Source organism: Bradyrhizobium sp. CCH5-F6 (genome assembly GCF_001556045.1).
Classification (GTDB): domain Bacteria; phylum Pseudomonadota; class Alphaproteobacteria; order Rhizobiales; family Xanthobacteraceae; genus Bradyrhizobium.
Map to the genome: position 1 here is coordinate 1 of NZ_LSIC01000193.1, position 51,374 is coordinate 51,374.

At 64.1% G+C, this 51,374-nt stretch carries 52 protein-coding genes, 1 tRNA gene and 1 pseudogene; 27 read left to right on the plus strand and 27 right to left on the minus strand.

Features of this window, described 5'->3' with window-relative positions; all coding sequences use genetic code 11:
* Positions 1–413: 413 nt before the first annotated feature.
* Positions 414–1,151 (minus strand): DUF3800 domain-containing protein, encoded by a 738-nt coding sequence (locus tag AX729_RS33275; RefSeq protein ID WP_021077412.1) that lies wholly within the window; start codon positions 1,149–1,151, stop codon positions 414–416.
* Between the two features lie 435 nt (positions 1,152–1,586).
* On the opposite strand from AX729_RS33275, the gene AX729_RS33280 reads away from it, so the two are divergent.
* Positions 1,587–2,684: a beta family protein gene (locus AX729_RS33280; protein WP_021077411.1), complete on the plus strand. Its 1,098-nt coding sequence runs from the start codon at positions 1,587–1,589 to the stop codon at positions 2,682–2,684.
* Here the strand turns inward: AX729_RS33280 and AX729_RS39180 are convergent.
* On the minus strand, positions 2,575–3,207 hold the full coding sequence (locus AX729_RS39180; RefSeq protein WP_021077410.1) for a sce7726 family protein: 633 nt from the start codon (positions 3,205–3,207) through the stop codon (positions 2,575–2,577). The genes AX729_RS33280 and AX729_RS39180 overlap by 110 nt on opposite strands.
* Before the next feature lie 255 nt (positions 3,208–3,462).
* Here AX729_RS39180 and AX729_RS33290 point away from each other — a divergent pair, with 255 nt between their 5' ends.
* Complete coding sequence (locus tag AX729_RS33290) at positions 3,463–3,657, plus strand: ribbon-helix-helix protein, CopG family (protein ID WP_035650346.1); 195 nt, start codon at positions 3,463–3,465, stop codon at positions 3,655–3,657.
* A gap of 239 nt (positions 3,658–3,896) precedes the next feature.
* Here the strand turns inward: AX729_RS33290 and AX729_RS41705 are convergent, their stop codons facing one another.
* The 4 genes from AX729_RS41705 to AX729_RS33300 all read right to left on the minus strand — a co-directional run bounded on the left by AX729_RS41705 (position 3,897) and on the right by AX729_RS33300 (position 5,395).
* Positions 3,897–4,154: a WGR domain-containing protein gene (locus tag AX729_RS41705; RefSeq protein ID WP_349643776.1), complete on the minus strand. Its 258-nt coding sequence runs from the start codon at positions 4,152–4,154 to the stop codon at positions 3,897–3,899.
* A 192-nt stretch (positions 4,155–4,346) separates the two neighbouring features.
* A complete protein-coding gene (locus AX729_RS41905; protein WP_035650343.1) occupies positions 4,347–4,529 on the minus strand; it encodes a helix-turn-helix domain-containing protein in 183 nt (60 codons plus the stop codon).
* 389 nt (positions 4,530–4,918) lie between these two features.
* A tRNA-Glu gene (locus tag AX729_RS33295) sits at positions 4,919–4,993 on the minus strand.
* A gap of 57 nt (positions 4,994–5,050) precedes the next feature.
* Positions 5,051–5,395, minus strand: a complete 345-nt coding sequence (locus AX729_RS33300; protein ID WP_061028373.1) for a hypothetical protein — start codon at positions 5,393–5,395, stop codon at positions 5,051–5,053.
* Here AX729_RS33300 and AX729_RS33305 point away from each other — a divergent pair.
* Positions 5,394–6,416, plus strand: coding sequence for an RluA family pseudouridine synthase (locus AX729_RS33305; RefSeq protein WP_061028375.1), 1,023 nt, complete (start codon positions 5,394–5,396; stop codon positions 6,414–6,416). The genes AX729_RS33300 and AX729_RS33305 overlap by 2 nt on opposite strands.
* A gap of 219 nt (positions 6,417–6,635) precedes the next feature.
* Positions 6,636–7,535, plus strand: a complete 900-nt coding sequence (gene rpoH, locus AX729_RS33310; protein ID WP_061028377.1) for an RNA polymerase sigma factor RpoH — start codon at positions 6,636–6,638, stop codon at positions 7,533–7,535.
* 155 nt (positions 7,536–7,690) lie between these two features.
* Here rpoH and AX729_RS33315 read toward each other — a convergent pair whose 3' ends face one another.
* From AX729_RS33315 to AX729_RS33335, 5 genes are all read right to left on the minus strand, one after another.
* Positions 7,691–8,317: a peptidoglycan recognition protein family protein gene (locus tag AX729_RS33315; protein ID WP_197433737.1), complete on the minus strand. Its 627-nt coding sequence runs from the start codon at positions 8,315–8,317 to the stop codon at positions 7,691–7,693.
* Between the two features lie 134 nt (positions 8,318–8,451).
* Positions 8,452–9,660: a GGDEF domain-containing protein gene (locus AX729_RS33320; protein WP_061028379.1), complete on the minus strand. Its 1,209-nt coding sequence runs from the start codon at positions 9,658–9,660 to the stop codon at positions 8,452–8,454.
* A gap of 404 nt (positions 9,661–10,064) precedes the next feature.
* Positions 10,065–10,289, minus strand: coding sequence for a hypothetical protein (locus tag AX729_RS33325; protein WP_061028381.1), 225 nt, complete (start codon positions 10,287–10,289; stop codon positions 10,065–10,067).
* A gap of 47 nt (positions 10,290–10,336) precedes the next feature.
* Positions 10,337–10,948, minus strand: coding sequence for a LysE family translocator (locus tag AX729_RS33330; protein ID WP_061028383.1), 612 nt, complete (start codon positions 10,946–10,948; stop codon positions 10,337–10,339).
* Positions 10,949–11,002: 54 nt separating this feature from the next.
* The gene (locus AX729_RS33335) at positions 11,003–11,377 is read right to left on the minus strand and encodes a response regulator (RefSeq protein ID WP_061028384.1); all 375 of its coding nucleotides are present in this window, start codon (positions 11,375–11,377) and stop codon (positions 11,003–11,005) included.
* 131 nt (positions 11,378–11,508) lie between these two features.
* Here AX729_RS33335 and AX729_RS33340 point away from each other — a divergent pair, with 131 nt between their 5' ends.
* Positions 11,509–12,345 (plus strand): SDR family NAD(P)-dependent oxidoreductase, encoded by an 837-nt coding sequence (locus tag AX729_RS33340; RefSeq protein WP_061028386.1) that lies wholly within the window; start codon positions 11,509–11,511, stop codon positions 12,343–12,345.
* A gap of 140 nt (positions 12,346–12,485) precedes the next feature.
* Here AX729_RS33340 and AX729_RS33345 read toward each other — a convergent pair whose 3' ends face one another.
* Positions 12,486–13,292, minus strand: coding sequence for a lytic murein transglycosylase (locus tag AX729_RS33345; RefSeq protein WP_061028387.1), 807 nt, complete (start codon positions 13,290–13,292; stop codon positions 12,486–12,488).
* Positions 13,293–13,438: 146 nt separating this feature from the next.
* On the opposite strand from AX729_RS33345, the gene AX729_RS33350 reads away from it, so the two are divergent.
* The 3 genes from AX729_RS33350 to AX729_RS33360 all read left to right on the plus strand — a co-directional run bounded on the left by AX729_RS33350 (position 13,439) and on the right by AX729_RS33360 (position 15,210).
* Positions 13,439–13,966: a hypothetical protein gene (locus tag AX729_RS33350; protein ID WP_061028388.1), complete on the plus strand. Its 528-nt coding sequence runs from the start codon at positions 13,439–13,441 to the stop codon at positions 13,964–13,966.
* Between the two features lie 150 nt (positions 13,967–14,116).
* Positions 14,117–14,461 (plus strand): hypothetical protein, encoded by a 345-nt coding sequence (locus tag AX729_RS33355; RefSeq protein WP_061028390.1) that lies wholly within the window; start codon positions 14,117–14,119, stop codon positions 14,459–14,461.
* A gap of 512 nt (positions 14,462–14,973) precedes the next feature.
* Positions 14,974–15,210, plus strand: coding sequence for a hypothetical protein (locus tag AX729_RS33360; RefSeq protein WP_028134491.1), 237 nt, complete (start codon positions 14,974–14,976; stop codon positions 15,208–15,210).
* Positions 15,211–15,360: 150 nt separating this feature from the next.
* Here AX729_RS33360 and rpoD read toward each other — a convergent pair whose 3' ends face one another.
* Positions 15,361–17,496 (minus strand): RNA polymerase sigma factor RpoD, encoded by a 2,136-nt coding sequence (rpoD, locus tag AX729_RS33365; RefSeq protein WP_061028392.1) that lies wholly within the window; start codon positions 17,494–17,496, stop codon positions 15,361–15,363.
* Between the two features lie 375 nt (positions 17,497–17,871).
* Positions 17,872–19,881: a DNA primase gene (gene dnaG, locus AX729_RS33370; protein WP_082770601.1), complete on the minus strand. Its 2,010-nt coding sequence runs from the start codon at positions 19,879–19,881 to the stop codon at positions 17,872–17,874.
* A 202-nt stretch (positions 19,882–20,083) separates the two neighbouring features.
* On the opposite strand from dnaG, the gene AX729_RS33375 reads away from it, so the two are divergent.
* Positions 20,084–20,647: a chlorite dismutase family protein gene (locus tag AX729_RS33375; protein ID WP_061028396.1), complete on the plus strand. Its 564-nt coding sequence runs from the start codon at positions 20,084–20,086 to the stop codon at positions 20,645–20,647.
* Between the two features lie 77 nt (positions 20,648–20,724).
* On the opposite strand, the gene AX729_RS33380 is transcribed toward AX729_RS33375, so the two are convergent.
* A complete protein-coding gene (locus tag AX729_RS33380; protein WP_061028398.1) occupies positions 20,725–21,123 on the minus strand; it encodes a gamma-glutamylcyclotransferase family protein in 399 nt (132 codons plus the stop codon).
* Between the two features lie 76 nt (positions 21,124–21,199).
* Here AX729_RS33380 and AX729_RS33385 point away from each other — a divergent pair, with 76 nt between their 5' ends.
* Positions 21,200–22,003 (plus strand): N-formylglutamate amidohydrolase, encoded by an 804-nt coding sequence (locus AX729_RS33385; RefSeq protein WP_061028401.1) that lies wholly within the window; start codon positions 21,200–21,202, stop codon positions 22,001–22,003.
* Between the two features lie 4 nt (positions 22,004–22,007).
* Here the strand turns inward: AX729_RS33385 and AX729_RS33390 are convergent, their stop codons facing one another.
* The gene (locus AX729_RS33390; protein WP_082770602.1) at positions 22,008–22,628 is read right to left on the minus strand and encodes a LysE family translocator; all 621 of its coding nucleotides are present in this window, start codon (positions 22,626–22,628) and stop codon (positions 22,008–22,010) included.
* A 125-nt stretch (positions 22,629–22,753) separates the two neighbouring features.
* Between AX729_RS33390 and AX729_RS33395 the strand changes: the two genes are divergently transcribed.
* Positions 22,754–23,068 (plus strand): ArsR/SmtB family transcription factor, encoded by a 315-nt coding sequence (locus AX729_RS33395; protein ID WP_061028403.1) that lies wholly within the window; start codon positions 22,754–22,756, stop codon positions 23,066–23,068.
* Between the two features lie 28 nt (positions 23,069–23,096).
* Complete coding sequence (locus AX729_RS33400) at positions 23,097–23,609, plus strand: SRPBCC family protein (protein ID WP_061028405.1); 513 nt, start codon at positions 23,097–23,099, stop codon at positions 23,607–23,609.
* A gap of 53 nt (positions 23,610–23,662) precedes the next feature.
* On the opposite strand, the gene AX729_RS33405 is transcribed toward AX729_RS33400, so the two are convergent.
* Positions 23,663–24,442 (minus strand): DUF2189 domain-containing protein, encoded by a 780-nt coding sequence (locus tag AX729_RS33405; RefSeq protein WP_061028452.1) that lies wholly within the window; start codon positions 24,440–24,442, stop codon positions 23,663–23,665.
* A 240-nt stretch (positions 24,443–24,682) separates the two neighbouring features.
* Between AX729_RS33405 and AX729_RS33410 the strand changes: the two genes are divergently transcribed.
* On the plus strand, positions 24,683–26,911 hold the full coding sequence (locus AX729_RS33410) for an ATP-binding protein (RefSeq protein ID WP_061028408.1): 2,229 nt from the start codon (positions 24,683–24,685) through the stop codon (positions 26,909–26,911).
* A 188-nt stretch (positions 26,912–27,099) separates the two neighbouring features.
* On the opposite strand, the gene AX729_RS33415 is transcribed toward AX729_RS33410, so the two are convergent.
* From AX729_RS33415 to AX729_RS33430, 4 genes are all read right to left on the minus strand, one after another.
* Complete coding sequence (locus AX729_RS33415) at positions 27,100–28,710, minus strand: acyl-CoA synthetase (RefSeq protein ID WP_061028410.1); 1,611 nt, start codon at positions 28,708–28,710, stop codon at positions 27,100–27,102.
* Positions 28,711–28,895: 185 nt separating this feature from the next.
* The gene (locus AX729_RS33420; RefSeq protein ID WP_061028411.1) at positions 28,896–30,032 is read right to left on the minus strand and encodes an epoxide hydrolase family protein; all 1,137 of its coding nucleotides are present in this window, start codon (positions 30,030–30,032) and stop codon (positions 28,896–28,898) included.
* Positions 30,033–30,161: 129 nt separating this feature from the next.
* Positions 30,162–30,617 carry a GatB/YqeY domain-containing protein gene (locus AX729_RS33425; protein WP_061028413.1) on the minus strand — a complete coding sequence of 152 codons (456 nt, stop codon included), beginning with the start codon at positions 30,615–30,617 and terminating at the stop codon, positions 30,162–30,164.
* A 33-nt stretch (positions 30,618–30,650) separates the two neighbouring features.
* Entirely contained in the window at positions 30,651–31,379 is a 729-nt protein-coding gene (locus AX729_RS33430) for an alpha/beta fold hydrolase (RefSeq protein ID WP_061028416.1), read from the minus strand.
* Between the two features lie 146 nt (positions 31,380–31,525).
* Here AX729_RS33430 and carA point away from each other — a divergent pair, with 146 nt between their 5' ends.
* The gene (carA, locus tag AX729_RS33435; RefSeq protein ID WP_061028417.1) at positions 31,526–32,716 is read left to right on the plus strand and encodes a glutamine-hydrolyzing carbamoyl-phosphate synthase small subunit; all 1,191 of its coding nucleotides are present in this window, start codon (positions 31,526–31,528) and stop codon (positions 32,714–32,716) included.
* Between the two features lie 45 nt (positions 32,717–32,761).
* Here carA and AX729_RS33440 read toward each other — a convergent pair whose 3' ends face one another.
* Positions 32,762–32,977, minus strand: a complete 216-nt coding sequence (locus AX729_RS33440) for a hypothetical protein (RefSeq protein ID WP_061028419.1) — start codon at positions 32,975–32,977, stop codon at positions 32,762–32,764.
* A 151-nt stretch (positions 32,978–33,128) separates the two neighbouring features.
* On the opposite strand from AX729_RS33440, the gene AX729_RS33445 reads away from it, so the two are divergent.
* Positions 33,129–33,650, plus strand: coding sequence for a cupin domain-containing protein (locus tag AX729_RS33445; protein WP_061028421.1), 522 nt, complete (start codon positions 33,129–33,131; stop codon positions 33,648–33,650).
* Positions 33,651–33,736: 86 nt separating this feature from the next.
* Here AX729_RS33445 and AX729_RS33450 read toward each other — a convergent pair whose 3' ends face one another.
* Entirely contained in the window at positions 33,737–34,258 is a 522-nt protein-coding gene (locus tag AX729_RS33450; RefSeq protein WP_061028423.1) for a Dps family protein, read from the minus strand.
* A gap of 112 nt (positions 34,259–34,370) precedes the next feature.
* Here AX729_RS33450 and AX729_RS33455 point away from each other — a divergent pair, with 112 nt between their 5' ends.
* From AX729_RS33455 to greA, 3 genes are all read left to right on the plus strand, one after another.
* Positions 34,371–35,072: a class I SAM-dependent methyltransferase gene (locus AX729_RS33455; protein ID WP_061028425.1), complete on the plus strand. Its 702-nt coding sequence runs from the start codon at positions 34,371–34,373 to the stop codon at positions 35,070–35,072.
* A gap of 498 nt (positions 35,073–35,570) precedes the next feature.
* Entirely contained in the window at positions 35,571–39,035 is a 3,465-nt protein-coding gene (carB, locus tag AX729_RS33460) for a carbamoyl-phosphate synthase large subunit (RefSeq protein WP_061028427.1), read from the plus strand.
* A 207-nt stretch (positions 39,036–39,242) separates the two neighbouring features.
* Positions 39,243–39,716, plus strand: a complete 474-nt coding sequence (gene greA, locus AX729_RS33465; RefSeq protein ID WP_024340382.1) for a transcription elongation factor GreA — start codon at positions 39,243–39,245, stop codon at positions 39,714–39,716.
* Positions 39,717–39,906: 190 nt separating this feature from the next.
* On the opposite strand, the gene AX729_RS33470 is transcribed toward greA, so the two are convergent.
* Entirely contained in the window at positions 39,907–40,386 is a 480-nt protein-coding gene (locus AX729_RS33470; protein ID WP_061028429.1) for an Lrp/AsnC family transcriptional regulator, read from the minus strand.
* 268 nt (positions 40,387–40,654) lie between these two features.
* Between AX729_RS33470 and trxB the strand changes: the two genes are divergently transcribed.
* The 5 genes from trxB to AX729_RS40190 all read left to right on the plus strand — a co-directional run bounded on the left by trxB (position 40,655) and on the right by AX729_RS40190 (position 44,536).
* Positions 40,655–41,620 carry a thioredoxin-disulfide reductase gene (gene trxB / locus AX729_RS33475; RefSeq protein ID WP_061028432.1) on the plus strand — a complete coding sequence of 322 codons (966 nt, stop codon included), beginning with the start codon at positions 40,655–40,657 and terminating at the stop codon, positions 41,618–41,620.
* Between the two features lie 4 nt (positions 41,621–41,624).
* Entirely contained in the window at positions 41,625–42,548 is a 924-nt protein-coding gene (locus tag AX729_RS33480) for a LysR family transcriptional regulator (RefSeq protein ID WP_061028434.1), read from the plus strand.
* Between the two features lie 446 nt (positions 42,549–42,994).
* Positions 42,995–43,903, plus strand: a complete 909-nt coding sequence (locus AX729_RS33485; RefSeq protein WP_061028437.1) for a 4-hydroxy-tetrahydrodipicolinate synthase family protein — start codon at positions 42,995–42,997, stop codon at positions 43,901–43,903.
* A 207-nt stretch (positions 43,904–44,110) separates the two neighbouring features.
* Entirely contained in the window at positions 44,111–44,260 is a 150-nt protein-coding gene (locus AX729_RS40815) for a hypothetical protein (RefSeq protein WP_197433738.1), read from the plus strand.
* 129 nt (positions 44,261–44,389) lie between these two features.
* Positions 44,390–44,536, plus strand: a complete 147-nt coding sequence (locus tag AX729_RS40190; protein ID WP_197433739.1) for a hypothetical protein — start codon at positions 44,390–44,392, stop codon at positions 44,534–44,536.
* Between the two features lie 79 nt (positions 44,537–44,615).
* On the opposite strand, the gene AX729_RS33490 is transcribed toward AX729_RS40190, so the two are convergent.
* Together AX729_RS33490 and AX729_RS33495 are read right to left on the minus strand one after the other, a co-directional pair.
* On the minus strand, positions 44,616–45,293 hold the full coding sequence (locus AX729_RS33490; RefSeq protein ID WP_061028439.1) for an AAA family ATPase: 678 nt from the start codon (positions 45,291–45,293) through the stop codon (positions 44,616–44,618).
* 420 nt (positions 45,294–45,713) lie between these two features.
* Positions 45,714–46,055: a hypothetical protein gene (locus AX729_RS33495; RefSeq protein WP_061028441.1), complete on the minus strand. Its 342-nt coding sequence runs from the start codon at positions 46,053–46,055 to the stop codon at positions 45,714–45,716.
* 483 nt (positions 46,056–46,538) lie between these two features.
* Here AX729_RS33495 and AX729_RS33500 point away from each other — a divergent pair, with 483 nt between their 5' ends.
* Genes AX729_RS33500 through AX729_RS33510 form a run of 3 tightly spaced genes read left to right on the plus strand, consistent with a single transcriptional unit; the run spans position 46,539 to position 49,582 of the window.
* Positions 46,539–47,705 carry a CaiB/BaiF CoA transferase family protein gene (locus AX729_RS33500; RefSeq protein WP_061028443.1) on the plus strand — a complete coding sequence of 389 codons (1,167 nt, stop codon included), beginning with the start codon at positions 46,539–46,541 and terminating at the stop codon, positions 47,703–47,705.
* Positions 47,706–47,707: 2 nt separating this feature from the next.
* Positions 47,708–48,631 carry an HpcH/HpaI aldolase/citrate lyase family protein gene (locus AX729_RS33505; protein ID WP_061028445.1) on the plus strand — a complete coding sequence of 308 codons (924 nt, stop codon included), beginning with the start codon at positions 47,708–47,710 and terminating at the stop codon, positions 48,629–48,631.
* 6 nt (positions 48,632–48,637) lie between these two features.
* Positions 48,638–49,582 (plus strand): AEC family transporter, encoded by a 945-nt coding sequence (locus AX729_RS33510; protein ID WP_061028447.1) that lies wholly within the window; start codon positions 48,638–48,640, stop codon positions 49,580–49,582.
* Positions 49,583–49,713: 131 nt separating this feature from the next.
* Here the strand turns inward: AX729_RS33510 and AX729_RS33515 are convergent, their stop codons facing one another.
* Positions 49,714–50,961, minus strand: coding sequence for a vanadium-dependent haloperoxidase (locus tag AX729_RS33515; RefSeq protein ID WP_245325486.1), 1,248 nt, complete (start codon positions 50,959–50,961; stop codon positions 49,714–49,716).
* 224 nt (positions 50,962–51,185) lie between these two features.
* On the opposite strand from AX729_RS33515, the pseudogene AX729_RS33520 reads away from it, so the two are divergent.
* A pseudogene (locus AX729_RS33520) lies at positions 51,186–51,374 on the plus strand (AEC family transporter); the annotation flags it as partial.

Below are 51,374 nucleotides of genomic sequence, written 5' to 3' on the forward strand. Positions count from 1 at the left end.
CCCCGGGCGACTTCATATCGGTACACCCGGGCGACTTCGTCGGAATCCGCACTGTGTTCGACATAGTGTTTTCCCGAAACAACGTGTTGCCGCCAATATGAGCGTGTTTCGCCGTTGCGCAACTTCGCCGGGGAGACCCTGGAGCCCTCCCCCTATGCGTATTGGAATGCTGCAATGGGCGTATGGGAATGACGTGTGATTATGCGTATCCTTTTTTGGAGGGCGGGCCGGTCTTCCGGGGGGAAGTGTTTAAAGTCGCCCCGCCTAGATTTTGGGGTCTCCCGGGGGAGACGCAAGGGTCTCGGGGACACCTTGACTTTTAGGACAAAACGTCCTATTTAGGGATCAAATGGATTGGGAATGCTCGATCGGCGCTGGGCCTCGGTGAACACCGGGGCCCTTCGCTTTTTGGGCTAGGGGAAAATCTTCAAGCCGTAGCCCTCGATCTTGCCGTTAGGGCTCGCCCGAAATTTGGACTTCAGGGCATCATAGGCCCGGTTGGGCTGATCTGGCTTGATGACGTGGCGCCCAATGGGGTGTGCGACAAGGTCAGCCAACTGTAGGCCGGTCGAGTTGTGCTTCTTGTCCATGAAGCGGATTTCGAGGTTCTGCATCTTGCCGACGGCGTTTTGACCGTCGCAGATCCTGCGAAACTCCAGCTCCAGCTTCGCATCCTCGGTCTTGCCACGGCATTCGACCTGCAAATGGGTCTGGACGTTCGCCTGGCCCTTGTCGATCAGGAAACGCTGCAGGCGCTCCATGCAGAAGCCCAGGGCAATGCTGTAGGGGTCCGCCGGGTCGCTGTATTTCTTGACGTGCTTAGCCTTGTCGATGACCGCGGCAATGAGTGTGAATTCAGCGTCGCCGATCAGCTGGGTTACCCGGTCGATGAACGATGCCCGCGTGTTAGGATTTAGCAGGATGTTGAAATCGCCGGTCGCCTTGCGGATTTCATGACCGTGCAGCACTATGCTGTCATGGCCCCAGAAGTCGAATTTGAACCGCTGGAAAGCCGGCACGATCTTTTCGATGTATTTGGCCTTTTCGACCACGCAAAAGGCGAGCGCGAAAACCGGGTGATCCGGGTTGATGTTGGTGAGGCCGTGATCGCCGCTTTCGTCGATGTAGACAATGTATTCGCTGTAATTCATGGCGAGACGTTACCCCAAGTCGACGCTGGGGCCAGCTTGGCTGGCTCATAATCGACCGCTATTCGAGCACGGAGCCGTTCGCAGCTTGACCCAATCGAGAAACCAGCGGCCGTTACAGGGACAGGATGTCTCGAAAGGCTAGAGGTTAGACGTACGCCCGCTTGGGTCCTCATTTGCATACTCTCGCAAGTTTTTAGAGAGGCCCGATCGAGCATCCGCTCCGGGCCTCTTTTCCCAATTTAGCCCGTTGAAAATGCGAGCTATTCCGCGATGCACCGTCCATCGTGGGCCGGCCCTTCATGGCGAGCTTTTTGGGACCGCAGTCAAAATTTCGCAACAAAATGGGGAGCCGATTGACAGTTCCATCAAAATTGTCTACATAAATGCCAGCCTGATTGTGGTGACGCCATTTTGTAATCAATTCTGGAGGCCTTTGTGTTCAATCATCGCCATTACGTGCCAATTTTGAAATGGAAAATGGGAGAGTACCAGGCGCTCAGCCGCCTGGCGGGGCCGGTCAAGGACCGCATCACCCCCCTCCTCGAAATCCCCCCGGTCGGGTTCGACTTCGAGACGCAGCGGAACAAGGAGAGCGCAGACGACCACCTGGGCGACTTCGGCAAGCGCCTGAAATCCAAGTGGCAGGCCCGGCCCTGCTTTGTTGACTTGAAGCACCTGCCCGCGGCGACCCGATGCGCTGGGGGACGCCACTGCGTCGAGGTTCTGTTCGAGACTGCCCGCGCCGAAGGCTGCGCGGCCATCCCGGTCGTCAGTTTCGCAAACGACGCCGCATTCCTGGCGGCCGTGGCCACCGTTTCCCGGCAGGACCGGCGCGGCGTCTGCCTGCGCCTGTCCCTTCCCGACTTCGACCGGCACAATCTCCAGGCCGACATCGAGAACCTGCTGCGCCCCATGGCGGACGGCTATGGCGAATGCGACCTGGTGATCGATCTCGGCACGCCGACCTATGTGCCGATCGCGATCATGGTGACGATCATGCAGACGCTGATGGCCCGGGTCCCCATGCTCAACCAATGGCGCACCGTCACCATCGCCGGCACGTCCTACCCGAACTCGGTGGCGAACATCGCCGCGCCGTACCAGTTGCTGCCGCGCCATGAATGGCAGGCTTATCGCGCGTTCATCGCAACCATCGGTCACGAGACGCGGATACCGACCTTCGGGGACTACGCCGTCGCCCACCCTGACCTGGTCGAGCTCGACATGCGGATGATTAAGCCGTTCGCGAAGCTGCGCTACACCATCACCGACCACTGGCATGTCGCCCGCGGGACGCCGGTACGGACCCACGGCTTCGGCCAGTACCAGCAGATGTGCGCGACGCTGGTTGCCCTGCCTTATTTCAGTGGCCGCGCGTTCTCGGCCGGCGACGCCTATATCGCGGACTGCGCGGCAGGCACCGTCACGACGGGAAATCTGTCGACGTGGGTGTGGGTGTCGACGAACCGGCATCTGACGAAGGTGGTCGATGACCTCGCCAGCGCGCACGCGCTTTCAGTCGCTGCCGAATAAGCGGCCGAAGCTCCTGCAGGTCGACGGTTTCGGCCAGGTATTTGTAGAGAACGCCGCGCGGTTTTCTGAGCAAAGCCGGCGGTGCGCCGCGCTCCTGGAGGATTTCAACGACTTCCGGTCGCCAGAGCAATTCGGCCAGGGCGAGCGGATCGATGGTGGGGTTCTGCGCAAAGGCCTGCGCAGTCTCGAAGCTGATGCCGCCACGCGGTCCCGCCGTCACGACCTTGATACCCCACCATTGCGGGATCAGCGGCTTCGCCTTCTCCAAATGGCGCTCGCCGACAACGAGCGTCGCCCGGTCCAGGACGAGCCCATAAGTGGCGATCTGGGCGGGAAGCCGTTCCAGCGTGTCTGAATCGCTTTTGATCTCGTAACCGTGCAGGTAGCCATTTACGACGGCGATATCGACCCGGCAGGTGCCATGACGCAGGCCCAACTCGTCGAGCACCAAAGTGTCGGCGTCGCCGTGATGCTCTTTCAGCACCTTTCGGTGCAGAGCCTGTCTGACATCCCGATCTCGCACGACTAAATCCTCAGGAGGGGCGCGGCCCTAATATGCCGCGATACAGCCCAACAAACCGTTGAATCTTCGCTAGCGATCGACCTCATCGAATCACAATAGCGCCGAAGAAGCCGCGATGACCACCCGCTTTGCGGCCAGAGCGGGCAAAAAGCTGTGACCCGAGTCCTCCCGGCAACAGATGGCGGCAAGTCCCGTCCGCGTACGGCGTATTACATACTTAAGCTTTCATTTAGGAATTGCCCGTATGTTTTGGACATGACCAAGCGCGTGATTTCAGTTCGACTTTCGGACGAACGCCTCAAGCAACTGGATGAGGTGTGCAGCCGGCTGGGCATGAACCGCTCGCAGGTAATCGACGCCGCGTTGCGGCTGGTTCCAGAGGTGATGTCCGGAAAGGCAGAGCTACACTATGACCCCGAACGGTTTAAACGATCCGGGCAAACTGAATAAAGACCGACTGGCGGCCCTGGTAGCCCTGCTGGTGATGGTGATGGTGGCTGCCCACAGCGGCTATCGGCTACACATTGGCCTAACTGGGATCACGTTCGAGCAAAATGCTCAGGTCACCGCCCGGTAGCCTGGGCGATTGTTCCGGAGTGTAGGGGATGGAAAATGCCGGCTCTCCAATTCACTTCGGACTGTTTCACCGATAGCCTCGCTTCTGCTTTGCGCCTATTTTGAAATCATAGCTATGTCGGCCCTTGGGACGAATACGTTTCGATCCGAACAGTGCCGGCACGCCCAATGCGCCTCCACCTTCTCACAAGCGAGCACTCGCCAAACAGCGTGGGCTTAATATCCAGCTTGTAGTAGCGCGCCATATGCCTGCACTCATCGACGCGGGTCAGTATGATTGCGGTCATGTTATTTTCTTCTGTTCTTTTTGGGTTTGCAGTGCCCAGGATTCGGTCGAGGCATGACACAAGAAGAGTGCAGATTTCACGCATACCCTCCTTCTCGCGATCGTTACATCCACCCAGCGCACAAATACGTCATGATGCCTTATGAACTCGACTCTTGTGCAATCGCTTATGCGCTGAAACTGCCTCCGCTGGTCTTTGTGCGATCTGGCGAGTTGCGACAGGCGGAATGGACCGAGTTCAGCCTAGCTGAGGTTGTTTCCTTAAGTCGCACGTCCACTAGTTCGACATGTTGGCGTCAAGGAGCGCCAGAAGTGAGCGCACCAGTACTAGTCGCCGACGTCCGATCGTTGTCGTGACGATACGCCCAGCTCCTATCAACTCATAAAGCTTCGTACGTCCCAAGCCGGTCACTTCGCATGCATCGTCAATCGTGCAGGTGAGCCGCTGGGCGAATGGCATCGTGCTCGATTCTGCGGCTTTCGGAGCGAATAGACTGACTTGTGACTGTTGACCGCCAGTTTTCTCTCGTCGATTGTATCTCACGTAGCTCTCCAATTCGCACAAGGCTCGACAGGACAAGAGTTGATTGTGCAACGAGCAACGTCAATGCGAGCACCCGAGCGCGCTCGCGCACGACAGCGCACGACAGCGATGGTTTGAATATTTCCGGACACCAAGGGCGACGAGGAAATTTTCGCGAATGCGCCAGCCACAGTGAGGCATCGCGCCGAGAATGGTCTGCTGATGTCGGCGGCAAATTCCCCAAGCGTTCGCCGCTGTTCACCAGCGTCTTATTCAACCATTATTCAACGAACGAGGCCGATGGCTACCTAAGTACCTGAGTTTGCTGGCGCTCCCTAGGGGAATCGAACCCCTGTTTCAGCCTTGAGAGGGCCGCGTCCTAACCGCTAGACGAAGGGAGCGTGAGGGCTAGCCAATAACCTCGAAATTTGTCCGCCGCAAGGACCCCGACGGGCCTTTTACGGCTCGTTGGCAAATTTCAGCTTTCCGGCCGGCTTGAGGGTGTGGGCGTCGAAAGTGCGGATCTCGGTGACCCCGCCGACGTCCAGCGTGACCACGAGGCGGTCGCCTGCGACGCCGGTCGAGACGATCCTGGCGCCCTTCGGCAGGGTGGCGGTGACGTCGCCCACCGGTTCGGGCGCCCTTCCCTCGGACTTGAAAAGGCGGTAGCCCACCGCGATCAGCACGGCGCAGAACGCCAGCGCCGTGGTCAACCCCGCGATCAGCATCATCCGCCGCACCCGCGCGAACAGCGCGGCCTGCTCGGGGGTCGGTTCGGGAACAGCGGTATCAGACGTCGTCATGGAAAGTCTCGGCCCTAAGAGTCTTGGCTCTGCGCAAAGGTTGGAGGTCGTGGTCGCCGGCGACGAGGGCTCGGCCCGGCTCGACCGCGTGCTGGCGGCGCGCCTCACCGACCTGTCGCGATCGAGGCTGAAAGCCCTGATCCTGGCGGGCGCAGTGCACCTGAAGGCCTCCGCGGTCCGCGACCCCGCTTATCACGTCAATCCCGGCGATACGATCACAATCGACGTGCCGGAGGCGGCCCCCGCCGAGCCCAAGGGGGAGGATATCGCGCTCGACATCGTGTTCGAGGACGAGGACATCGTCGTCCTCAACAAGCCGAAGGGGCTGGTCGTGCATCCCGCGGCCGGCCACGAGACCGGCACCCTGGTGAACGCGCTGATCGCCCATTGCGGCGCTTCGCTGTCGGGCATCGGCGGGGTGCGCCGGCCGGGCATCGTGCACCGGCTCGACAAGGACACGACGGGGCTGATGGTGGTGGCCAAGAACGACCTCGCCCACGCCTCGCTGACCGCCCAATTCGCCGACCACGGCCGCACCGGCGCGATGCGGCGCGGCTACATGGCGTTCGCCTGGGGCTTGCCCGGCCGGCATCGCGGCACCGTCGATGCGCCGATCGACCGCCATCCGCATGCCCGCGAGAAGATGGCGGTGCGCCAGGGCGGCCGCGAGGCGGTGACGCATTGGGAGATCCTGGAGAGTTTTGCGGGGCGTGACGGTCGGCCGGTCGCCGCCTTGCTTGCCTGCGAGCTCGAGACCGGACGCACCCATCAGATCCGCGTGCATCTTGCCCATATCGGCCACCCGCTGATGGGGGATGCCGTCTATGGCCCGCATTTCAAGACCAAGGCCAACCAGCTCGGCCCCGAGGCGCAGGCCGCTTTGGCGGCGCTGGGGCGGCAGGCCCTACATGCTTACCTGCTAGTGTTGGAGCACCCGAGGACGGGAGAACTTCTCCACTGGGAGGCGCCGCTGCCGGAGGATTTGCTTCTCCTCGAGCGCGCCCTCAAAGCGGCGCTATGACGCAGGCCGCTTCAGAAAGCCTTTACATTACAAAAAGTTATAGCTGCCACACGGGGACGTGACGTCAGCAATCCTTCCCTTTTCGACCCCCGATGGGGTATATTGCGCCTGCGTTGAAATGACCAACGCGGAACATCGCAGCTACGGCTGGCTTTAACACAGCGGTCGTCTGCCTGGCCCGCCGCTGTCGGGGGCCTGAACCTTTTTGGAGGGCGCACTATGGCCCGTACCGCTTCTTTGCCGGTCCTTAATGGGGAATCCGGCCTATCTCGCTACCTCGCCGAGATCCGCAAGTTTCCGATGCTGGAACCCCAGCAGGAATACATGCTCGCCAAGCGTTGGCGCGAGCATGACGATCGCGACGCGGCACATCAACTCGTCACCAGCCACCTCCGTCTCGTGGCCAAGATCGCCATGGGCTATCGCGGCTACGGCCTGCCGATATCCGAGGTCGTCTCGGAAGGCAATGTCGGCCTGATGCAGGCGGTGAAGCGTTTCGAACCCGAGAAGGGGTTCCGTCTCGCCACCTACGCCATGTGGTGGATCAAGGCGTCGATTCAAGAGTACATCCTGCGTTCCTGGTCGCTCGTGAAGATGGGCACCACCGCGAACCAGAAGAAGCTGTTCTTCAACCTGCGCAAGGCGAAGAGCAAGATCAACGCGCTGGACGAAGGCGATCTCCGCCCCGACCAGGTCGCGACCATTGCCAAGCGCCTCGGCGTGACGGTTCAGGACGTGATCGACATGAACCGCCGCCTCGGCGGTGACGCCTCGCTCAACGCTCCGATCCGCGACGACGGCGAAGCCGGCGAATGGCAGGACTGGCTGGTCGACAACACGCCCAACCAGGAAGCCATGATGGCGGAGCACGAGGAATACGATCACCGCCGTGATGCGCTGAATGGCGCCATGGGCGTGCTCAACCCGCGCGAACGCCGCATCTTCGAGGCCCGCCGCCTCGCCGATGAGCCGATGACGCTGGAAGACCTTGCCGCCGAGTTCGGCGTGTCGCGCGAGCGCGTCCGCCAGATCGAGGTCCGCGCCTTCGAGAAGGTGCAGTCCGCGGTCAAGGGCACGATCGCAAGGCAGGAACAGGCCGCGCTGGAAGCCGCGCATTAAGCGGGGCCGGTTCGGCGCAAGAGATTGGCGGATCGATCGAGACGAAAAGCCGGCGGCAACGCCGGCTTTTTTCTTGCTTGCTTGACGCCCGCTCGAGGGATGAGCCTCAAAGCGCAACGCCAGGCTTCGGCGTCATGCATCGGAATGACGCCGTCTCACTCCCCCCAAACCCGTGCCAGCGTCGCGAGCCAGCAGCCTTCGCAATAGCGGGCGTCCTTGTAGTCGATCCAGTTGTGCGCGTAGACGCGATCGAGCGGGATGTCGTAGCGGGCGCGCAGCACCTTCACGAGGATCTTCCACGCCGCGACCTGCGCTTCGGTCGGACCCGTCGCGACGTCGGGAAAGTTGCCGGCGAACTCGACGCCGATCGAGTTGTCGCGCACGACCTGGCGGTAGGTCGACCTGTTGTCGATGTACTTGTTGTCGTTGCGGTTGGCGCCGTCGCCATGGGTCGGCACCAGGTTCTCGTCCACCGCCCAATAGACCGTGCCGTCGGTCTCGACCCAGACCGTGACGCCGCGCCGTGTCGGGTTCTTCGCCTGCGCTTGCGCGCCGCCGCGCGCCGAGCCCGCAGGTCCCTCGGTCTGGTGCACGATGATGTTGCGCCAGGGTCTTGCGTTGCGGACGTCGCCCCATGGCGCCAGCCAGACGATCTTCAGGCCGGGAATGTCGGGCGTGCCGGAGGCACGCGCGAGCCTTGCGAGCTCGGCATCCGTGGCGGCGGCGGGGGCGATCAGAAGGAGAGCGGCCAAAACGGCCGCGGGAAGGCGAAACATCATCATGCGAGGTCCAATGCGACCCAAGCCTACAGCATGATCCGGCAAAGTGTGCAGCGGCTTTCCGAAGAGGTCATGCTCAAACAACAACCTGAAGCGCGACCACGATTCATCCTGATCGCGTCGCGATTTGCCAGGCTTTACGCGAATTTCCTCAGCGCCTCGACCTGGTCTGGCGAAAGCGGCGGGGCGGGATCATAGACCGCGAAATCGTTCTTGCCGTTCTTCTTGGCGGCATAGAGGGCGTGGTCGGCATGGGCCATCAGACGGTCCGGGAATTGCCCGATGCCGCGATCCCACTGCGCGACCCCGATCGAGATCGCGATCGGAATGTCGCTGCCGCCACAGCTGGAGGCATCCTGACGGCAGACCTCGAGCACGCGGCGGGCGATCGCGGCGGCCTCGCGCAGGGAGGAGGACGGCAGCACGATGCAGAACTCGTCGCCGCCGGTCCGGGCGAGCATGTCGCCGGGCCGGAGGCGCGTCTGCGCCATCAGGCTGAAGTGTTTCAGGCAGGCGTCGCCCGCGGCATGGCCATGGGTGTCGTTGATGGCCTTGAAGCCGTCGATATCGATCAGCAGCAGCGAGAACGGCGCGCCGCTTCGCTCCGAGCGGGCGCATTCCTCGGTCAGGCGCTGCAGCAGATGCCGCCGGTTGGCAACGCCGGTGAGATCGTCGAGCAGCGCAAGATCCGCAACCTCGTTGCGAAGCCGCTCGATCGCCATCAGCAGACAGGCGAAATTCCAGCCCATGGCCAGGAACACCAGGAGCAGGATCATCACGGCCTGCAAACCGTTGAAGTTGATCTCGGTGATGGCGCCGCCATAGCCCAGCAGCGCCGCACTGGAGCGGATCACATGAACGGACAGGAGCAGAAATCCAACGATCGCGGCGAGGCGAGCGCCGGGGTTTTCCCGGCCATTCTGCTGACGGAGGAGCAGAGGCAGCGTGAGCACGATCGGCGTCGATTGTGCCAGCGAGTAGATCACGACCCGCATCGGCATGTTGTCGACGACCACCAGGAAGAACGCGAGACCGGCGCTACAGAGCAGCGAATGGGCAATCGCCGCCGGCCAGGACACCGGCCGGTGATAGAAGCGGATCACGCCCATGCAGGCGAGCCACGACGAAAAGATCATCAGGCCGCCGCCGCCGATCAGCGGAAAGCGCGGATCCATCACGTCGCGCAGCATTGAGATGCCCGCGCCTGCTGCAGCCAACACCGCCGCGGCCGTCCAGTACCGCGCCGCCTCGAATTTGGGATAGGCGCGCGCCACATAGGCCCAGATCAGGCCCAGCGCCAGGAAGTTGATGACGATGACGATCCAGAGTGTCGGCACGCTCAGCATGGCGACTGCGGGACGCGCATGCTCCCGCCCTCTTCGTTTGGCAACTGCCCGTACATACCCGCCCCCGTTTTCTTGCGGACGATCATGCGCGCGACGCGCTTAATGGAGTCTCACCGCAATCGCACAAACTCGGGCATTGGTTGGGGATTGATGAATCCCGCGAACGGATTCAGGCATCGTTAAGCAAGCCCTGCTGCGGAGGAGCGGGCCACGCTGCGGGAGCGCTGCGAGGCGGATTCGCGGACAAAAATCACCCGAAAATGCATCTGAGCTGTGGATAACGCGATGACGGAGATATGACAGCGCGGGGCAGCCGGCTCCGAATCTGCTGAGTTTGTCGTCGAGGATGTTGCGAGGCTGGCCCTCCGCCGAGCATCCCTCGTGTCGCGTTCCACCATTAACCCCTAAGAGGATACTATGGCTAAGAAAGCGAAGAAGGCGGTGAAGAAGAAGGCGAAGAAGGCCAAGAAGGCAGCGAAGAAGAAGTAGCAGGCTTCTGTTTCTTTGCCCGGGTGGAGTCTCGCTCCGCCCGGGCGTCGGGCAGCATCGATCGGGTCGAAGATGGCGGGCGCAAGGCCCGCTTTTTTATTGGGTAAGTGTTCGAGGTGCCCGCGCTCCGACAGCGTCATGCCGGGCTTGTCCCGGCATGACGACCTTTCGAGCGGTGAAGGAAGGCCTATCTCTCCGAAAACGCGAGCTTGGCGCCGAGCGCGGCAAATCCTGCCGCGAAACTCCGCCGTAGCCAGGCCATGACGCGCGGACGGGAGATGACGCGCTCGCGCACCGAGGCGGCGCAGAGGCCGTAGACGACGAACACCGCGAGGGTCATGGCCATGAAGGCGCCGCTCAACTCCAGCATCCGCGCCAGCACATGGGCCTCGTCCGCCGCGATGAACTGCGGCAGGAAGGCGAGGAAGAAGATCGACAGCTTCGGATTGAGGATGTTGATCAAAAAGCCGGTGACGATGACACGGCCGCTCGACCGCTCCTTGATCTCACCGCCAACCGCGAGCGTCCCCGTCTCGCGCAGCGCTTGCCAGGACATGTAGAGCAGATAGGCGACGCCGCACCATTTCAGCACGGCGAAGGCGAGCGCGCTGGTGTGGAGCACGGCGGCAAGGCCGAGCATCGCCGCCACCATGTGCGGCACGATGCCGAGCGTGCAGCCGAAGGCGGCCGCTACGCTGGCCCGCGAGCCGCGGGTCAGCGCCGCGGCCAGCGTGTACAGCACGCCGGTGCCCGGCGATGCGACGACGATGAGCGAGGTGAGCAGGAAGGACAGGGTCATGGGCGGACCCTATCATCGCGGCTCGCGGCGAGAAAGCCTGCCCGTGGGTAGCCGTCAGGACAGCTGGGCGATCTCGGCCTCGCGCAGCACGTCGAGCGGCGCCCAGGGCTTGGCCCAGAACTTGGCGCCGTCGGGCAAGGGCTGCTTCAAGGGACGGCCGGAGGTGACGACGACGTCGAGCTCCGGATTGCGGTGCTTGGCAATGTGCGCAAGCTCGACGCCGTTCATGCGGCCGGCAAGCTGGACGTCGGTCATCATCAGGCACAGCGCGCCTGCGTTTTTCTCGAGCACACGTTCGGCCGCTTCGGCGCTCTCGCACTGGATGACCTGATAACCGCTTTCTTCGAGCAGGAGGCTCAGCATCTCTCTCTGCATAGGGTCGTCTTCCACGATGAGTGCCGTTGCGGTGAATGGCGTCGATTGTCCCATTGGCGGCTCCCAATGCCTGCATGTGTCCATTCAAGTAACGTACGTTAAGGAGCCAGGCCGGATACGGTTCGGTTCCATTCTGCAAAAATGTCAGCCATAGTTCCGGTATCGGGAGCTTGACCGGGGAATTCATGACTGCGATTCGCGGCGCCGCCGCCATCACGGGAGCTGCGAGCGGCATCGGCCGGGCGCTGGCCATCGAGCTGGCGCAGCGCGGCTGCGATCTCGCTCTGGCCGATCGCGACGAGGCGGGACTGAAGGCGCTCGCGGCCGAGATCGGAGGAGCGCGCAAGGTCAGCGTGCATCGCGTCGATGTCGGCGAGCCCGCCGACGTCGCGCAATTCGCGAGCGAGGCGATCGCTGCGCATCCTGCCCTCGGCATCGTCGTCAACAATGCCGGCGTGGCGCTCATGGGCTCGTTCGATGAGATCGACCAGGCGCAGATGGATTGGCTGTTCGACATCAATTTCTGGGGCGTGGTGCACGGCACGCGCGCCTTCCTGCCGCATCTGAAGACGCTGGCAGAGGCGCACATCGTCAACCTCTCCTCGATCTTCGGCATCATCGCGCCGCCGGGACAATCGGCCTATGCGGCGGCGAAGTTCGCGGTGCGCGGCTTTTCCGAGAGCGTGCGGCACGAGCTGGCGATGGCAGCAAGCCCGGTGAAACTGTCGGTGGTCCATCCCGGCGGCGTCGCCACCGCGATCGCGCGCAACGCGCGCACCGGGGTCGGCGTCACCGACAATGCCCGCCGCGCGCAATCGATCGATCGGTTCGAGAACGCGGCGAAAACCACGCCGAAGGACGCGGCGCTGCGCATCATCAGGGGCATCGAGAAGAACGAGCCGCGCATCCTGATCGGCAACGACGCCCGCTTCATGGACCTGTTGCAGCGGTTCCGCCCGGGAACGTATTGGGCGCCATTGCAAAGGAAGCTGGAGAAGATGGCGAAGGTGACGGGGAAGTAGTCAGCGTCGCAATGGCAACCCCGCTGTCATTCCCCGCGAAAGCGGGGAATCCAGCACGCCGCAGCTTATCGAGTCAACAACAACCGTCTCGGCGTACTGGATCGCCCGGTCAAAGCCGGCGACACCGAGTATCTGGATCCTCACTGCCCCGCCAGCCGGTCCGCGAAATACCCGATCGTCTTGCGGTAGATCACCGCCCTGTTCCACTCCCGCATGGCCTCGAAATTCGGCGTGCCTTCGCCATAGGGCTGGCCCATCTTGAAGCCGCTGGTGTGCAAGAGGTTCGCGGTCGAGGCGAGCACGTCGGGGATGCTGCGGCGGAGGTCGACATGGCCGTCGCCGTCGAAATCGACGCCGTATTTGATGTAGGACGACGGCAGGAACTGGGTCTGGCCGATCTCGCCGGCATAGGCGCCGATGAGGTCGCGCAGCTGCAGGTCGCCGCGCTGCACGATCTTGAGCGCCGCGAGCAGCTCGCCCTGGAACAGATCGGTGCGGCGGCAATCATGCGCGAGCGTCGCCAGCGTGCGGATCACCGGCATCTTGCCGGTGTCGCCCTTGCCGAAATCGCTCTCCAGCCCCCAGATCGCGACCAGGATATGGCGGGGCACGCCGAACTGCTGCTCGATCCGCGACAGCAGCGCGGCGTGACGCTGCAGCATCGCGCGCCCGCCATTGATGCGGCCGGGGCCGACACGGGTCGAGACGTACTGCTCGAAGCTCTTCTTGAAGGTGTAGCGCTGGCGCCGGTCGAAGGCGAGCACGTCGGCGTCCTGGGTCACGCCGCTGAGCGCCGCATTGGTCACGCTCGCCGAGACGCCGGCGGCCTGCGCCTCCTGCGCCATGCTGGCGACGAAGGCGTTGAAGTCGCCGCCGCAGCGTGCGGCCTGCGCCGTCCCGCCGGCCAGACAAACGACGAGCGCGGCGGCGAGAAGCGGTCTCAGCATGTGGAGCAATCCCCCAGAAAAATCCTTGCGCGAAGCAGCATGCGATCATGCCCGGGAACGGTGCGAGCGTCAAAGCGGCAGGCTTGATCCGCATCAAACTGTCTCACGCCGTGCTTTCTAGATTGAGGCCAACAGGAGAACCGCACATGACCGGAATTACCTTGACGGCCGAGCAGATCCGCAATGCCCCCGCCCCGGTGCGGCAATGGATCGAGCAGGAGGTGATCGCCACACTCGGGCTTGCGCCGCGGACACCGGAGGCCGCGCCGGCGCACGCGGCTCATCTCGTCGCCTGCAGCGTGGAGGACATGGCCGGCGTGCTCGAGCACATCCGCGGCGTGCTTCCCGCGGTGAACGTTCTGTTCGAGCTCGGCCGCCCCGGCATCGGCTTCGGCCGTCCACCGGTGATGACGTTCCGCCTGATGGACATCCTGCATCACGCGCGCCTGCAGGACGTCGGCCAGGTCATGACGTGCCTAGAGATGATCAACAAGGCGTTGACCGAGGTGAAGACGGACCCGTCGGTGCGGTTCTGCGGTTTCGACAATGAGGGCCACTGCCTGATCGCGCCGCAGACGCAAGAAAGCATCGCGACGCTGTGGCAGACCTTGATGGAACGCCAGCACGCGGCGCAGGAGCGCGCCGCCGCCGACCGGGTGGCGCCGGCGGCGTGAGGCGGATGGCATCGCCAGGACCACTGCTCGTCATTCCGGGCTCGCGACTTCGTCGCGCCGTGGAATGACGAGGGAGAGCGTTGGCGCTAGAATACCGATGCCTGAGCAACCGTCAGTCACTGCATCAAAGCCAGCATGAAGCAATCAGCGATGCCCGACCACCAGCCGCCTGCTCGACCCATCCGCTCCCTCCTGCGCATCCCGCTGTTCCGCCTGCTCGCCATCAATCTCGCGATCGGCGCCTGTGCCGCCGCGCTGCTGGTCGGCGGTCTGCTCTGGCTCAATCCCGGGCATCTGCGCGAGCTGATCTTCGCCGACCGCGCGCCCGGCGTTGCACTCTTCCTGCTGCTCGCCTCCTTCCTCATCACCTTCGGCTCGGCGGCAATGGGCAGCGCGATCATGGCGCAGGGGCGCAAGGAGGAGAGCAGCAAGGGCGGCGGACACGGATCTCGTCTCGCCGTCCAGGAAGCGGCGCGGCGCGCGCGCACGCATTGAGAAGCGCGTCGCGACGATGGAACTCGCTTGCACAGCGCGGATCGTATCTGCACGCAAGCGGGAAGACGTGCAGGCTGACGCGCTTTATTGCAGAGTGGCTCGCTCTCGCTGCATTGCAAGCGCACGACAGATGAACAATGTGGTTCGGCAGCCGAAACGATTGCTTCATGCTGCATCACACGTCGCGACCGACGCATATCGAATGCGTTCGCTGCGACATCAACGCCACCACGATTTACCTTGCCATCGCTGGGCGCCTTCTATAGCATTCTATTTTAGGTTGTCGTCCTGCCAGCCCCGGGCGACGCTGGAGAGATAAACGGCGGGCTTCGGCCCGCCGTTTATTGAGACGAGGTCTGCTCCAACGGCCCCAGCGGAGCGCAACAGGCCTCAGCCCCCGCAACAGAATTCCTCCCACAGCCGCGTCAAGCCCTGCCGCCTTCGGTCACGGCAGAGGCAGATCTGCGCCAAACTCATTTGACTGCGGCGCCGTGATCGAGGACAAGCCGCCCATGGCCAAGAAACCCGGAACCAACCCCAAAGGCGAATTCGCCTTCTTCAACGTCGTCTATGAAGACGATTCCCAACGCTCCAACCGCCGCGTGCCCGCCGAGCTGCTCGGCGGCCTCGACGGCGACGAACCCGCGCGCGGCTTCATCATGGAGCAGGACCGCGAGATCGCCGAAAAGAGCGGCCGCCCGGCGCTGGAAATCAAGCGGCTCGAGCGGGTCGGGGCGAAGAAGAAGTAGGATATCAGCTTCTTCAGTCATTGCGAGCGCAGCGATGCAATCCAGAAATCCCTCTGCGAAAAGACTCTGGATTGCTTCGCTGCGCTCGCAATGACGAACAAAAAACGGCGGGCCAATACCCGCCGTTTTGCTTTGGATCGCTGTCTACGATCAGTTATCCAGGAACGACCGCAGCTTCCGCGACCTCGACGGATGCTTCAGCTTCCGCAGCGCCTTCGCTTCGATCTGGCGGATGCGTTCGCGCGTCACGCTGAACTGCTGGCCGACTTCTTCCAGCGTGTGGTCGGTGTTCATGCCGATGCCGAAGCGCATGCGCAGGACGCGTTCTTCGCGCGGGGTGAGCGAGGCCAGCACGCGCGTGGTGGTCTCGCGCAGGTTCGACTGGATCGCGGCGTCGATCGGGAGGATCGCGTTCTTGTCCTCGATGAAATCGCCGAGGTGTGAATCCTCCTCGTCACCGACGGGCGTCTCCAGCGACAGCGGCTCCTTGGCGATCTTGAGGACCTTGCGGACCTTCTCGAGCGGCATGCCGAGCTTCTCGGCGAGCTCTTCCGGGGTCGGCTCGCGGCCGATCTCGTTGAGCATCTGGCGGGACGTGCGCACGATCTTGTTGATCGTCTCGATCATGTGCACGGGGATGCGGATGGTACGGGCCTGGTCGGCGATCGAGCGCGTGATCGCCTGCCGGATCCACCACGTGGCGTAGGTCGAGAACTTGTAGCCGCGGCGATACTCGAACTTGTCGACCGCCTTCATCAGGCCGATGTTGCCTTCCTGGATCAGGTCGAGGAACTGCAGGCCGCGGTTGGTGTATTTCTTGGCGATCGAGATCACGAGACGGAGGTTGGCTTCCACCATCTCCTTCTTGGCCTGACGGGCTTCGCGCTCGCCCTTCTGCACGGAGTGCACGATCTTGCGGAACTCGACGATCTCGAGGCCGGTCAGGGCCGCGAGCTGATGTACCTCGTGGCGAAGGTCCTTGATGCGGTCCTTCTCGTGATGGACGAAATTCTTCCAGCCTTTCGCCGAAAGCTTCGAGACGCGGTTGAGCCAGCGCGGATCGAGCTCCGAGCCGGTGTAGTTGCGCAGGAAGTCCTCGCGCGCGACGCCGTGGCTGTCGGCGAGGCGCATCAGGCGGCCCTCATGCGAGACGAGGCGCTTGTTGATGTCGTAGAGCTGCTCGACCAGGCTGTCGATGCGCGCCTGGTTGAGGCGCAGCGACTTCACCTCGACGATGATCTCGTCCTTGAGCTTCTTGTACTTGCGCTCCTGGTGCGGCGAGAGCGACTCGTTCTGGAGCTGGTTCTGGATGTCCTGCTCCTGAAGCTTGCGCAGCTTCTTGTAGCTGTCGGCGATCTTGTCGAAGATCTCGACCACTTTCGGCTTGAGCTCGGCCTCGATCGCCGCGAGCGACATCTGGTTCTCGAACTCGTCGTCGTCCATGTCGGCTTCGGCGGCGGCTTCGCCCGGATCCTTCTCCTCGACGGCCTCGGTGGCGCCGGCGGCAGGCGCGGCACGGAACGGGGTCGGCGCCGGGGGCGCGGCGGGCGGCGCCACATGCGCGGGCGCAGCGGCGGTGGCCTCACCGCCCTCGGCCGGCGCTTCGCCGTTCTCGCCGTTGGGGCCGGCGATCATCGCATTGTTCATGCCGCCCTTGGCATCGGGGCCGGCATAGGTCGCTTCGAGATCGATGATGTCGCGGAGGAAGATCTTGCCCTCGTTGAGCTCGTCGCGCCAGATGATGATGGCCTGGAAAGTCAGCGGGCTTTCGCACAGCCCTGCGATCATCGCCTCGCGGCCGGCCTCGATGCGCTTGGCGATCGCGATTTCGCCCTCGCGGGAGAGCAGCTCGACCGTGCCCATCTCGCGCAGATACATGCGCACGGGATCGTCGGTGCGCTCGCCCGGCTCGCTCTTCTTGACCTCGGTGACGGCCTTCTGGGTGACCTCGACGAGCTCGTTATCGGTCTCGTCGTCGGCCTCGTCCTTCTCCTCCTCGCCTTCGGTATCGTCGGCTTCGGTGACGTTGATGCCCATGTCCGAGAGCATCGACATGATGTCCTCGATCTGTTCGGGCGAGGTCTGGTCGGACGGCAAGACTTCGTTGAGCTGATCGAAGGTCACGAAGCCGCGCTTCTTGGCCTGCTTGATCATCTTCTTCACGGCGGCGTCGGACAGGTCGAGCAAGGGTGAGGGCGCGTCCTGGGAGTCCTTCTCCGGCGCATCCGCTGCCTTGTCGTCCTTTTCCTTGTCCTTCGCCTGCAGCGTCTTTGCCTTGGTGGCCATCCATTGCTCCTAAACGCGCTTCATGCGAGACGTTCGCCGCGCCCGCGTGAATTCACTTGAACCTGTTGCTCGACGCTCTCGCTTCGGCAGCTCTCGACACGGAAAGGGCGGCGCACAAACCTCTCGCCACCCCCAACTTTCTCTCGCCGGAATTGCCTAACGCTTCGTCAGCCTCTTTGTCGCGGCGGATGCAGGTGTAGTGCCAACAGCAATTGCGCGGATTCATTCCTGACGCGTCTGTTATGCCTGCGACCGCTTCTGGGCCAAAGTGCTACAAGACCGTTAAGCCTCGATTAACCCTGTTTTTGCCGCCAAACCTTGGATTTGGCGAGTCTTTTAGCGGTTCCGGCCCCGGCCGTCCGCATGATTCTTTCATCACACGCTCTTCTGGAGCCGGCCCGACAGCTCGCCGAACCCCTCGATCAGGGCCTCGGTGCCGTCGACTTCCCCTATCCGAGCCTTCACGTCCCGCAGCCACGCCAAATTGGCCTCGCTGGGATCGTCCCCCAAGGCCAGCTCGGCGTCTTTCAGCTCTCTAAGTAGTGAATGCCATTGCCGATGCAAGGCAACCAGCTGATGCCAGGTGGCAAGAACGTCGTCCCTTGCGGCGCCCTCGAGGGCGGCCCACACCGCCTGGGTCGTGATGACGTTCTCAACCCTTTGAAGAACCTGAGAAAATCCGCCCTTTTCGAGGTCACCGCGCATCTTTTCGGCCAGCTCGCCGGGGTCCGGCGAATGGTGATGGTCGTTGGCGAAGGCGGCGATGATGCCGGCCCTGAGCTTATGGGCCTCGGGGTGGGCCAGCTCCAGCGCGGCAACCTCCTCAAGGTGCTCATGCAGCAGCCAGGGGTGGTTGATCAGGCATTTCAGGATCAGGGCCTCGCGGCGGGAGATAGCGCTTCGCTGGCCCCGCATGATCGGGCTTGCCGCCAGCTGCGGGCTCGCGGCCTGGTAGGGGCCGGAGGGCAGCGGGAGGGAACCGGACGGGCCACGGCGGCCGCCGCCAAATCCCTGTCCGCCGAATCGATTCGGCTGGCCCCCTGCCCTCGGCTGGAACGGCCGGCCGTTACCGCCGGAGCGGAAATTGCCCCGGCCGCCAAAGCCGCGCCCACCTTCGGGCGCGAAGGTGCGCTGCAGCCGCTCGACGAACTCGTCGCGATAATAGCGCCGCACCACCTCGTCACGGATGCCGTTGGTGAGCTCCTTGATGCGCGCCTCCAGCGCGGCCCGGCGTTCGGGGGTGGCGAAATTGCCGCCTTCGAGCTCGCGCGACCAGATCATGTCGGCGAGCGGACGGGCAGCTCCGATCACGTCCTCGATCGCGCCGCGCCCGCCCGAGCGGACGAGATCGTCGGGGTCCTGCCCCTCCGGCAGCAGCGCGAAGCGCAGGCTCTTGCCGGGGCTGAGGAAGGGCAGCGCGAGATCGGCGGCACGGTAGGCCGCCTTCTGCCCGGCCCGGTCGCCGTCGAAGCAGAGGATCGGCTCGTCCGCCATCTTCCAGAGCAGCGCGAGCTGGCTTTCGGTCAGCGCAGTGCCGAGCGGCGCGACCGCTCCGGCAAAGCCGGCAGTGACCATGGCGATGACGTCGACATAGCCTTCGACGACGATCAAGGCGCTGCCGTCATGCGTGGCTTTGCGCGCGGCCTGGTGGTTGTAGAGATTGTCGCCCTTGTGGAAGAGCGGCGTCTCCGGCGAGTTCAGGTATTTCGCCGGAACGTCCTTCTCCAGCGCGCGTCCGCCGAAGGCGATGACGCGACCGCGCAAATCCGTGATCGGAAACATCACGCGATCGCGGAAGCGGTCGTACGGCACGGGGATGTCGTCACCGCCGATCAACAGGCCGGTCTCGACCATGTCGTCGACCGAGACGCCGAGCTTGCCGAGATGCTCCTTCAGCGCAAAGCGGTCGGGCGGGGCATAGCCGAGGCGGAACTGCAATTGCGTCGCCGGCGAGATGGCGCGATCGGCAAGGTAGCCGCGCGCTTTCGCACCAACACGCGAGGCCAGCGTCTCCGCGAAGAATTTCGCGGCGAGATCCATGACGTCGTGCAGCGACTTGCGCCGCTGCTCGTGCCGCGCCGCATCCGGAGTCACCGCCGGCAGCGGCAGGCCCGCCATGTTGGCGAGCCGCTCCACGGCCTCCGCGAACGGCAGACCGTCGGTCTCCATCACGAAGGTGATGATGTCGCCGTGCTTGCCGGAGGAGAAGTCGTGATAAAAACCCTTCTGGTCGTTGACGTAGAAGGACGGCGTCTTCTCCTGCTGGAACGGCGACAGCCCCTTCCACTCCCGCCCGGCCTTCTTCAGCTTGACGCGCTTGCCCACGACTTCGGAGACCGAAAGCCGGGCACGAAGCTCGTCGAGGAATTGGGGCGTGAAGCGCATGATCCCGTGTGTAGCGCGAAACCGTCTGAGTCGGGCGAAGGATCAGGGATATAGGTACGGCTTGCCCGAAAGTCAGGTTTGTCCGGCTTATCCGGGTTATTCGACCTATGCACAGGGGCCCTGGTCCGTCATCGGGGCGCGCCCGTCGCCCCGAACGACAAGAACTCTTGAACCGCGCCCGGTTCCACGCTTCCATGGGCTCATGTTCAGGACCTTTCGAGGCGGTCAGAGCGGGGGCTGGCGCGTGACCTCGATTTCATCAGTGACGGGCGAGCCCCTGCCCTTCATGCCGGCGCTGTCGGTCACCGACAGCGAGGCCGTCTCGTTGCCGCTGGTGCCCTCGCGCACGGCCTGGCGGCTGGTCGGCGTCGCGAGCAGCCTGCGCTACACCGAGCGGCCCGAGAAGCAGCAGCTCGTCGCCGTGCAAGCCGGCCTCGGCCGCATCGAGGCGACCAGCGCAGCGCTGATCCCGATCCGCAAATCGCAGGCGTGGTGGGAGCTGACGCAGGAAGAGCGCCGCAGGATCTTCGAGGACAAGTCGCACCACATTGCGAGCAGCCTGCGTTTCCTGCCGGCGATTGCGCGCCAGCTCTATCACTGCCGCGACCTCGGCGGCCCGTTCGACTTCCTGACCTGGTTCGAATTCGCCCCCGCGCACGCTTCGCTGTTCGAGGAGCTGGTGGCGATGCTCAGGCAGACCGAGGAGTGGACCTATGTCGAGCGCGAGGTCGACGTGCGCGTGGTGAGGGAAGTGCTGTCGGCCTAGCGCGTGATCCGGACGCAACGCGTGGCGCAAGCGGGAGAGGTGAACGAGCCGCGGCGATTGATTCAAACCATTCGGCTTCAATGATCGAGGAAGCGCCCGGACTCGATGTGCGGCAGGCCGGTGACGGGCCAGTTGTAGACGTAGGTCCAGGCCTGCGTGATGGCGCCGCCGGGCAACGTGACCTCGATCAACTGCCGCAGATATTCGGTCGGTTCCGGAAAGCCCTCGCCGCAGGCCTCGTACATGTCGAGCTCGCGCAAGAGCTCGTCGGGCACGCGCAGCTGGAAGAGCTCGCCATGGACGATATCCGCCGGCGCGTCGGAAAGCAGCAATCCCGGATAGTGCTTCACCAGAACGAGCCGGCCGCGGCAGGTCGCTTCGCCCAGAAATTCCGCATGGCCCGCCAGCAACCGCGCCATCGGATGATCGAAACCACGCATCAGGGTGCCGTAAACGAAAAGTCGATCGGAGCTCATGGTCTTCCAACGTTGCGACGAGGGCGCAATACCGCTACTCCGTTTACACAGGATATTGTTCCCCACGCAAACGAGGATGGCTTTGGACCCAGCCGAGGCGACCGATCAACTGCTCGGCGAGGGCGACATTCCGCCCGTGCATGAGGTGAATGCGGGCGGTCAATCGCCGTTCCTGCTCACCGCGGATCATTACGGGCGGGTGCTGCCGCGTGCGCTCGGCGATCTCGGCGTCGCGGAAGGCGAGCTCGTCAGGCACATCGCCTGGGACATCGGCATCGCCGGCGTCGCCGAGCGGCTGGCCGGGATGCTCGACGCGCATCTGATCGCGCAGCGCTATTCGCGCCTCGTGATCGACTGCAACCGTCCGCCGGGCGTCGCGAGCTCGATTCCCGTGATCTCCGAGGCGACGGCAATTCCGCGCAACGAAGGCATTTCGGAGCAGGAGCGGAAGGCGCGGAGGCGCGAGATCTTCGAGCCCTATCATCGCCGCATCGACGCCGCGATCGATCGCCGTTTGCACGTCGAGCGGCCGACCGTGCTGGTCTCGCTGCACAGCTTCACGCCGGTCTATGCCGGCGTCGCGCGGCCATGGCACATCGGCGCGCTCTACAATCGCGACAGCGTGCTGCCGCAGCTGCTGCTGAAACATCTGCGCGCCGAAGGCGACCTCGTCGTCGGCGACAACGAGCCCTATGCGGTGGACGACCTCACCGACTACACCATTCCCGTGCATGGCGAGGCGCGCGGCCTCGTCAACACCGGCATCGAGATCCGCCAGGATCTCATCGCGGACCAGTCCGGCCAGCAGCAATGGGCCGAACGGCTGGCGCGGATCTTTTCCGAAATCGAGGTGGAGCTGAAGGCTCAGCTGCTGGTGTAGGGCCTCACTTCGCCCTGGTCAGCGCCAGCCAGATGCCGCCGCCGATCATGAAGCCGCCGGAGATGCGCGACATCATGCGGGTGCGGCGCGCCGAGAAGAATTTGCGGGCGCGCCCGGCGGCGATGGCGTAGAGCGCGTCCGTCATCACGGCGGTGACCATGAAGGTGGCGCCCAGCAGCGCGACTTGCGGGAAGTGCGGCTGGTTCATGTCCATGAACTGCGGGATGAAGGCGCCGAAGAACACCAGCACTTTCGGGTTCGACAGCAGCACCAGGAATCCCTGCAGGAAGAAGCCGCCGCGCGGCGGCGGTGGCGGCGCGTCGAGATCGACACCCTCGACCGGCGCCCAGATCAGCTTGATGCCGAGCCAGACCAGATAGGCGGCGCCGGCGAAGCGCACCCAGTCGAACCAGTAGCCCATGGTCGCCATCAGCGAGGTCAGGCCGACCGCGACGATGCCGATGACGATGGCAAGCCCGGCCTGCGCGCCGGCAACGTTGATGAGCGCCGCGCGCGTGCCGTGGCGCAAGCCGTTGGCGATGACCAGCGTGACGATCGGTCCCGGCAGCAGCGCCAGCGCAATGCAGGCGGCGACGAAGGCGAAATAGGCTTGCATAGACATCATGGCGGAGACTCAGCTGAAGACGCGGCGGCTCATTAATGCACGCCGGCGGCAGGAACGGAAGCCGGGCGCGATGCTTCGCCAAGGCGGATTGACATGCAACCATTTGGTTGCTTATTATCATCCTCATGGATGAGGTCTTCAAGGCGCTCGCCGATGCGTCACGACGCTCGCTCCTGGACAGGCTTCACGCCAGGAACGGCCAGACGCTGAACGAGCTCTGCGAGGGCCTTGCCATGACGCGGCAGGCCGTGACCAAGCATCTCGTCATTCTCGAAGAGGCCAATCTCGTCACCGCCGTCAGGCATGGCCGCGAGAAGCTGCACTATCTCAATCCGGTGCCGATCCATCAGATCGGCGAACGCTGGATCAGGAAATTCGAGCGCGGCAAGCTCGCTGCGCTCGGCGAGTTGAAACGCCAGTTGGAGAAGCGCGATGAGTAAGCCCGCTCAACAAAAGGATTGATGCGCGATGAACCTCGAGCAATTCAAGCCTCTCACCGTCTACACCATCTACATCGCGTCTACGCCGGAGAAGATATGGGAAGCTCTGACCGCGGCCGAGTTCAGCCGCGAGTACTTTTCCGGTTTCGCGGTGGAGATGGAGCCGAAGCTCGGCGGCACCTTCATCGTGCGCGCCCCTGACGGTTCGGAGCACATCTCCGGCAAGGTGTTCGAATACGATCCGCCCAGGAAGCTGACGGTGACGTGGGACGTGAACTGGCCCGGCCTCGTCGAAAAACTCGGCTCGACCGTCGTCACCTATGAGATCGAGCCGGCCGGCGAAGCCGTCCGCCTTACCCTGAGCCAGCGCCATGATCGCCCGCTCAGCGACGACATCCTATCCGGCGGCCGCACCGGCTGGCCCGCGATCCTGTCGGGGCTGAAGAGCCTGCTGGAGACCGGCAAGGCGCCGCAGATCACGATGTCGCCTCCAGTGAAGCTGCTGGAAGCGCTGAAGGCGATGGGGATCAAGATGCCTTAGGCGCTGCAAATCGATACATCACACGTATTCGTCCTGCCTTCGTCCGGACCACGTCAGAGTTGCGGCAGCGGCGCCACGAGCCGCCGATAGAGATGCCAGGTCGCATGCCCGAGCACCGGCAGCGTCACGATCAGCCCCAAGAAGTAGGGTAGCGCCGAGACGATCAGCAGCATCACGATCACCGCGGCCCAGGAGATCATCGGCAGCGGGCTCGTCACCACCGCGCGCACGCTCGTCACCATCGCCGTGACGAAGTCGACGTCGCGGTCGAGCAGCAGCGGAAACGACACCACCGTCAGCGAGAACAGGATCAGCGACAGCACGGCGCCGACTGCGTTGCCGATGCCGAGGAACAACAGGCCTTCATTCGTGGTCAGAACCACCGTCATGAATTCCTGCAAGCTCGAGAACGAGGCGTTGAGGCCGAGCAGCAGCGCGATCAGGAGCCGCACCTGGTACATCCAGACCACGAACACGAACAGCGTCACGAAGGCCATCCAGCCGATCTCGCTGCGCGAGCGTATCGCCGACCAGATCGCGCCGAACGAGACCGGCTCGCCACGCTCGCGGCGGCGGCTGACTTCGTAGAGGCCGATCGCCACGAACGGCCCGATCAGCGCAAAGCCGGCAGCAAGGGGATAGACCAGATAGATCATGCCGAAGGCGGTGACACAGAGCATGATGGCGATGCCGCCGGCGGCGTAGAGCACGCCGAAGCAGAGACCGTAGATCGGCAGCGCCTGGAAATCGCGCAGGCCTTCGACCAGCGCCTCGGCGATGTCGGTCGCCGCAACGGGACGCACCACCGGATCGACCTTGCCCGAGATGGACATCAGCTTCCTCCGCAAATCGGCGCGATCTTTCGTCGCGCGCATGCCGCGATATTAGCGACGCCGCGCGGAGGCGCAACTTGATGCCGGCCGGCGCGAAGAGAGCGGCGACGCAACGATGCTCGCGATGCGAAATCTTTAGCCTTTGGTGCGATATTCGCGACCATGACTATGGACGGGGCAGACAATCGTACCTCAAATTGTACCTCCAAGCACCCTCGCCCGAGAGCGGATCGTCCATCGATGAGCCTGCGTACCCGGTTACTGATCCTCGTCATCGCGGCCATGCTCGTGCCGGCGATCTTGGTCGGGCTCCGTTTCGTGCAGAACCGGGCCAGCGAGATCGACGCGGCGCTGGCCAATCTGGCCGCATCCGCCGACGACATCGCGAGCGATCTGGGCGAGAAGATCCAGGGCACCGCCCAGCTTCACTATGGTCTCGCCCGTGCCCGGGACCTCGACACGCGCGACAAGGCGGCGTGCTCGGCGTTTCTGTCTGATGTCCGCGAAGAATATCCGCAGTTCACGGGCATCCTGACCATCGATCCCGACGGCAGTCTGTTCTGCGACTCGCTGCGGACCGACCGCACGCTCGACCTGAATGATCGCGGCTATTTCAAGCAGGTGAAGGGTCTTCACGGCGTCGTCGCAGTGGAGCCGGTGTTCGGCCGGCTCACCGGACTATCGGTGCTGCAGATCGCCTATCCCGTGCGATCGGAGGCGGGTGCGCTGAAATTCGTGCTGCTCGCGTCATTCAACCTCAACAAGTTCGCAGAATTTCACGACAAGCGGCTGCTCGCCGAGAAGGACATCCTGCTGATCGACGCCAAGGGGACCGTGCTGGTCGCCCCCACGGGCGGCGGCTGGAGCGAACCCGTCGGTGGATCCATTGCGGCCTCCGACCTGTTCCGATTTGCGGCAGCGCCCGATCGCGAGCCGTTTCGCGAGGTGAGCGACCGCGAAGGCCGCACACAGATCTGGGCCGTTGCCCGCTCGCCTTCGATCCGCAAGGCGGGCCTCTACATCCTCGTCGGACGATCCAAGGACGGACTGCTGGCGGCGGCCAATCGCCGGCTGTTGGAGGACACGGCAATCCTTGCGGTGGCTTCGCTGCTGTTGCTCGCCGGTGTCTGGATCCTTACGACCGTGAGCGTCGGGCGCCAGGTCGGACGGCTCGCCGCCATGGCCAGGAGTCTCGGGCGTGGCGATCTCAGCGCGCGCATTCCGGAGCCCCACCCTGGCGGCGAGCTCGGCGGATTGATGACCCTGCTCAACAGCACGGCCGAATCGCTCGAGCAGCAGCGAGCCGCCATCGCCGATCTCAGCCACAAGCTCAGCCAGTCCCAAAAGATGGAAGCCATGGGCCAGCTCACCGGCGGCGTGGCGCATGATTTCAACAATCTGCTGACCGTCATTCTCGGCAACTCGGAGCACCTCGCCGGCAGGCTTGCGGCCAACAAGGAATTGCAGCGGATCGCCGACGACATTGCGACCGCCGCCGAGCGCGGTTCCGACCTGACGCGGAGCCTGCTCGCCTTCGCGCGCAAGCAGCCGCTGCGACCGCGAGAGATCGACATCGCCGAGCAGGTGACCGGCATGAAGCAGCTTCTGCGGCGGACCCTGGGCGAGCACATCGACTGCAGCTTCACATTCGGGCCGGATCTATGGCTCGCCAGCGTCGATCCCAGCCAATTGGCGACGGCCGTGCTCAACCTCGTGCTCAATGCGCGCGATGCGATGCCCGACGGCGGCAAGCTGATGGTCGAGGTGCGCAACATCTCGCTCGGTGAATCCGACCTCGACGTCAACGGCGAGCCGCGGCCGGGCGACTACGTCATGCTGGCTGTGCAGGATACCGGGACCGGCATGAGCGGCGAGGTGTTGGGGCGCGCGTTCGAACCGTTCTTCACCACCAAGGAGGTCGGCAAGGGGACCGGCCTTGGCCTCAGCATGGTCTACGGGTTTGCGCAGCAATCCGGCGGACTTGTGCAGATGCAGTCCGAACCGGGCCAGGGGAGCGTCGTCAGGCTGTTTTTTCCCCGCCTCGCGACGCCGCCGAGTGAGGAGCCGCTACCGGCGGAGCGTGGCACCGCACACGACGGACACGAGACGATCCTCGTCGTCGAGGACGATGACATGGTGCGAGCCTATGTCGAGAACGAGCTGAAGGCGCTCGGCTACCGTGTCATCGCGACATCGAACGGGCCCGCGGCGCTGGATGTGCTGCGCCAGCCAGGAGACGTCCACTTGCTGTTCACCGACGTCGTGATGCCCGGCGGCATGTTCGGGCCGGAGCTGGCGAGGCAGGCAACCGGCCTGCGGCCTGGTCTCAAGGTTCTCTTCACTTCCGGCTACAGCCAGAGTCCCGTGAAGACGCCGGACCAAATCGGCGCACGCATTCTGACCAAGCCGTTCCGGCGCAAGGATCTTGCTGCGATGCTGCGGGCCGCCCTCTCGGAGCCGTCGCGGTAGATCAGGAGCCGATCGCGAGTTGGAGCGCCACGCGATTGATTGCCTGTCCGCTCATGAGACGGACCCTCCTAGATCATTGCAGAAAGCAAGCTCGCGTCTCATGTCGATGATATTGACTTGAGACTTCAGTCGGTTGTGGTCGGCGTTCGCCCCCATCCCGCCGCCCACCATCTTTGCAATGCAGGAAGCTAGCCCCTCGCCCGCAGCTCGCGCCGCAGCACCTTGCCGGTCGCCGTCATCGGCAGCGTCTCGGCGAATTCGACGAAGCGCGGATATTCGTGGGCTGCGAGCTGCACCTTGACGAACTCCTGGATCTCCCGCGCCAGCGCATCGCTGCCGGCAAAGCCGGGCCGCAGCACGATCCAGGCCTTGATGGACTCGGTGCGGATCGGATCGGGAATGCCGACCACCGCCGCCATCGCGACCGAAGGGTGCTTCATCAGCGTGTGCTCGATCTCGGACGGGCCGACGCGATAGCCGGCGGTGGTGATGACGTCGTCTTCGCGGCTGACATACCAGAAATAGCCGTCCTCGTCCTGCACGCCGAGATCGCCGGTGAGCAGGAACTCGCCGGCATATTTTTTCGCCGTCGCCTCGGGATTGCGCCAGTATTCGAGCATCGTGCACGGGCAGGGCTGGCGCACGCCGATGATGCCGCGCTGGCCCCTCGGCTGTTCCTCGCCCTTGTCGTTGACGATGCGGACGTCGAAGCCCGGCGTCGCCTTGCCCATCGAACCGGGGCGGATCGGAAACAGGTTCGAGTTGCTGCCGATCACGAGATTGCACTCGGTCTGGCCGAACACCTCGTGCGCGTCGATGCCGAAGGTCTCGCGGACCCAGCCGAGCAGCTCGCCGCCCAAAGACTCGCCCCCCGTGAAAATGCTGCGCAGCTTGACGCCGGGGTGCTTCACGCCGGCCTGCCGCATCAGCTTCAGCGCGGTCGGCGGCAGGAAGACGTTGCGCACGGAAAGATCGGCCATCATCTGCATCGCCGCCTGCGGCTCGAATTTTCGCGCGCGGTGGCCGACCAGGGGAATGCCGTGATACCAGAATGCGAGCAGGCCGTTGACGAGGCCGCCGATCCAGGCCCAGTCCGCCGGCGTCCACATGAGATCGCTGGGCCGCGGCAGGAAGTTGTGGCACATCTCGACATTGGGGAGATGACCGAGCACGACGCGATGCGCATGCAGCGCGCCCTTCGGATTCCCTGTCGTGCCCGACGTGTAGATGATCAGCGCGGGATCGTCGCACGACGTATCGACCCGCGCGAAGTCGGGCGATGCGGCCTTCACCGCATCCCGGAACGACTTGGTGCCGGCGGGCGCGCGCTCGCCGACGATGTAGACGTTCTTGAGCTCAGGCAGGCGATCGCGGATCTTCGCGAGCTTCTCCCAGCCGCTCTCGTCCGTGACAATGGCCTTTGCTTCGGAATTCGACAGGCGGAATTCCAGCGCATCCTCGCCGAACAGTGCGAACAGCGGGATCGAGATCATGCCGGAGCGGAACGCCGCCATGTGCACGATCGGCAATTCCAGCGACTGCGACAGGAACACCGCGACGCGGTCGCCGCGAACCAGACCATCGTTCTTCAACACATTGGCGAAGCGGCGCGACATCTCCGCGACCTCGTCGAAGGAGGTACGGCTCGTCGCGCCGGTCTCGTCGACATAGATCAGCGCAAGCCGCCCCGTCCCGTCGGCATGGCGATCGCAGCACGCTTCCGCGATGTTGAAACGCGCCGGAATGTCCCAGCGGAAATTGCGATAGAGCTCGTCGTAGGTGGAAGCTTCGGTCAGCATGGGCTTGGGTCGTTTCCCGATATCTTGTTATTGTGCAGTCTAAAGCCACGGGAGCGCGGAACAAGTCCCGCACGTCATTCCGGGGCGCCCGCAGGGCGAGCCCGGAATCCATCAGACGGCAGTCAGCGCTGCATGATGGATTCCGGGCTCGACGCTGACGCGTCGCCCCGGAATGACAGTGGGGACTACCGCACCGTCGCGAAGAACTTCCTGACATCGCGCACGAACAGCTCCGGCTGCTCGAAGGCGGCGAAGTGCCCGCCCTTCTCCATCTCGCTCCAATGCGTGATGTCCGGGAAGTTCGGCTCCATCCAGCGCCGCACCGGCGTGATGATCTCCTTGGGAAACACGGCGACGCCCGTCGGCACCTTCACCACCGGCGTGGTACGGCGCTTGCCGAAACTTTCCCAGTAGAGCCGCGCCGAGGAGGTCGCCGTCTCCGTCGCCCAATAGAGCATGACGTTGTCGAGCAGCTCGTCCTTGCTGAAGATGTTCTCGGGATGGCCGTCGCAGTCGGTCCAGGCCCAGAATTTCTCCAGGATCCAGGCCGCCTGCCCGCTCGGTGAATCCGTCAGGCCATAGCCGAGCGTCTGCGGGCGCGTCGACTGCTGCTTGGAGTAGCCGGAGTCGAGATCGGCATAGTGCTTGAGCCCGGCGAGCGCGCGCTTTTCCTCCGCCGTCGGCTCGCCCTCGACCTTGGGCGCCGCGCTGAAGGCGAGCGTGATGTGGATGCCGGCGCAATGCGCAGCATCCTGCGCACCGAGCGAGGTCGTCACCGCCGAGCCCCAATCGCCGCCTTGCGCGCCGTAACGCGCATAGCCGAGCCGATCCATCAGCTTCGCCCAGGTCGCGGCGATGCGGTCGACGCCCCAGCCGGTGGTCTTCGGCTTGGCCGAGAAGCCGAAGCCCGGCAGCGACGGGCAGATCACATGAAACGCGTCCGCGGGATTGCCGCCATGCGCGGCGGGATCGACCAGCGGCGCGATCACCTTCTGGAATTCGACGATCGAGCCGGGCCAGCCATGGGTGATGATCAGCGGCAGCGCCGAGGGCTCCTTCGAGCGCACATGCACGAAGTGGATGTCGAGCCCGTCGATCTCGGTGGTGAACTGCTCGAAGCGGTTGAGCTTCGCCTCGCGGGCGCGCCAGTCGTAATCGTTCGCCCAATAGGTGCAGATCTCCTGGATCCACTTGAGCGGCGCGCCCTGACTCCAGTCGTCGACGAGTTCGGCCTCCGGCCAGCGCGTGCGGGCGAGGCGTGACTTGAGATCGGACAGGATGTCGTCGCTGATGGCGATGCGAAACGGTTTGATGACGGTCATCGGTTGCCTCCCAGTTTCTTGTTGTCATTCCGGGGCGTGCGGAGCACGAACCCGGAATCCATTGAGCAACGGATTCAGCAGCGCGATGTATTCCGGGTTCGACGCTTCGCGTCGCCCCGGAATGACAGCTCAGCCCGACAGCGCCGCCTTGACCAAGCCGCTCGCCTTGCCGAAATCCATCTGACCGGCGTATTTCGCACGCAGCACGGCAATCACCTTGCCCATGTCCTTCATGCCGGCGGCGCCCGTCTCCGCGATCGCATCCGCGATCGCCTTCGTCACGTCATCCTCCGACATCTGCTTCGGCAGATAGGCCGAGATCACCGCGATCTCCTCGCGCTCCTGCGCGGCGAGCTCGGCGCGGCCGCCCTTATCGTAGAGCTCGACCGCCTCCTGGCGCTGCTTGATCATCTTCTGCAGCACGGCGAGGATGTCGGCGTCCGACAGCGGCGGCTTGCCGTTGCCGCGCGCGTCGATGTCGGCGTTCTTGATGGTCGAGTTGACCATGCGCAGCGTGGAGAGCTTGCGCTCGTCCTTGGCCTTCATGGCCTCTTTGACCGCATTGTTGATGTCGTCGCGCAGCATGATCGTGATCCCTTCGAATATCCGACGCCTGATCTAGGCCGTTCGCGTCCCTGAGACAACCTCGGTTCCGAGCCATTCGGTGAGCGCCCGCACTGTCGCTTCCGGCTGTTCGGCTTGCGGCAGGTGCCCGCAGCGGTCGAGGATCACGAGCCTTGCGCCGGCGATGCCCTCAGCCATCTCTTTCGAGAACGCATTCGGGATCGTGCTATCTGCGTCGCCCGTCAGCACCAGGGTCGGACATGTGATCGTCGCCAGCGTCGGGCGCGAATCCACCCGCGCGATGATCGCAGTCTGCTGCCGCAGATAGCCGTCCACTCCGACATCCTCGTCCTGCGCATGCACGAGCTTGAGAATATCGGCGTCATCGCGCCGCGACGGATGCACGAGCTCCGGAAAGCTCTCCTCGCGGACGGCGCGGAGCTCGCCGCGCCTGGCGCGCTCCATCTGGGCATGTCGGCGCGCGGTCGCTTCCGGCGTGTCGGGCCGCGCCTGCGTGTTGATCAGCGCGAGCCTTGTCACGCGCTCGCCCGCCTGGCGCATGATCTCGAAGGCGATGTAGCCGCCCATCGAATGGCCGGCGAGGGCGAAGCGGGGCGGCGCCTCGGCGAGGATGCGGCGCGCGATCGTCGCCATGCTGTCGTCGCGGATGTGGTTGGCGACCGTGACCGACCCGAAACGCCAGAGCGCGGGGATCACGGGCGCGTAGATCCGGGCCGAGGACGCCAGCCCCGGAACCAGCACAATCGGGGTCGTCCGGTCCATTATTGCCTCGCAAGCCCGGGAATTTGCCGGAAATTAGCCGGCCGAGCTTAAGGCGGCCGGGAGGCCTGTCAAATATGCAAAAACGCATGTGAATCGGCGCTCCTGCGCTTTGACGGCGGCGCCCGCGGGGACTATGAAGCGGGCTCATGACACAACATGACAACGATCCCGCTTGGCCGGACCACAAACCGACCGCGCTCCTCGTGCTTGCCGATGGCACGGTGCTCGAGGGCTTCGGTCTCGGCGCCGAAGGCCACGCCGTCGGGGAGGTCTGCTTCAACACCGCGATGACCGGCTATGAAGAGATCCTCACCGATCCTTCCTATGCCGGACAGCTCATCACCTTCACCTTCCCGCATATCGGCAATGTCGGCACCAACGACGAAGATATCGAGACGGTGAACATGGCCGCGACGCCCGGCGCGCGCGGCGTGATCCTGCGCACCGCGATCACCGATCCCTCGAACTATCGCGCCACCAGGCATCTCGACGCCTGGCTGAAGGCCCGCGGCATCATCGGCCTCTCCGGCATTGACACCCGCGCGCTGACCGCGCTGATCCGCTCCAAGGGCATGCCGAACGCCGTGATCGCGCATTCCAGGACCGGCGAGTTCGATTTGCATGGCCTCAAGGAAGAGGCGCGCGAATGGCCGGGCCTCGAGGGCATGGACCTCGTTCCGATGGTGACCTCCAGCCAGCGCTTCACCTGGGACGAGGCGCCGTGGCTGTGGGACAAAGGCTTTGGACGCCAGGAGAAGCCGGAATTCAACGTCGTCGCCATCGACTACGGCATCAAGCGCAACATCCTGCGCCTGCTGGCCGGCGTCGGCTGCAAGGTGACGGTGGTGCCGGCGACGACGTCGGCCGAGGACATCCTGGCGATGAAGCCGGACGGCGTGTTCCTGTCCAACGGTCCGGGCGATCCGGCCGCGACCGGCAAGTATGCCGTGCCCGTGATCCAGGACGTGATCAAGTCGGGCACGCCGACCTTCGGGATCTGCCTCGGCCACCAGATGCTGGGCCTTGCCGTCGGCGCCAAGACGAAGAAGATGCATCAGGGCCATCACGGCGCCAATCACCCCGTCAAGGACGAGACCACCGGCAAGGTCGAGATCACCTCGATGAACCACGGTTTCGCCGTGGACGAAAAGACGCTGCCGAAGGGCGCGACGCAGACCCACATCTCGCTGTTCGACGGCTCCAATTGCGGCATCCAGCTCGACGGCAAGCCGGTGTTCTCCGTGCAGTACCACCCGGAGGCATCGCCCGGCCCGCGCGACTCGCATTATCTCTTCCAGCGCTTCGCCGACCTGATGCGGCAGAGGAAGAGCGCGTAGAGCGACAACATCTCCCGGCGGATGGTGCCGCCGGGTCCGGCTCCCTCACGGACGCATGAACATGAAGTCCGTGTCGGGATCGCAGTTCTCGGCGATGAAGCGCAGCTCCGCCTGGATGTCGGCGACCGGTCTCGTCTCCAGATATTTCGAGATCACGAGACTGAGCAAGGCGCGGCAGACGGCCTCGTGCCCGAGGCCGGTCGTCTCCGCCTCGTCGACGGCCGCCGAGAAATGACGCTGCGCAACGTCGGATGCGTACATGGCGTTCCCCTCTTTCGCTTTGATTGGCGTGCCCGCCAATGGCCGCCTGCGCCTTGATCTCCGTCAAGCCGGCGTGGCGTATGGACGGCGTCAGGAACCAAGGGAGCTGCGCCGTCTTGATTCCTGGTCTTTTGCCGCTCGGAGCCCTGCCATGTCCGTCGTCCGCGACAAGACCGAACCCCTTGCCATCGTTTTCGAGGATGACGGGCTCGTACCGAACAACATCCTTCCGTTCCTGGTCTATCAGGGCGCGGTCAAGCTCGATCCGAAGCAGCCGGAAGAGACGATCGAAAACCTGTTCGAAGAGAATGCATGGGGCGGGATGTGGCGCAACGGCGTCTACGACTATCTGCACTATCACGCGACGGTGCATGAGGTTCTCGGCGTTGCGCGCGGCAGCGCCCGTGTTCGTTTCGGCGGCGACCATGGCCGGGAGCTTGAGATCAAGGCCGGCGACGTCGCGATCCTGCCGGCCGGCACCGGCCATCAATGCATCTCGGCAAGCGACGATTTCTGCGTCATCGGCGCCTATCCGCCTGGCGCAAAGATGGAGATCACGCGGGCGACGCCGGAAAACCATGCCAAGGCGCTGACGACGATCCCGAAAGTGGCGTTGCCGCCGGCCGATCCCGTGACGGGCAAGGATGGCGCGCTGATGCGGTTGTGGCGGTAGCCAAGCACGCGGTGCCGTAGGGTGGGTTAGCCCAGCGATTGCGCGAAGCGCAATCGCAGGGCTAACCCACCTACGCAGTTGCGCTATTACGCCTCGTTGCCGCCCTCCTGGCGTGTGGCTTCGAACAGGAACCACGTGCGGCGCTCGGTCTCGTCGATGAAGTTCTCGAGGATGCTGGCGCTGGCCACGTCGCCGGCCTCGTCGCAGACCTCGTGCGCCTTGCGCATCGCAGCCGCGACGTGCTTGTTGTCCTGCATCAGTTCACGCAGCATCTCGCGGGGCGGGACGTAGTCCTCGTTGTTGTCCTTGATGGTCTGGAGTTTTGCGACCTGGCCGATCGACTTCAGCGTGGTGCCGCCGATCTTGCGGACGCGCTCGGCGAGCTGGTCGGTGGTGGCGAAGATCTGGTCGGACTGCTCGTCCAGCAGCAGATGATAGTCCCGGAAATGGCGCCCGCTGATGTGCCAGTGGAAATTCTTGGTCTTGAGATAAAGCGCGAACGCGTCGGCCAGAAGCACGTTGAGCGCCTCCGAGACCTTCTTGACCCCGTCGGGCGACAGATCGGTGGGGGTATCGAGATCGGGCGAGACCTTGCTGGTTTTGCTCACGGGAGACCTTCCTGTTAGACGCGGATATTGACGGCGCGCCGTCGCACCCCTAACGCAAGGCGGCAGCGCCGGTTCCTCCATCGGAACCGTTTGGCCGGGACCTTCGAATACCATGGATGATTGGATCGATTATTACGATTCCACGCATACGATCTATGTCAGCAAGCTGCATCGCGATTTGCACTTCCAGATCATTGCGCGGGACATCATCGGCTACATCCCCTCGCCCGACGCGATCGTGCTCGACTTTGCCTGCGGGGAAGCGCTGTCGGCGAGCCAGGTGGCGGCGGCCTGCGGTCAGCTGATCCTGGCTGAGCCAGCGCCGGGGGTGCGCGGCCGGCTGATCGCGCGATTTGCCCCCAACACCAGGATCCGCGTCCGCTCGCTGGACGACGTCCGCAAGATGCAGGATCAGTCGATCGACCTCGTGGTGATGAACTCGGTCGCACAATACATGACGCCGGAGGAGCTCGATGCCGCTCTCCTCAACATCCGCCGTATCCTGAAGCCCTCCGGCAAGCTGGTGCTCGGCGACATTCTCCAGCCCAATGTCGGCATGGTCAGGGATGTCATGGCGCTGCTCGGCTTCGGCCTGCGCCACGGCTTCCTGAAGGACGCGCTGGTCGGGCTGATCAGCACCGCGCTGTCGGACTATCGCCAGCTACGCTCGCGCATCGGGCTGCAGCGCTACAGCGAGACGGAGATCACCGCCAAGCTGAAGGCGGCGGGCTTCGCGGTCCAGCGCGCCCACGGCAATATCGGCCATAATCGCTGGCGCATGACCTTCATCGCGCGGCCGCCTCTGGTCCGTTAAGCATAACAATTAGCCGTTGTAGCTTGTCGCGCTGCAATCGGACATGATCGCCGCGGCCCGGTGGCGGAAGTGTCTACGCGGGGGCGGTGCATCGCTCTTCATCCTGGTTCAAATCCAGGCCGGGTCTCCAGCCTTCGCTGGCTTCGCCAGCTTCGGCTAGGCGAGCCCTTTCGAAGCAAAGGCTGCCTCGGCGAAGCCCGAAGGGCGAAGACGGGCGTGGCACAGCCACGCCGGACCCGAAGGGGCGAAGCGTGTCCGGCGTAGCTGGAGCGCAGCGCAAGCGAAGACGGACGTTCCGGAAGAACCGCCCCGAGTAGCCTCCCCCTCCCTCAAAACCCGTCAAAATTGCCGGTTGATGGGCATTTTTCGGGGTTTCGCCGCTCCTAAAACTGGTCTAAGACCCACCCGCGCGCGAGGGAGACCCCGCGCTCTCGCCAAATGGGGACGCGCGGCAAGCGCGCCCTTTTTTTGTGCCCAGATCCCAGCCCGTGAGCGGTGATGCCCAAACGAACCGACATCTCGACCATCCTGATCATCGGCGCCGGTCCCATCGTGATCGGCCAGGCCTGCGAGTTCGACTATTCGGGCACGCAGGCGGTGAAGACGCTGAAGGAAGAGGGCTATCGCATCGTCCTCGTCAATTCCAACCCGGCCACGATCATGACCGATCCGGAGTTGGCCGATGCGACCTATATCGAGCCGATCACGCCCGAGATCGTCGCCAAGATCATCGAGAAGGAACGTCACGTCATTCCCGGCGGCTTTGCGCTGCTGCCGACCATGGGCGGTCAGACCGCGCTGAACTGCGCGCTGTCGCTGCGCCGCCAGGGCACGCTGGAGAAGTTCGACGTCGAGATGATCGGCGCCACGGCCGATGCGATCGACAAGGCGGAGGACCGCCAGCTGTTCCGCGAGGCGATGACCAAGATCGGGCTTGAGACGCCGAAGTCGCGGCTCGCCAATGCCTCCGAGTTGAAGAAATCCTTCCGCGAGAAGTATCAGGCCGCGCGTGCGAAGGCCTCCGGCGCCGAGCTCGAAGAGCTCGACCGGCAGTGGACCCTCGGCGAGAGCGAGCGCCGCAAGCGCTACCAGGAATATGCGCTGGGCCAGGCGATGATGGCGCTGTCCGAGATCGGCCTGCCCGCGATCATCCGCCCCTCCTTCACCATGGGCGGCACCGGCGGCGGCATCGCCTACAACAAGGAAGAGTTCCTCGACATCATCGAACGCGGCCTCGATGCATCTCCCACCAACGAAGTGCTGATTGAAGAATCCGTGCTCGGCTGGAAAGAGTACGAGATGGAGGTGGTGCGCGACAAGAACGACAATTGCATCATCGTCTGCTCGATCGAGAACCTCGATCCGATGGGCGTGCACACCGGCGATTCCATCACGGTGGCGCCGGCGCTGACGCTGACCGACAAGGAATACCAGATCATGCGCGACGCCTCGCTGGCGGTGCTGCGCGAGATCGGAGTCGAGACCGGCGGCTCCAACGTCCAGTTCGGCGTCAATCCCGAGGACGGCCGCATGGTCGTCATCGAGATGAATCCGCGCGTGTCGCGCTCCTCCGCGCTGGCATCCAAGGCCACGGGCTTTCCGATTGCCAAAGTGGCCGCCAAGCTCGCGGTCGGCTACACGCTCGACGAGATCGCCAACGACATCACCGGCGGCGCCACGCCGGCCTCGTTCGAGCCGACCATCGATTACGTCGTCACCAAGGTGCCGCGTTTTGCCTTCGAGAAATTCCCGGGCGCCTCGACCACGCTGACGACCTCGATGAAGTCGGTCGGCGAAGTCATGGCGATCGGCCGCACCTTCCAGGAAAGCCTTCAGAAGGCTTTGCGCGGGCTCGAGACCGGATTGACCGGCCTCGACGAGATCGAGATCGAGGGTCTTGGCCGCGACGACGACAAGAATGCGATCCGCGCCGCGCTCGGCACGCCGACGCCGAACCGCATCCTGCAAGTCGCCCAGGCCATGCGGCTCGGCTGGTCGAACGAGGACATCTTCAATTCCTGCAAGATCGATCCGTGGTTCCTCGGCGAGATGCGCGGCATCGTCGACATGGAGGAGAAGGTCAGGAAGAACGGCCTGCCCGGCAACGCTTTCGGCATGCGCACGCTCAAGGCCATGGGCTTCTCCGACGCGCGCCTCGCGGTGCTCGCCGAAACGACGGAAGCCGAGGTGACGGCGAAGCGCCACGCGCTCGGCGTTCGCCCCGTCTACAAGCGCATCGACACCTGCGCGGCCGAATTCGCCTCCCCGACCGCCTACATGTATTCGACCTATGAGGCGCCGTTTGCCGGCGCACCGGCGGACGAGAGCACGCCATCCGACAAGAAGAAGGTCATCATCCTGGGCGGCGGTCCCAACCGCATCGGCCAGGGCATCGAGTTCGACTATTGCTGCTGTCACGCCTGCTTCGCGCTGCATGACGCCGGCTACGAATCCATCATGGTCAACTGCAATCCGGAGACGGTGTCGACCGACTACGACACCGCCGACCGGCTCTATTTCGAGCCGCTCACGGCCGAGGACGTGCTGGAGATCATCGCGAAGGAACGCAGCAAGGGCACGCTGCATGGCGTGATCGTGCAGTTCGGCGGCCAGACGCCGCTGAAGCTGGCGCGCGCGCTGGAAGCCGCCGAAGTGCCGATCCTCGGCACCTCGCCCGATGCCATCGACCTTGCCGAGGACCGCGACCGTTTCAAGCGCGTGCTCGACAAGCTCCGCTTGAAGCAGCCGAAGAACGGTATCGCCTATTCGGTGGAACAGGCGAGGCTCGTCTCGGCCGATCTCGGATTGCCGCTGGTGGTGCGCCCGTCCTATGTGCTCGGCGGCCGCGCCATGCAGATCATCCGCGAGGAGAACCAGCTCAACGACTACCTGCTCGGCACCCTGCCGGAGCTGGTGCCCGCCGACGTCAAGGCGCGCTATCCGAACGACAAGACCGGGCAGATCAACACCGTGCTCGGCAAGAACCCGCTGCTGTTCGACCGCTATTTGTCGGACGCGACCGAGATCGACGTCGACTGCCTCTGCGATGGCAAGGACACCTTCATCGTCGGCATCATGGAGCACATCGAGGAAGCCGGCATCCATTCCGGCGACAGCGCCTGCTCGCTGCCGCCGCACTCGCTCGATGCCGCGATGATCGCGGAGCTGGAACGGCAGACCCGCGAGCTCGCGCTCGGCCTCGACGTCGTCGGCCTGATGAACGTGCAGTACGCCATCAAGGACGGCGAGATCTACGTGCTCGAGGTCAATCCGCGCGCCTCGCGCACGGTGCCGTTCGTCGCCAAGGTCGTCGGCACGCCGGTCGCGAAAATCGCCGCGCGCATCATGGCGGGCGAGAAGCTCGCCGACTTCAAGCTGAAGAAGGCAGAGCTCAAACACGTCGGCGTCAAGGAATCGGTGTTTCCGTTCGCGCGCTTTCCCGGCGTCGACACGGTGCTCGGACCCGAGATGCGCTCGACCGGCGAGGTCATGGGCATCGACCGCTCGTTCGCGGTGGCGTTCGCCAAGAGCCAGCTCGGCGGCGGCACGCGGGTGCCGCGCAAGGGCACGGTGTTCGTCTCGGTGCGCGAGAGCGACAAGACGCGCATCGCCGAGGCCGTTCGCGAACTGCATTCGCTCGGCTTCAAGGTGCTGGCGACATCGGGCACTCAGCGCTTCCTGACCGACCAGGGCATCCCGACCGAAAAGGTGAACAAGGTGCTGGAGGGGCGGCCGCACATCGTCGATGCCATCACCAATGGCGACGTCCAGCTCGTCTTCAACACCACCGAAGGCCCGCAGGCGCTCGCCGACAGCCGGTCGCTGCGGCGCGCGGCCCTCTTGCATAAAGTGCCGTATTACACCACTCTTTCCGGGGCCGTGGCGGCCGCGCAGGGCATCCGCGCCTATTTGGGTGGGGACCTTGAGGTTCGTACCCTGCAGAGCTACTTTTCGGAAACCTGATCGCTGGCGGCGGCGAAGCTTCCGCTAAGTGATTGGCAATCAACCCACAATGGCCGGGAGGAACTGTCCGGCCATGTGGTTGTTCTGTTCCGGCGCCAGACCCACATGAGATCCCGGAGGGCGCATGTTCAGCCCCGGGAATACCGACGAATCAAGGTTGCCGCGCCTCTCGTTTTTGGGGCGCGCAGCTGAAGGACGAGAGAAGAGATGGAAAAGGTTCCGATGACCCAGGCCGGCTTTGTCGCGCTCGGGGAAGAATTGAAGAGGCGTCAGTCGGAGGACCGTCCGCGGATCATCGAGCACATCGCGGAGGCGCGCTCGCACGGAGACCTGTCGGAGAACGCGGAGTATCATGCCGCGAAGGAAGAGCAGTCCCACAATGAAGGCCGCATCGCCGAGCTCGAGGACAAGCTGGCGCGCGCCGACATCATCGACATCTCCAAGCTCTCCGGCGACACCATCAAGTTCGGCGCCACCGTGACGCTGGTCGACGAGGACACCGAAAAGAAGACGGTGTGGCAGATCGTGGGCGAGGTCGAGGCCGACGCCAAGAAGGGCCGCATCTCCATCACCTCGCCGCTCGCGCGCGCCTTGATCGGCAAGAAGAAAGGCGCTTCCGTCGAGGTCAACACGCCCGGCGGTGCCAAGGCCTACGAGATCACCAAGGTGGAGTGGCGGTAAGGGTTTGCCATTGCGCACGACCATTTAAAGGGCCGCGCAACTGCGCGGCCTTTTTTATTGCTGAATGTTACTTGCGTGGGGGGAGCGCGTATTCTCGCCACCCGTCATTGCGAGCGTAGCGAAGCAATCCAGAATCTTTCCGCAGCGACAGTCTGGATTGCTCGCTGCGCTCGCAATGACGGAGGACGACTTACCTCCGCCCCTTCACATCCAGCGGCACGGCTGCCTCGTATTTCGAATTGTGCAGCACCAGCGAGGTCCGCACGTTGCGGACATGGGGCGCGGCGGTGAGGTGGGTGACGAAATCCTGGAAGGTCGCCATGTCGGGCGCGACGCATTTCAGGATGAAGTCGACCTCGCCCGACAGCATCCAGCATTCCCGCACCAGGGGCTCGGCGCGAACGAAATCCTCGAAGGCGCGCAGATCCGCCTCGGCCTGGCTGGACAGGTGCACGGCGGCGAACACGGTGACGTCGAAGCCGAGCTTGCGGGCATCGAGCAGGCCCCGATAGCCGTGGATATAGCCCTCCTCCTCCAGCGCCCGGACGCGGCGCAGGCAGGGGGGCGGCGAGATGCCGACGCGCTTGGCCAGCTCGACATTCGTGATTCGACCGTCGGCCTGAATCTCGGCGAGAATTTTCAGGTCGATCTCGTCTAGGTTCCGCGACACGTGATTGGAACTCCTGCCCTTTGCGGCGGTATGGGATGGTTTATCGGGAATCCTCATAGCCCAGTCCGCCCGCCCAGCGCAATTTTATTGCGCGTGCAGCGCAATCGACTTTTGTTCCTTGTTGGAAAAATCCGCCGAGAGGGAATGCAATTCTTGCATAGCTCACCAGATGGCTTAGATTAGCTCTGATATTTCAGCGCCTCCGCGAGGCCTCCCGGCACGTTCCGCGCCCGCGCTGCAAATCCCCCGTGCAAAGGCGTCCGTCGAAATGTCCGCTCCTGTTCACGCAAAGGTCGTCATCATCGGCTCCGGCCCCGCCGGCTACACGGCGGCGATCTACGCCGCACGCGCGATGCTGGAGCCGATCCTGATCCAGGGCATTCAGCCCGGCGGCCAGCTCACCATCACCACCGACGTCGAGAACTATCCGGGCTTCGTCGACGTGATCCAGGGCCCCTGGCTGATGGAGCAGATGGAGAAGCAGGCGGTCCATGTCGGCACGAAAATCGTCTCCGACCTGGTCACCAGACTGGACACTGCGCAGCGGCCGTTCCGCCTCACCTGCGACAGCGGCGACGTCTATCTCGCCGACACCGTGATCCTCGCCACCGGCGCGCAAGCGCGCTGGCTTGGCCTGCCGTCCGAAGCCAAGTTCCAGGGCGGCGGCGTTTCGGCCTGCGCCACCTGCGACGGCTTCTTCTATCGTGGCAAGGAAGTCATCGTGGTCGGCGGCGGCAACACCGCGGTCGAGGAAGCCCTGTACCTCACCAATCATGCCTCGCAGGTCACGATCGTACATCGTCGCGATCACTTCCGCGCCGAGCGCATCCTGCAGGAACGCCTGTTCAGGCACCCGAAGATCAAGGTGATCTGGGACTCCGCCGTCGACGAAATCTGCGGCACCGAGAACCCGAACAAGGTCACCCATGTCCGGCTCAAGAACGTCAAGACCGGCGCGCTCACGGATGTGAAGGCCGACGGCGTGTTCATCGCCATCGGCCATGCGCCGGCGACGGAGCTCGTCAAGGACCAGGTCAAGCTGAAACCGTCGGGCTATGTCGAGGTCGCCCCGAACTCGACCGCCACCTCGGTGCCCGGCCTGTTCGCCGCCGGCGACGTCGCCGACGAAACCTATCGCCAGGCCGTGACGGCCGCCGGCCTCGGCTGCATGGCCGCACTCGAAGCCGAACGTTTCTTGGCCCTTCGCGCCAGCGAGCGCGCGGCAGCGGAATAGAATCATGCCTCGAACACGTGACGGATTTACGGATATGGATTGGGACAAGCTGAAGGTGTTTCACGCGGCGGCTGAAGCAGGCAGCTTCACGCATGCGGGCGAGCAGCTCGGCCTGTCGCAATCGGCAGTGTCGCGCCAGGTGTCGGCGCTGGAGCAGGAGCTCTCGGTCTCGCTGTTCCACCGCCATGCCCGCGGCCTGATCCTCACCGAGCAGGGCGACCTGCTCTTCCGCACCGCGCATGACGTGTTCATGCAGTTGCAGGCGGCGCGCGCCAAGCTGACCGACAGCCGCGAGCGGCCCAGCGGCGATCTCAAGATCACCACCACGCCCGGCGTCGGCATCAACTGGCTGATCCCGCGGCTCGGCGAGTTCACCGCGCTCTATCCCGAGATCCGCATCTCGCTGATCGTCACCGACGAGGAGCTCGACCTGTCGATGCGCGAGGCCGACGTCGCGATCCGCACGCGCAAGCCGACGCAGCCGGACCTGATCCAGCGCAAGCTGTTCGCGATGGGCTTCCACGCCTATTGCTCACCGGAATACATCAAGCGCTTCGGCACGCCGCGCACGCTGGAGGAGCTCGACTCCCACCGCATCATCACGCTCAGCGACGGCAGCTTCGCCCCGCACCTGCAGAACCGCAACTGGCTGATCGAAGCCGGGCGCAACGGCTCCGGCCCGCGCGAAGCCTATTTCAAGGTCAACAACATCCTCGGTCTCGTGCGCGCCTGTCAGCAGGGGCTCGGCATCGCCGCGCTGCCGGACTATCTCGTCGAGGAAGAGAACAAACTCGTGCAACTGTTCGGCGAGTCGGACTCGATCCAGCTCGACACCTACTTCGTCTATCCCGAGGAGTTGAAGACGGTCGCACGCGTGCAGGTGTTCCGCGACTTCGTGGTGAGCAAGGCGCAGCGCTGGCCGTCCTGATTTCCGCATGACTGACATGCGGCCTCGGCTGTTGCTGCATGAGCCTCGGCAAGCTCATAATGTTTGCACGCTGAGCCTTCGCGTTGCGCATTTGTCCCCCTCCTCCAGTGGCGCGGGAGTTCAGTAATCCCTCTTGGAAGGTGATTGTGTCGGCCTCACGTGGCCAATACCTAAGCCGGGCCCTTCGGGTCCGGCTTTTTTTCTGCCGCATGAACCTTCGCCCTCCGCGTGTATTGACAGTTCCAGGCATACCCCGCATCGTTTGCAAATGATCACGAAGTCGTGCGCAGCCCATTCGAAAAAAGGCCCCCATTCGGGGACCTCGGATTTTTGCGCGCACTAGCTGACTTCGTCATCGCCGCAATCCCGAAAACCCCGCCGCCTGGACGGGGTTTTTTCATGTGCCCTCCGTCTCAGGCCTTTTTTCCCGAGAAGGAGATGGAAACATGACCGGACTTGAAGATCACTTGCACGGACTGTGGCTGCCGCTGGTGACGCCGTTTCAGGACGGCGCGCTGGACGAGAGGTCGCTGCGGCGGCTGACGCGGCACTACGGCGCGGGCGCCGTCGACGGCTTCATCCTGGGGGCGACCTCAGGCGAAGGCATGACGCTGCGCGAGGCCGAGCTCGAACGGCTCGTCGCCGTGGTGCGCGACGAGATGGCGGCCAGCGGCCGCACCGTGCCGATCTGCCTTGGGCTCTCGGGCGCGGACACCTCACGGCTGATGGAGCGTCTCGACGAGACCGCGGACTGGCCGATCGACGGTTACCTGATCGCCAGTCCCTATTATGTGCGGCCGTCGCAACGCGGGCTGCTGGCGCATTTCGAGGCGCTCGCCGATCACGCCGCATGGCCGATTGCGCTCTACAACATTCCCTATCGCTGCGCGGTCAACATCACCAACCAGACCATGCTGCGGCTCGCCGAGCACAGGAACATCGTCGGCCTGAAGGATTGCGGCGCCAGCCGCGAGCAATCGATCGCACTGCTGCGCGACCGTCCGAAGGACTTTCGCGTGCTCACCGGCGAGGACGCGAATTACTTCGAAGCACTCACCGACGGCGCCGACGGCGGCATCGTGCTGTCGGCCCATGTCGAGACCGCGACCTTTGCGACTGTGTATGCCGAACTGAAGCGCGGCAACCACGACGCGGCGCTGGCGCGCTGGAACGAGGTTGCCGAACTGACGCGTCTGCTGTTCGCCGAGCCGAGCCCCGCGCCGGCGAAGTACTGGTTGTGGCGGACTGGCCTGATCGACAGTCCCGAAGTGCGCCTGCCGATGGTGGAAGTGAGCAGCGAGCTCGCAGCGGCGATCGATCGCGAGATCGAGCGGCGGACGAAGGTCGCGGCGTAGCGGCTTCTCTCAACGCGCTCGCAACCGTCCCTTCTCCCCTTGCGGTAGAGGTGGCGCGAAGCGCCGGATGAGGGGAGAGAGGGAAAGAGGAGGCCGTGGTTAACTTCATCCCAACGGCCTTCGCTGTTGCCGCATGGCGCATCCACGGCTCGTTTACGCGATCGCGCCTATCGTCGTCGTTCAACACCTTCAAAAGGGGGAATGACAATGGGGCATCGCATCCCGCCGACGGCCGCGCGGCAATTCGCGCCTGCCGATCTCTTGCAGGGAATTCTGGTGGTGTCGTCGTTCGGGTTCTGGGCGGTGATGCTCGGCCTGATGCCGGTGCTGCTGTTTCGCGTCTGGCTGGTCGGCTGACGGAAGCGACGCGGGATGGTTAACCCGTGGTAACACCTGTGTTCAAAATGCACGGGCAGCCGCGATCCGGATCTTAAAACATCCCTGATATCCCTGACGCCCATAAGCGAAGAAATCGCGGAGGCGTTTGTGAATAGTCAGAATGATATGGCGTCGCATTACGACGCCGGACAGCAGGGCTTTACCACCGAGGACATTCTCTGGGCCGTCGGCATCTGGTCGGTGATCCTGACCATGTCGCCAGTCATCGTGTTCTACATGCTGATGGTGGCGTAGCTCGTCCCCACCGGATCCAAGAAACGCAAAACGCGCGGCTCGTCCGCGCGTTCTTCGTCCGGGGAATGAACAATGAAAATCAAGCCGCCTGCTTGTGCATTGCGCCGGAAGCCGACGCCGTGCCGCGAATAGCCTTCACCGAACGCTCGATCGCCGCCCACAGCCTTGCAATTTCCTGGGCCGCACGGCTATCGGCCTGATACTCGCGCGCGCCTTCGCCGTGGCTCAGCGCCATCAGCAGGTCGGAACGGTTGGTGATCTGGCCGCCCCACACCGGAGCACGGAATTTCGCGAGCGCCTCGCGGGCGATGGTGACGATCGGGCTTTCGGCTTCGTCACGGCGCGCCGGCGCACCGTTGAGCACGACCGCGTAGGGCTTGCGCGCGGCGCGGCACATCTGGATGGTTTCCTGCACCGCGTTGACGTCGAACACGCCGGGACGCGCCGGAATGATCACCATCGTGGCGTTGCGGATCGCGTCGTCGACGACGGCCGACAGGTTCGGCGGCGTGTCGATCAACACCCATTCATAGCCGTCGCGCTTGGCAGCGGAGACGATGCCGCTGACGGAATTCACGGCAGCCTTGATCGGCGGCTCGTTGGTGCCACGCAATTTGTGCCACAGCGTGAGCGAGCCCTGCGGGTCCGCGTCCACGAGCATGACTTGCTTGCTTGCCTTGATCTGCGCGGCAAGATGTGCAGCCAGGGTACTCTTGCCCGAGCCGCCTTTACGCGATGCAAAAACAATAACGTTCATACCTTCGGCCTCCAGATTGACCCCAGGCCGCGAAAATGAATCAGCGCGCTGATTCGTGAAAGATAAATTTATCGCGAGCCGCGCAAAAGCCACGAAATAACGAGGCGTACTGGCTTTTGAGTCACACTGGCCGGTGTGACGTCACACACGAACCGCAGCAAGGCGCTTTGCGCGGGTGCAATCATGCTTTTTTGAGCCGCGACGGCACCGGAAGGAATGCAACCTTGCCGGGCAAACCTCGCAACACCTCTTTTCGACCGGGCCCGACCGCATTTGCCGCGAGGTTTGCGCAGCGCTGCGCGAACAAAACGAGTCCGGTGGCTGGCGCGAAGCTGATATCGCCGCCCACGGCGAGCCGGACCCACGATGTGGGACGTCCGGCACGACGGAGCTTCAAGACGGGAAAGCCGCTGCCCGGGCTCAGCTTTCGCTGGATTTCTTCTTCGGCGTCGACTTGGTGCTCTTCTTCGCAGCCTTCGGCGCGATGTTGGTCGGCTTGCCGGCGCGGACCTCGCGCGGCTCGGGGCCGCGGCGGAAGAACACCGCGCATTGCGGCGAGAGCTGCGCCTTCTTCTTGATCATGCAGGCGGTGATGGCATCGACGTTCGGCACGAACTCGCTGCACAGCCGCATCGCATCCGGCGAGCAGGCCTGCTGCTCCTCCTGGGTGTAGGCGAAACCGGCGCGCGGCAGGGCCAGGACGGCCAGGGCCAACCCGAGGGTTGCAGCGGCCAAGAATGTTTTGAAGCGCAACGCCGACATTGATTCCCCCACATGATGAGTCAGGGGAATAGTGGGTGAACGGCGGTTCGTTGGCAACGAGGGCAGATGCGAAAGCCGCGACGTGTGCGGTCTCGGCAACAGGGCGGTGCCCCAGCCCTCCCCCGCAAGCGCTCGGCTATCGCATCGGAGGTCTTGGCAGGACCTGAGCGCACGCCTCGTCCTTCGAGACGACCGCTTCGCGGTCTCCTCAGGATGAGGCTAAGTGCCATCGGTGCCCGGTGGAACTGCTGCCGCGCACCCGGTGTCCTGAGGGGCGACGAACGTGAAAACCGCGAAAACAACCCCATGCACAGTAGCCAAGTCACGGCAATCGCTGCGGATTTCATTTCTTAGGATTTGGCGAAGTCGGGTTTGACTTGTCGGGCAAAACAGGGGCATGATGGCACCATCAAAAAGATGCGCGTGAGGTGGTGCCTGTCTCCTGCGCTGATCAGAAGCGTTGGCGGGAGTGGAGGCGATCGCATGGAGGGGAACGAGGCGGAGCTGCCGCTATCGGGCGTGACGGTGGTCTCGCTGGAGCAGGCGATCGCGGCGCCGCTGGCCAGCCGGCACCTGGCGGATTGGGGCGCGCGGGTCATCAAGATCGAGCGGCCGGGCGCGGGCGATTTCTGCCGGGACTACGATCACGTGATGAACGGCATGTCGAGCCAGTTCGTCTGGACCAACCGCTCCAAGGAAAGCCTCGCCATCGACATCAAGAGCGAGAGCGGCCGCAAGGTGCTCGACGCCCTGCTGCCGAAAGCGGACGTGTTCATCCAGAACCTCGCGCCCGGCGCCGCCGAGCGGCTCGGCCTCGATGCCGCGTCGCTCCTGCGCAAATTCCCGCGCCTCATCGCCTGCGACGTCTCGGGCTATGGCCCAGGGGGCCCCTACAGCGACAAGAAGGCCTATGATCTGCTGGTGCAGTGCGAGGCCGGCGTGCTCGCGATCAACGGCACCGAGGCGGAGCCCGCCAAGGTGGGTCTGTCGGTGGTTGATATCGCCACCGGCATGTACATCCTCAACGGTGTGCTGATGGCGCTGTACCGCCGCGAGCGGACCGGCAAGGGCACGGCGTTCCAGGCCTCGCTGTTCGATTCCATCACGGACTGGATGAGCTATCCCGCCTTCTACACCGCGCGCACCGGCCGGCCGCTGCCGCGCACCGGCGCGCGGCACGCCACCATCGCGCCTTACGGACCGTTTCGCGTCGGCGACGGCAGCACGATCTTCTTCGGCATCCAGAACGACCGGGAATGGCGCTCGCTGTGCCGCGTCGTGCTCGGCGACGCCGGCTTCGCCGACCATCCGCGCTTCCGCACCAACCCGCTGCGGATGCAGAACCGGGACGATCTGGAGGCGCATATCGAGCAGCACTTCGCAGCGATGACCGGCGATGAGGTGCTGCGGCTGCTCGATGAAGCCTCCATTGCCAACGCGCATCTGAACTCGGTGGAGGCCTTCCTGAAGCACGAGCAGTTGCACGCGCGGGGGCGGGTGCAGAGCGTCGGTTCTCCCAACGGCCCGGTGATGAGCTTCCTGCCCGCGCTCACCCTGCCCGGCGTCTCGCCGCGGATGGACCCGGTGCCCGATGTCGGCGAGCACAACGAGGCCATCCTCCGCGAGCTCGGTCTCACCGGGGAGAACTGACGATGGTCTCGCTGCGGCCGAGCCGGGCCTATCTGGCTGTTCCCGCCCATCGCGCCCGGCTCGTCGCCAAGGCGGCGGCATCATTGGCGGACGCGGTGTTCATGGATCTCGAGGATGCCGTGCCGCCCGCGGAGAAGGGCGTCGCGCTGGAGGAAGCGGCGCGGTCGCTGTCTTCGCTCGACTGGGGCCACAAGCGCGTCGCGGTCAGGCTCAACGCTGTCGACAGCCCGTTCATCGCGGACGAGATCCGCGCGCTCGCGGCCTTGCCGCGGCTGGATGCGGTGATCGTGCCGAAGGCGGAGCGCGCCGGCGACATCGTCGCCATCGCCGATCGCTTGGGCGCGGCCGCGCCGGACCGGCCCTCGCCCGTCGCGCTGGAATTGCTGATCGAGACCGCGCTCGGTCTCGTCAATGTCGATGCGCTCGCCGCCGCGCATCCAGGCGTGGCCGCGCTGCATCTCGGCGTCGGCGACCTCGCGGCCTCGCTCGGCGCCCGCACCTCCGACATCGGGATCTCGCCGGACGGCTATCGCCATGTCGGCTCGGCGCAGAGCGGCTACGTTTCCGCGCCGCTCGACCTGTTCGCCTATCCCATGATGCGCGTGCTGGTGGCCGCGCGCGCCTTCGGCCTGCGCGCCATCGACGGCCCCTGCGGCGCGTTCCGCGACGCCAGGCTGACTGAGGCCAGCGCGCAGAAGGCAGCGGCTATGGGCTTCGACGGCAAGCAGGTCATTCATCCTGACCAGATCGAGCCGACGCTGCGCGCCTTCACGCCGTCGGACGAAGAGCTGGCCCAGGCGCGGCGCGTCGTCGAAGCCATGGAGAGCGCGGAGGCGCAAGGCCAGGGCGCGGTGACGCTCGACGGCAAGATGATCGACTATGCCAATGTGCGGATGGCGCGGCGGATCATCGAGCTGGGGTCGTAGCTGCGCATGGCCACCTTGCTGATCGTCGCGCCGGTGTTCGCGCTGATCGCGGCCGGCTATGCCTCGGTGCTGTTTCGCTTCGTCTCGGAGAGCGCGCACAAGGGCATCAGCGAATTCGCCTTCAGCATCGCGATCCCCGCGCTGCTGTTCCGCACCATCGTCGTCTCGGAATTCCCCGACGTCAGCCCCTACCGGATGTGGGGCGCCTATTACGGCGCGCTGGCGTTGACCTGGATCGCGGCGATGGCGGTCTCGGCGCTGCTGCGCCGCGGGCGCGGCGGCAGCGAAGACGGCGTCGTGTTCGCGATCGGGTCGGTCTACGGCAACATCGTGATGCTCGGCATTCCCCTCGTGCTCTCCGCGCTCGGCAACGAGGCCGCAGGCCCGATGGCGCTGATCCTGTCGGTGAACACGCCGCTGCTCTGGCTGTGCGGCACGCTGCAGATGGAGTTCGTCAGCCGCAGGCAGGCGGGCTCGCCGCTCGCGATCGTCTGGCCCGTGATCGCGGACCTCGCGCGGAACCCGTTGATGCTGGCGATCGGCTTCGGCGTGATCTGGCGCTTCACCGGCCTCGGCCTCACCCCCGTCGTCGACCGCACCATCGAGCTGCTGGCGCAGGCGGGCTCACCGACGGCGCTGATCGCGCTCGGCATCAACCTGTTTCGCTTCGAGGTGAAGGGCGAAAAGCTGAGCATCCTGGTGATGTGCGCGCTGAAGCTCGCGGCCATGCCGGCAGCCGCCTTCGTGCTGGCAAGATTGCTCGACCTGCCGCCGATCGCCGCCGGTGTCATCGTGCTGTTCGCGGCGATGCCGACCGGCGCGAATGCCTACATCTTCGCGGTGCAATATCAGCGGCTGGTCAACCCGGTCTCAGGCGCGGTGGCGCTGGGCACGCTGCTGGCGGCGCTGACACTGCCGGTGGTGGTGTTGATGGTGGCGGTGTTGAGATAGCCGTGACCTCAGAAATGCAAGACGGTCTCTTTCAGAGCGGGCAACAAGCGCAATGAAAAGCAGGCAGGGCACTGGCGGCCCTGCCCGCCATGTTCAGACGTCTACTGGCTCTGCCTGGATGCGAGACACCCTTACTGCTTCGGCTCAGCTCGCGCTTCCAGCCCGCGAAGCTGTGTCCCGACAGTCAGATCACCGATTTTTCGACCCATGTCCTTTCCGACCTCTGTCGAGAAACGATAATGGAAGCCGGCATAGATGCGCGCATTGGCGACCTCGTCGCTATAATCCTGGATCTTGGACCATTTGCGAGTCACCCCTGGCGCAGTGGGGCTGGTCATCGACAACTCCATTTCGTCGCCGGCGATCGACCGGAGGACTGTGGAAACCGCAGCCGATATGATGCAGTGGGCGCAGGGGTATTCGGGATGCATTGGCGTTTCACCCAGCGGCAACCAGGACGCGTCGCGTGGCGTCATCGGGTTGTGCGTGATGTCCGCGTTGCGAATGGCCGTCATTGGCCGCCAGAAATTGTAATGATACTTCGCATCAAAGACCGCAACGATGGCGTCGTTCGCAGCGATCTCGGCGAGGGCGAACAGACGAGCGCAATCAACGACGTCCATGCGCTTGGCCGATGCGACTTGCCGGATGATTGGATTGAAACTGGGAGGCCCGACCAGGAACCAGAAGCGTCCGATCGCCGTCTGCTCTGGCGTTCGCGTGGTGCTGTTGCGAGCACCGAGCTCCCGAATTTCGTTGACGTCTCTGGTCCAGGTCTCGGAATCAAGCGACGGTGGTGGCACTGGACGGAATTGTGAGCCCGACGTGATGACCCAAGGGGAAGTTGCTCCAGACGTCGAGGCGGCCGGCACCACCGTCGGCACATAGACACCCGGGGCCGTGTAGGGGCGATAAATCTCCTGGGCGTCACTGCCGTCATCCCTGCGCAACGCTATCACGCCGGAAGCGGCAATGTTTCCAAGCTCGATTCCATTCGCCTTTCCGTCCGTACCCGGAATGCCGGAAAGCGATGCAAGCAACGCCGCATCAAGGACTGACTTTTGGTCCGGGTAGATCGTCAGAAGGATGTTGTAAGCCGCAGCCGACGCTGCGGCTTCCTTGGACGTCGAGCGGTCTGCTACGAGATCCAGCTTGTATGGAGCGTACCGCCTTTCGATCGCGTTGACGGCCTCGAACATGGCCACGTGAAGCATCGACATCGTCCGGGCCTGCGGCGCAGGCAGTATCTTCTTTTCAGCAGCAATCGCATCTGCTTTCGCGTTCCAATCCATGATGACATCGGCACGCGCGGTGCCGACGCAAACTGCGAGAGCGGCGATGATCAGGAATGGAGATTTCGTTGCAAGGAACGTCTTCATCTTCATGCTCCTCGTTGTCAAGAGAGCGACACCTTGTACGGACGGGCCGCGCAAGAACATGGAAGTGCAGAACGATCTTAAGATGTCAGCAAGCCTGCTGATGTGAGACACTTTACACTCATCGGTGCCTTCGCTCGAGAATTCTGAAGACGCGATTCAAAGAGTAAGATCGACTGCCTTACATGATGCGCGCCCCATCATCTCGGCAGTCTGGTACCCATCACATGCCTGACGTCGCGGGATCGGCGGATGTGCTGATTGCGCGCGGCATCAACCTGCTCCGCTTCGAGGTGAAGGGCGAGAAGCTGAGCATTCTGCTGATGTGCGCGCTGAAGCTTGCGGTGATGTCGGCGGCCGCGTTCGTGCTGGCAAGACTGCTCGACCTGCCGCCGATTGCGGCCGGCGTCGTCGAG

Coding starts and splice junctions, on each gene's coding strand:
- greA (WP_024340382.1), top strand. CDS start 39,243: ATGGAAAAGGTTCCGATGACCCAGGCCGGCTTTGTCGCGCTCGGGGAA.
- rpoD (WP_061028392.1), bottom strand. CDS start 17,496: ATGGCCACCAAGGCAAAGACGCTGCAGGCGAAGGACAAGGAAAAGGAC.
- AX729_RS33420 (WP_061028411.1), bottom strand. CDS start 30,032: ATGACCGTCATCAAACCGTTTCGCATCGCCATCAGCGACGACATCCTG.
- AX729_RS33500 (WP_061028443.1), top strand. CDS start 46,539: ATGGAGGGGAACGAGGCGGAGCTGCCGCTATCGGGCGTGACGGTGGTC.
- AX729_RS33485 (WP_061028437.1), top strand. CDS start 42,995: ATGACCGGACTTGAAGATCACTTGCACGGACTGTGGCTGCCGCTGGTG.
- AX729_RS33445 (WP_061028421.1), top strand. CDS start 33,129: ATGTCCGTCGTCCGCGACAAGACCGAACCCCTTGCCATCGTTTTCGAG.
- carB (WP_061028427.1), top strand. CDS start 35,571: ATGCCCAAACGAACCGACATCTCGACCATCCTGATCATCGGCGCCGGT.
- AX729_RS33330 (WP_061028383.1), bottom strand. CDS start 10,948: ATGACCCTGTCCTTCCTGCTCACCTCGCTCATCGTCGTCGCATCGCCG.
- AX729_RS33385 (WP_061028401.1), top strand. CDS start 21,200: ATGGCTTTGGACCCAGCCGAGGCGACCGATCAACTGCTCGGCGAGGGC.
- AX729_RS33430 (WP_061028416.1), bottom strand. CDS start 31,379: ATGGACCGGACGACCCCGATTGTGCTGGTTCCGGGGCTGGCGTCCTCG.
- AX729_RS33335 (WP_061028384.1), bottom strand. CDS start 11,377: ATGGGACAATCGACGCCATTCACCGCAACGGCACTCATCGTGGAAGAC.
- AX729_RS33395 (WP_061028403.1), top strand. CDS start 22,754: ATGGATGAGGTCTTCAAGGCGCTCGCCGATGCGTCACGACGCTCGCTC.
- AX729_RS33400 (WP_061028405.1), top strand. CDS start 23,097: ATGAACCTCGAGCAATTCAAGCCTCTCACCGTCTACACCATCTACATC.
- AX729_RS33510 (WP_061028447.1), top strand. CDS start 48,638: ATGGCCACCTTGCTGATCGTCGCGCCGGTGTTCGCGCTGATCGCGGCC.
- AX729_RS33315 (WP_197433737.1), bottom strand. CDS start 8,317: ATGATGATGTTTCGCCTTCCCGCGGCCGTTTTGGCCGCTCTCCTTCTG.
- AX729_RS33505 (WP_061028445.1), top strand. CDS start 47,708: ATGGTCTCGCTGCGGCCGAGCCGGGCCTATCTGGCTGTTCCCGCCCAT.
- AX729_RS33360 (WP_028134491.1), top strand. CDS start 14,974: ATGGCCAAGAAACCCGGAACCAACCCCAAAGGCGAATTCGCCTTCTTC.
- AX729_RS40815 (WP_197433738.1), top strand. CDS start 44,111: ATGGGGCATCGCATCCCGCCGACGGCCGCGCGGCAATTCGCGCCTGCC.
- AX729_RS33340 (WP_061028386.1), top strand. CDS start 11,509: ATGACTGCGATTCGCGGCGCCGCCGCCATCACGGGAGCTGCGAGCGGC.
- AX729_RS33480 (WP_061028434.1), top strand. CDS start 41,625: ATGCCTCGAACACGTGACGGATTTACGGATATGGATTGGGACAAGCTG.
- AX729_RS33355 (WP_061028390.1), top strand. CDS start 14,117: ATGCCCGACCACCAGCCGCCTGCTCGACCCATCCGCTCCCTCCTGCGC.
- AX729_RS33515 (WP_245325486.1), bottom strand. CDS start 50,961: ATGAAGACGTTCCTTGCAACGAAATCTCCATTCCTGATCATCGCCGCT.
- AX729_RS33495 (WP_061028441.1), bottom strand. CDS start 46,055: ATGTCGGCGTTGCGCTTCAAAACATTCTTGGCCGCTGCAACCCTCGGG.
- AX729_RS33380 (WP_061028398.1), bottom strand. CDS start 21,123: ATGAGCTCCGATCGACTTTTCGTTTACGGCACCCTGATGCGTGGTTTC.
- trxB (WP_061028432.1), top strand. CDS start 40,655: ATGTCCGCTCCTGTTCACGCAAAGGTCGTCATCATCGGCTCCGGCCCC.
- AX729_RS33275 (WP_021077412.1), bottom strand. CDS start 1,151: ATGAATTACAGCGAATACATTGTCTACATCGACGAAAGCGGCGATCAC.
- AX729_RS41905 (WP_035650343.1), bottom strand. CDS start 4,529: ATGCCATTCGCCCAGCGGCTCACCTGCACGATTGACGATGCATGCGAA.
- AX729_RS41705 (WP_349643776.1), bottom strand. CDS start 4,154: ATGCGTGAAATCTGCACTCTTCTTGTGTCATGCCTCGACCGAATCCTG.
- AX729_RS33415 (WP_061028410.1), bottom strand. CDS start 28,710: ATGCTGACCGAAGCTTCCACCTACGACGAGCTCTATCGCAATTTCCGC.
- AX729_RS33345 (WP_061028387.1), bottom strand. CDS start 13,292: ATGCTGAGACCGCTTCTCGCCGCCGCGCTCGTCGTTTGTCTGGCCGGC.
- AX729_RS33425 (WP_061028413.1), bottom strand. CDS start 30,617: ATGCTGCGCGACGACATCAACAATGCGGTCAAAGAGGCCATGAAGGCC.
- AX729_RS33305 (WP_061028375.1), top strand. CDS start 5,394: ATGGAAAGTCTCGGCCCTAAGAGTCTTGGCTCTGCGCAAAGGTTGGAG.
- rpoH (WP_061028377.1), top strand. CDS start 6,636: ATGGCCCGTACCGCTTCTTTGCCGGTCCTTAATGGGGAATCCGGCCTA.
- dnaG (WP_082770601.1), bottom strand. CDS start 19,881: ATGCGCTTCACGCCCCAATTCCTCGACGAGCTTCGTGCCCGGCTTTCG.
- AX729_RS33350 (WP_061028388.1), top strand. CDS start 13,439: ATGACCGGAATTACCTTGACGGCCGAGCAGATCCGCAATGCCCCCGCC.
- AX729_RS33325 (WP_061028381.1), bottom strand. CDS start 10,289: ATGACGCTGTCGGAGCGCGGGCACCTCGAACACTTACCCAATAAAAAA.
- AX729_RS33440 (WP_061028419.1), bottom strand. CDS start 32,977: ATGTACGCATCCGACGTTGCGCAGCGTCATTTCTCGGCGGCCGTCGAC.
- AX729_RS33410 (WP_061028408.1), top strand. CDS start 24,683: ATGAGCCTGCGTACCCGGTTACTGATCCTCGTCATCGCGGCCATGCTC.
- AX729_RS33290 (WP_035650346.1), top strand. CDS start 3,463: ATGACCAAGCGCGTGATTTCAGTTCGACTTTCGGACGAACGCCTCAAG.
- AX729_RS33300 (WP_061028373.1), bottom strand. CDS start 5,395: ATGACGACGTCTGATACCGCTGTTCCCGAACCGACCCCCGAGCAGGCC.
- AX729_RS33455 (WP_061028425.1), top strand. CDS start 34,371: ATGGATGATTGGATCGATTATTACGATTCCACGCATACGATCTATGTC.
- AX729_RS33405 (WP_061028452.1), bottom strand. CDS start 24,442: ATGTCCATCTCGGGCAAGGTCGATCCGGTGGTGCGTCCCGTTGCGGCG.
- AX729_RS33375 (WP_061028396.1), top strand. CDS start 20,084: ATGTTCAGGACCTTTCGAGGCGGTCAGAGCGGGGGCTGGCGCGTGACC.
- AX729_RS33490 (WP_061028439.1), bottom strand. CDS start 45,293: ATGAACGTTATTGTTTTTGCATCGCGTAAAGGCGGCTCGGGCAAGAGT.
- carA (WP_061028417.1), top strand. CDS start 31,526: ATGACACAACATGACAACGATCCCGCTTGGCCGGACCACAAACCGACC.
- AX729_RS33320 (WP_061028379.1), bottom strand. CDS start 9,660: ATGCTGAGCGTGCCGACACTCTGGATCGTCATCGTCATCAACTTCCTG.
- AX729_RS33390 (WP_082770602.1), bottom strand. CDS start 22,628: ATGATGTCTATGCAAGCCTATTTCGCCTTCGTCGCCGCCTGCATTGCG.